Source organism: Acidobacteriota bacterium (assembly GCA_012729555.1).
Taxonomy (GTDB): Bacteria; Acidobacteriota; UBA6911; order UBA6911; family UBA6911; genus UBA6911.
The window spans coordinates 1-54,039 of record JAAYCX010000063.1 but is presented as its reverse complement, the minus strand read 5'-3'; the positions used below and the strand labels follow the sequence as shown (position 1 = coordinate 54,039).

Below are 54,039 nucleotides of genomic sequence, written 5' to 3'. Positions count from 1 at the left end.
TGCCTGCGGCTTCCTTCAGATCCCACCTCGCGGTGGGCACCCTTGCCGTTCGGCTAACAGTTCCCCTGACCGGGTCTGTAGAGGACTTTCACCTCCTAGGAGTGCGCCCTGCCGGGCGCACAAAAAAAAGGCCGCACACCCTTTCGGGCTTGCGGCCTTCAGATTCCCTGGTGCCGAAGGGGGGACTCGAACCCCCACGGGTTTCCCCACCACCCCCTCAAGATGGCGTGTCTGCCAGTTCCACCACTTCGGCACTCTGGATGGGGCCCGGAGGCCCCCCTGTCTTCCTTACTCGGCTGGCTGTCCTGCCGGCGCGGGCGTGGTTTCCGCGCCACCCTGTTTCTGTCTGGACTGGATCTCTTCCTGCATCTTCCGGATCTGGTCCGGAGTGGGAACCGGCTCCTGGCTCTTCGGCGCGGCCTCGGGCTTGCGATCCGCCGGCTCGGCGGCCTCGGTCCCGGTCGTTTCCAGGATCGACTTGCCCCCCGCGCTCGTTTCGGACGACGACATCATCGAGAGCGAAACGCTGGTGATCATGAACACCACCGCCGCTACCGTGGTCATTTTCGACAGAAAGGACGCGGGGCCGCGGCTGCCGAATGCGGTCTGCGTGGCGCCACCGCCGAACGCTCCCGCCAAGTCCGCCCCCTTGCCCGACTGAAGAAGCACAACCAGGACCAGGATGATGCAGACCAGGATGTGCAGCGCTATGATCGTATAGTAGAGCATCTTCGATTCCTGCCTTCCGCCGGTCCCGGGATCATGGGCGGAGGATGCCGAGGAAGCTTTCGGCCTCCAGGCACGCCCCGCCGACCAGTGCGCCGTCGATATCCGGCTGCCCCATCAGCGCCGCTATGTTGTCCGGCTTGACGCTGCCGCCGTATAAAATGCGAACCTTCTCGGCATTGAGTCCATACTTCCCGGCAAGCCGGCCGCGGATGAAACCGTGCATTTCCTGAGCGGTCCCGGGTGATGCCGTACGACCGGTCCCAATCGCCCACACCGGTTCGTAGGCGAGAATAATACGCAAGAGGTCCTCCGCTGTCAAGCCGTCGAGTCCGCCCGCAAGTTGTTGCGCCACTACGTCCTCGTGCTGCCCCGCCTCCCGGTCGGCCAGGCTCTCCCCGATGCACACGATCGGATCGATCGTGGAACGGAGCGCCGCACGCACCCGCAGGTTCACCGTCCGGTCGGTCTCCCGGAAAAACTGCCTCCGTTCGGAATGCCCGATGAGGACGAAGCGGCACCCGACATCCTCCAGCATCCGGACGCTGACCTCCCCCGTGAATGCGCCGTCCTCTTCCCAGTGCACGTTCTGCGCCGCCAGCCGGACGGGCGAGCCCTCGATCTCGGCGGCCACCGCCCCCAGGGCCGTAAACGGCGGCGCGAGGATCACCTCGCAGGAGGGCCGCGGGCCGAGCCCCTCCCGGATGGCCCGGGCCAGGGCACGGCCTTCGGCCACCGTCTTGTGCATTTTCCAGTTCCCGGCGATTACGGGTGTTCTCATGGCCGCTCCGTCCGCTGTCGATCGTTGAGGGCGGCGACCCCGGGGAGCACCCGCCCGGCCAGGAATTCCAGGGACGCCCCCCCCCCGGTCGAGATGTGCGTGATCCGATCGGCCACTCCCGCCCGGACCACCGCGGCGGCCGAATCGCCCCCGCCCACGATCGACACCGCGGCGGAATCGGCCACCGCCCGGGCCAGGCCCATCGTTCCGGAAGCGAAAGCCTCCCGCTCGAAGACCCCCATGGGACCGTTCCAGACGATGGTGCGCGCCGAACGGACCGCCTCCGCGTACATGGCCAGGGTCCGCGGGCCGATGTCCAGCCCCATCTCCCCGTCCGGGATCTCCCCGGCCGGGACCGTGTGCGCCCCCGCCCCGTCCTCGATCCCGCCGCTCGCAACCGCGTCGACGGGCAGCATCAGGCGCCCTTCCCCCGCGCGCCCGACGAGCGAGCGCGCCAGGTCGAGCTTGTCCTCCTCGCAAAGCGACCGGCCGATCTTCTTCCCCTGGCTCCTGAGGAAGGTGAACATCATGGCCCCCCCGACCAGGAGGCGGTCCACCTTTCCCAGCAGGTTCTCGATCACGTCGATCTTGTCCGAGATCTTGGCCCCGCCCAGGATGGCGACGAAGGGACGGTCGGGCGCCTCGAGCGCCCCGCCCAGGTACCGGAGTTCCTTCTCCATCAGGAAACCCGCGGCGGCCCGATCGACGAACCGGGCGATGGCCGTGACCGAGGCGTGGGCCCGGTGGGCGCACCCGAAGGCGTCGTTGACGTACAGGGGGGTGCGGGCCGCGAGCTCCCGGGCGAAGCCGGGGTCGCCCGCCTCCTCGCCCGGGTGGAACCTGAGGTTCTCCAGCAGGACCACGTCCCCGGGACGGGACGCCGCTACCGCCTGCTCCGCCTCCGGTCCCACGCAATCCCCGGCGAACCGCACGCTACGGCCCAGGAGCTCCTCGAGCCTCCGGGCCACCGGGGCCAGGGAAAATTCGGGACGGACCTTTCCCTTCGGCCGCCCCAGGTGCGAGGCCAGGACGACGAGGGCCCCTTGTTCGATGCAATACCGGATCGTCGGGAGCGCCTCCCGGATCCGCAGGTCGTCGGTGATCTTCGATTCCTTGATCGGGACGTTGAAGTCGACCCGTACGAAGACGCGCTTCCCCCCCAGTTCCAGTTCCTCGAGCGTCAGCTTTGCCACAACCGCACCCCCTCCCGGACGGAAGGGCCGGTCCCTCCCCGGCCCCGGCGGATCGCGCCTATTGGACGATGAGTTTCACGAGGTCCCGCAGCCGGCAGGAATAGCCCCACTCGTTGTCGTACCAGGCCAGCGTCTTGACCATCCGGCCCATGACCTTGGTTTCCAGCGAGTCCACCGTGCCCGAACAGGAGTTCTGCATGTAATCGGTGGAGACCAGGGGCTCTTCGGAATAGCCCAGGATCCCTTTCAGGGCGCCGTCGGCCGCCTCCCGCAGCGCCCGGTTCACCTCCTCCCGCGTCGTCTGGGCGCGGACGGTGACCACGAGGTCCACGAGGGAGACGTTGGGCGTCGGCACCCGGATGGACAGCCCGTCCAGCTTCCCCTCGAGTGCGGGCAGGACCAGGCCGATCGCCTTGGCCGCGCCGGTGGTGCTGGGGACCAGGTTCACGGCCGCGGCGCGGGCGCGCCGGAGATCCTTGTGCTGCAGGTCCAGCAGGTTCTGATCGTTCGTGTAGCTGTGGATCGTGGTCATGAGCCCCGCTTCGATCCCGAACGTCTCGTCGAGCACCTTGGCCAGGGGGGCCAGGCAGTTGGTGGTGCAGGAAGCGTTCGACACGATGTGGTGACGCGCCGGATCGTAGGAGCCGGTGTTGACGCCGACGCAGAAGGTCCCGTCGACGTTTTTCCCCGGCGCCGAGATGACCACCTTCTTGACCGTCCCCCGCAGGTGGGCCTTCGCCTTTTCCGCATCGCGGAACAACCCGGTGGACTCGACGACGACCTGGGCGCCGACCGCGCTCCAGTCGATGGCCCCCGGGTCCCTTTCGCTGAACATCCGGATCGGCCTGCCGCTTATGAGGAGGCGATTCCCGTCCAGTTCCACCTTCTCGCCGAAGCGGCCCAGGACCGAGTCGTATTTCAGGAGGTGGGTCATGACCTCGGCGTTGGTGATGTCGTTGATCCCCACGATTTCCACCCGGGGATCGTTGATGCAGCAGCGGACCAGGTTCCTGCCGATACGGCCGAATCCGTTGATGGCGACTTTGATTGACATGGCGGTTCCTCCGAGTTAAGTTTCGCCCGCCCACGGCGTGAACGCATCGGGCGGCCGGCTGGATGTTGCCGAACCAGGAGCTGTGGTTCGAAGGATTTTTCAGTATACGCCATATCGCGGAGCTAGGGAATAGCCGGGCCGGAAACGGTCCCTTTGATGATAGACTGGGCGCGCCATGACCGAACCTTCCCGCTGTCCGCCCGATCCCCGCGCCGGCACGTCCGAGGCCCGCGCCCCCGGACGGATCCACGCGATCGCCTCCCGCTTCGCCCTCCCCCGCCCCCTGGAGGTGTTCGAGTTCCCCAGGAAGGGGAACATCAACCAGCACTCCTACCGGGTCGTGTCCGGCCCCCCGGACAATCGCTCGCATCATCTGCTTCAGCTTCTGAACCCCGGGGTCTTCCGCCATCCGGCGGGGGTGATCGAAGCCATGCGCCTCTGTCTGGAGGCCCAGCGGCGGGCCCTCGCCCGCCTCGGGGACCCCGATCTGGGCGAGTGGGAGGTCTTGAATCTGGTCCCGACCGTGCAGGGGCGCCCCTTCCTGGAGATTCCGGGGGAGGAGGGCCCGCGCTGCTGGCGCATGATGGGCTACATCCGGAACGCGCTCTGCTACCGCAGCCTGGGTGAGATCCCCGACCGGGAATCGCGGCTGCGGGTGGCCGAGGAGGCAGGGCGGGGGCTCGCGCTGTTCGGCCGGCTGACGGCGGACATCGACCCGGACCTGCTACGGGCGCCGCTGCCCGGTTACCGGGACACGGCCCTGTACTACGCCCAACTGCACTCCGTCCTGGCCGGAAACCGGACCGCGGCCGAGGCCGCCCCCTTCCTTCCGGAAGACGCCGGCCTGGCCGCGGACACGCAGCACGATTTCATCGTCCACATCCCGCCCGGGGAATTCGAGCGCCGCCGCGCCGACGCCGGCGTCCGGCGGCTCTCGGCGCTGGCGGTCGAGCACCGGGAGTTCGCGCTCACCCTCGGCCGGGGCCTGGCCGCCGGACGCCTCAGGCGGACGGCCGTCCACGGGGACACCAAGCTCGAGAACTTTCTCTTCAGCGCCGCCACGGGGAGGGTCCGCGCCCTGGTCGACCTCGACACCATCATGCCCCACACCTGGCTCAGCGATTGGGGGGACATGGTGCGCTCCCTGGTCAACGTCGCGGGGGAAAGGGAGACCGATCCCGAAAAAATCCGCATCGACACCGGGGTGTACCGGGCGGCCGCGCGCGGCTTCATTCTCCAGGCGGCGCCCCGGGCCGCCGGGGAGACGGCGCTGATGGCGGCCGCCCCCGCGATCATGGCGCTGGAACTGGGGGTTCGCTTCCTCGCCGATTACGTGCGGGGGGACCGCTACTTCCGCCTCCGGCCCGGAGACCCCCCCGATCTCAACCGGTCGCGCGCCCTGGTGCAGTTCCGCGTCTTCGAGGAGCTCCGCGGCAACGCCGGGCTCCTCGAGGCGGACGCCGGGGCGTGAGCCTGTGCCTACGACCGCGTGTGGTAGTCCCCCTCGCCCACCCACTTGTAGGTCGTCAGCTCGCGCGGCCCCATCGGGCCGCGGGCGTGCAGGCGCTGGGTGGAGATCGCGACCTCGGCCCCGAGCCCGAACTGCCCCCCGTCGGTGAAGCGGGTGGAGGCGTTGACGTACACCGCGGCCGAGTCCACCTCCCGGATCCAGCGCTCGGCGCTGGCCGGGTCTCCCGTCAGGATCGAGTCGGAATGCCCCATGCTGTGGGCGTTGGTGTGCGCGATCGCCTCGTCGATGTCCCCGACCACCTTCAGTCCCAGCACCAGCGACATCCACTCGGTGTCGAAGTCCCCGGGGCCGGCGGCCCGGACAGCCCCGTGTCCGGCGAGGCATTCGAGCGCCTCGGGGTCTGCCCGGAAAGTGACCCCGGCCGGGGCCAGGGCCTCCACGATCCGGGGGAGCGCCCCGGCCGCCACGCCGCGGTGCACCAGCACCGTGTCCAGGGCGTTGCAGACCGAGGGGCGCTGGGTCTTCGCGTTGTGGATGACGCCCAGGGCCCTTTCGATGTCGGCCGACGCGTCGACGTAGATGTGACAGATGCCGATCCCCCCCGTGATGACGGGAATCCGGCTGTGCTCCCGGCAGAAGCGGTGGAGGCTCGCCCCCCCCCTGGGGATGATGACGTCGACCAGTTCGCCGAGCTCGAGCAGCTCGAGGACGCGCGCGCGGTCGGGGTCCCCGACAAACTGCACCGCGTCCCGGGGCAGGCCGCTGCCCCCGAGAGCCTCCCGCACCAGGGCCACGAGCGCCCGGTTCGAATGCAGCGTCTCCTTTCCGCCGCGCAGGATCACGCTGTTCCCCGTTTTGACCGACAGGGCGGAAACGTCGATCGTCACGTTGGGCCGCGATTCGTAGATGACGCCGATCACCCCCAGGGGGACGCGCTGCCGGCAGAGCCGGAGCCCGTTGGGGAGGACCGTCCGGTCGAACCTCTCCCCGACCGGGTCGGGCAGCCGCTCGAGTGCGAGCACGTCGCGGGCGAGCGCCCCGATGCGCGCCCCGTCGAGCGTCAGGCGGTCGATCAGGGCGTCGTCGAGGCCGGAGGCGCGGGCAAGCGCCACGTCCCGCCCGTTCGCTTCCTCGATCACCCCCCGGGACCGGTCGAGGAGCCGTGCCAGGGCGCCGAGCGCCCCGTTGCGGACCTCCGTTGGAAGCGTGGCCATGACCCTCGCCGCCGCGCGCGCCTTCCGCCCCATTTCCCTCACCATAGCGACTCCTTCCGGCTCGTTCAGATCAGCACCATGTCGTTGTGATGGATCACCTCGTCCCCGAACCGGTACCCGAGGATCGATTCGATCGCGTCGGAGGGGGAACGGAGGATGCGGGCGAGATCCCGGCTGTCGTAGTTGACGATTCCGCGCGCGATCTCGCGCCCTTCGGGCAGCGTCACGCGCACGGTGTCCCCGCGTTCGAAGGAACCCTCGACCGCGGCCAGACCGACGGGCAGCAGGCTCCCCCCGCGGGCGAGCGCCCGGGCCGCCCCCTCGTCCACCGTCAGTTTCCCCGGGGACTGGCTGCCGGACAGGATATAGCGCTTGCGGCTCTCGACCGCCGAGGCCGAAGGAAGGATCCGCGTCCCCAGCCTCTCACCCCGGGCGAGGCGCAGGAGGACATCGGGCTCGGCCCCTGCGGCGATGATGCAGCCCGTGCCCGAACGCCGGGCCAGGTCGGCCGCCCGGAGCTTGGTCGCCATGCCCCCGGTGCCCAGCCCGCACCCGCTCCCCCCGGCGGCCTTCCAGAGTTCCGGCCCGATTTCGGGGCCGGAGACCTCTTCCACCAGCCGCGCCCCCGGATCGGTCCGCGGGTCGGCCGTGAACAGCCCCGCCTGGTCCGTCAGCAGCACCAGCCGGTCGGCGTCCACCAGGTTGGCCACCAGGGCGGAGAGGTTGTCGTTGTCCCCCACCCGGATCTCCTCGGTCGCCACGGTGTCGTTCTCGTTGATGATCGGAAGGGCCCCGCGCCCGAGGAGGGCCAGCAGGGCGTTACGCGCGTTCAGGTAGCCCCGCCGGTTCGAGAGGTCGCGGCGCGTCAGGAGGACCTGCGCCACCGTCACCCCGTACAGGCCGAAGACCTGTTCGTAAAACGCCATGAGGCGCGGCTGCCCCACGGCGGCCAGCATCTGCTTGACCGGAATGTCCCTGGGCAGCTCCGGAAAGCCCAGCCGTTCCCTCCCCGCGGCGATGGCGCCCGAGGAGACCAGGAGGATCTCCTCCCCCTCCCCCCCGAGCCGGGCGATCTGCCGGGCCAGATCGATGACGAGGGGGGGGGAGAGGCAGGGGGTTCCCCGGGTGAGAGTGGAGGTGCCCAATTTGATGACGGTGCGCATGCGCCTTCCCCTGGATTATTGAGAAAGGTTTAGGATAGCATAAATCGGCGCCCGGCGGGCGGGCCGGCGCGATTCCCGGGAAGAGACGGAATGAGACGAGGGCTCGGAACACGATACGCCGGCGGAGGGGGTCGGGCCCTCCTGGCGGCGGTGCTCTGCGCAGCCCTCGCTGCGGCCGCGGCGGGACAGGTCGCGCCGGAGGATCCCGCGGGACGGGTGCGGACCGAAATCCGCTACCGCGACGGCACGGTGGTCCTCGTCTCCGACACCCAGGAAAAGTCGAAGTCGCTCCACCGGGCGGCCGGGGGCGTCCGCATCACCTTCCGCGATATCGTCGTGACCGGGGAGGAGGCGGTCTACGACGAAGCCACCCGCGAGGGTTTCATCTCCGGCGATACCCGTTTCAGCCAGGACGGGGACCGGCAGTGGCTCACCTGCTCGCGGGCCGAGTTCAATTTTGCGACCCAGACCGGGGCTTTTTACGACGCCACCGGGTTCACCGACCGGGAATTCATGATCTCGGGCCGCCGGATCCTCAAGACCGGGCCGGACACCTACCGTGTCGAGGAGGGGGGGGCGACCACCTGCCTGGAGGAGAACCCCAAGTGGCGCTTCACGGCGGCCCGGACCGACATCCGGGTGGACCAGACCGCCCGGATGCGGAGCGCCGTTTTCCGGGTCAAGGGGGTCCCGGTACTCTACCTGCCCTACGTCGTCCTCCCCGTCGGGCTGAAGGAACGCTCGAGCGGCTTCCTCCCCTTTCACACGGGCAACTCGACGTCCAAGGGACGCGTCTTCAGCGAAGGGTATTACCAGACCCTGGGAAGAAGCGCCGACCTGCTGGTCTACGGTGATTATTTCAGCCTGCGGGGACTCGCGCTGGGGGCCGAGTTCCGGGCGCGGCCGAACCCGAAAACCAGGCTGGAGCTCCGGGGCTACGGCATCCGCGACAAACTGGACCAGGGGGGGGCCCAGCTGGACATCGACGGGGAATCGTGGCTCGGGGAGGACTGGAGGGCCGTCGTCAGGGCCAACATCAGCTCCAGTTTCACCTTCCGCCAGGCTTTTTCGGAAAACCTCCGCACGGCCACCATACCGATGGAAAAGGCGCAGGGATTCGTGACCCGCAACCACCAGAGCCTCTCCACCAACATCGTCTTCGGCAGGGAGTCGGTGACCTTCCCGGGCGAGTCGGTGGTGGTGCGCCGCATCCCCTCGCTGGAGTTTGTGTCGATCGGGACGCCCCTGGGCCGCTCCCCCTTCATCCTGAGCTTCCGCACCTCGCTCGAGGGGCTGTCCCGGGTGGACCGCCTGATCGAAACCGGCGGCCTCGTCCAGCGCATGGACCTCTTCCCCCGCATCACGGCCAGGATCCCCTCCTGGAAGGGCTTCAGCCTGGCCCCCTCGGTGGGGGTCCGCGAGACCTGGTACGGGGCCCGGATTTCCGAAGACGCCCCCGGGGGGGTGGAAAACCGGGGGCTGCACCGGCGCTATGTCGACCTGCGGATAGACGTGCGGGCCCCGGTGCTCGAGAAGAGCTTCGGTTCGAAGCCGACGGGCGGGATCCGTCACGCGATCGAGCCCTTTTTCACCTGGCGCAGGATCCACGGGGTGAAAGGGCTCGACGAAACCCTCCGGTTCGACGCCGAGGATGCCGTCGCCGATACCAACGAAATCGAATACGGGATGACGCACCGGTTCTACCGGGGCGCGCCGGCCGCGCAAGGAGGGAGCACCGAGATCCTCTCCCTGGCCCTCGTGCAGAAATATTATTTCGACCCGACTTTCGGCGGGGTCTTCCAGGAGGGGGAAGCGAACGCCTTCACCCCGCTCGACACCGCCACCGGGTTTTACCGGTCGACGTCGACGGCCAACTTCGCCCCCCTCAGCGCCATCCTGCAGTTCACCCCCCGGCAGGGGATCCACAACGACATCCGCGCCGATTTCGACACCGGGCGCGGGCGCTGGAGCAACGTGAGCCTGGCCTCCGAATGGCGGCAGGGACCGGTGTCCCTGTCCGGAACCTATTTTTACATCAACCCGCGCGGGGGGGCGTTCCTCTCCGGGAACCACGTGCAGGCACAGGTCGAGTTCGGCTCCCAGGAGCGCGGCTTCAACTCCCGGTTGACGGCCAGCCGCAACCTGCAGTCCGGGCAGTGGCTCAACAGCAACGTCCGGGTGGGCTACTCCTGGAACTGCTGCGGCCTGGGCCTGGGCTTCAACCAGTACGCTCTCGGCATCCGGACCGAATCCCGGCTTTCCTTCTCCTTCACCCTGAAGGGGATCGGGCACTTCGGCAACATGCGGGAGCCGGAAGGCATCTTCTGAAACGGGCAAGGGAGGGGGCGTGAACACGGCATGGATCTCGGCCGGCTCCAACGTCGGAGACCGGCGGGCCCAACTCGACCGCGCAATCGCGGCGCTCGAGGCCTGCGGCCGCGTCATCGCGGTCTCCTCCTGCTACGAGACCGAACCGGTCGGCTATGACGACCAGCCGTGGTTCCTGAACCTGGCCGCCGGGCTCGAAACCCGGCTCACGCCGCACCAACTCCTCTCGTTCTGCCAGAGCATCGAACTGGCCCAGGGGAGGGTGCGCCCTTTCCCCAACGCACCCCGGACGCTCGACCTCGACATCCTGTTTTACGACGACCTCGTCCTCGACCGTCCGGACCTCGTTCTCCCCCACCCCCGGCTGGGGGACCGCCGCTTCGTCCTGGAGCCGCTGGCGGAAATCGCCCCCCTGCTCAGGCACCCCGTGCTGAACCGCTCGGTGCGTCGGCTCCTCGAACTCTGCCCGGACCGGTCCATGGTGAGGAAAGTGGAGCCGGGCGGATAAAATTTCCCGGATTGAATTGAACAGAAATTTTTCCCCGTGCTATGATGCGCCCCGGCATAAAGCGGACGCCCCGCGCCGCCGATAAGCAACCGGAGGCCGTCCGTCCCCGGAAACCCGGAAGAAAGGGTCGATCGCTTGTTTCGCCGTTTTCTCAGACTGTGTATCCCTCTCGCGCTGGCCGCCGTGCTCCTTCCCCTCGGCGCCTCCGAAGCCAGGGCGGACGGGCCGGAAGCCCTCCAGACGACGATCGCCCGGTATCTGAAACGGCCCGGCGCCCGCTCAGCGCAATGGGGCATCAGCATCCTGGACCCCTCCGACAACAAGGTCCTGGTCGAGGTCAACCCGGACAAGCCCTTCCTCCCCGCCTCGGTGCTCAAGGTGGTCACCACCGCCGCGGCCGTGGAAAAGCTGGGGCCGGGGTTCCGCTACCGCACGGGGGTATACGCCAACGGCCCGGTGGGCGAGGACGGGTCCCTGGCGGGCGACCTCATCCTGGTGGGGAGGGGGGACCCCAACCTGATGGCCCCCCGGGACGAAGCCGGGCAGATGCCCGCTTTCCGGGAGCTTGCCGACCGGCTGCAGGAGCTGGGCATCCGGGAGGTCTGCGGGGACGTGATCGGCGACGACAGCTACTTCTCCCCGCGCGGCGGAGAAAAGGGGTGGACGGCCAGGGAACTCCGGACCCGCTACGGGGCGCCGGTCAATGCCCTGAGCATCAACAACAACGTCGTCTGGGTCACGGCCCGGCCGTCGAAATACAAGAAGGCCGTCATCGTCGGGATCGAGCCCGCGACCTCCCATTTCCGCATCCGCAACCGGGCCGTCACCGGGAGCCGGAAAGCGAAACGGACGATCAGTGCGCGCCTCGAGGCGGGTTCCGACACGATCGTGATCTCGGGCACCCTCCCCTCCACGCGCACCTTCCGGCAGCACCTCGTCCTCGAAAATCCCGCGGAAACCGCCGCCGCCGTTTTCGGGGAAGAACTCGAGCGCCGAGGGATTTCCGTGCGCGGAGAGGTCACGAGCCTTCACCAAGGCGGCGGGGAGGCCGGGCCCCGCGGCACCTGGACCCTGCTGGCCGAACACCGGTCCGCCCCGCTGGTGCGCGCCCTCGAAATCATCAACAAGCAGAGCCAGAACCTCCACGCCGAGATGCTGCTCCGAACCCTGGGAGCGGAGCTGCGGGGGCGCGGGACGAACGAGGCCGGGCTCGAGGTGGTCCAGGAGTTCCTGGTCGAGGCCGCGATCGACAGTGACCGGATACGCCTCGACGACGGGTGCGGGCTGTCGCGGGAGAACCTGCTGACCCCGCGCTTCCAGACGTCCCTGCTCGGATTTCTGCTCGGCCGCCCCTACTTCGGCCTCTTTTACGACACCCTGGCCGTCAGCGGCACCGACGGGACCCTGAAAAACCGCCTGTCCGCCCTGGAGGTCAAGGGCTCGATCCACGCCAAGACCGGGACCCTGCGGGACGTCACCACCCTGAGCGGCTACATCACCACCCGGTCGGGCCGCAACCTGGTCTTCAGCATTTTCGCCAACCGGGTGACCTCCACCGAGCGGGTCAAAAGAACGATTGACGAAATCTGCTCCCTTCTGGTTAAACTGTACTGATGAGCATAAGGGTCTTGTTTTTCGCCTCACTGGCGGACGCGGCGGGGACCAGGGAAAGAAAGGTGGAAGCGGCCGGGCTCACCGACGTGATCTCGGTCTTCGACCGGTGCGCCGCGGACACCCCCGCCCTGGAATCGTACCGGGCCTCGGTCCTCCTGGCGCTGAATTCCGAATTCGCCCGGCCCTCCTCCCCGGTCCGGGACGGGGACGAGATCGCCTTCTTTCCGCCCGTCAGTGGAGGGTAGCATGTTCAGTCTCACGCGGGAGCAGATCGACACCACCCGGATTACCCGGAGCCTTCAGCAGCCCGAGGACGGCGCCCTCGTCGTCTTCGAGGGGGTCGTGCGCAACCACGCGCGGGACAAGGCGGTCCGATTCCTGGAATACGAGGCCTACGAATCGATGGCGCTGAAAAAACTCGAGGAGGTCGGGGCCATGGCCAGGAGCCGGTTCGACATCCGCGACATCGCCATCGTTCACCGGCTGGGGCACATGGAGATCGGAGAGGCGAGCACCGTCATCGTGGTGGCCTCGGCCCACCGCGGGGCCGCCTTCGAGGCCTGTCGTTTCGCCATCGACACGATCAAGGAGATCGTCCCCATCTGGAAGAAGGAGTTCTACGCCGACGGCGAGGTGTGGATCGAGGGGGCGCGTTGAACCGTCACCTCACAGCTCGTGCCGGTGCTCGAGCGCTTTCGACATGGTGACCTCGTCGGCAAACTCGAGGTCGCTCCCCACCGGCAGTCCCAGGGCGATGCGGCTGACCCTGACCCCGATCGGCTTGAGCAGCCGGGCGAGATAGATGGCCGTCGCCTCCCCTTCCACGTTGGGATTGGTCGCCAGGATGACCTCCTTCACCTCCCCCTCCCGCAGCCGCTCCAGCAGGTTCCGGATCTGCAGGTCCTCGGGCCCGACCCCGTTGATGGGGGAAAGCGCGCCGTGCAGCACGTGGTACCGCCCCCGGTACTCCCGGGTCCTTTCCACCGCGACGATGTCGCCCGGCTGCTCCACGACGCAGACGGTCTCCCCGGAGCGGGAACCGCTGCGGCAGTAGTTGCAGGGGTCCAGGTCGGAAAAGTTGTTGCAGCGGGAACAGCAGAGGATCCTGTCCTTCACTTCCAGGATGGCGCGGCTCAACCGTTCCGCATCCTCCCGGGGCCGCCGCAGCACGCTGTAGGCCAGCCGCTCGGCGCTCTTCGGGCCGATCCCCGGGAGCCTGCGGAATTCATCAATCAGTCTTTCGATAGGCTCCGCGTAGTCGCTCATTCGTCGATCTTCTCGGCCTTCACCGGCCCGGGGAACGTGTCCAGGAAGGAGCGCACCGCCGGTTCGCGCCCGGCCCGATCGAGAAGGTCCCCGGGGGAGGACGCCGCCCCCGCCTGCGGAGCCGGGGTCGCGGGCGCACCCTCATCCCCCGCCGACGTGGCTCGCGTGTCCGCCCCCCCCTCGACCGTGACCCTGACCTTGCGCTCCAGGACGACGGCCGCCGCCCCGGCTATGGCGTCCAGGTTCCGTGCGACCTGGTGCCGGATGAACTCGCCCGCCCCCCCCGGATCGAGGACCAGCCGGTCCCCCTCGGCGCGCGCGCCGGAAAAGGAGCGCAGCAGGGATTCGAGCGATTCCCGGCCGAGGGCCGAGGCGATCCGGCCGAGGAGGTCCCGATCCTCGCCCTCCTCGCGGGCGGAGGCGCGAGCTTCATCCTTCCTTCGAGGAGCCGGAGCCGAAGAGGGAGCCCGTTCCACGGGAGCCCGTTCCACGGGAGCCCGGCCTGCGGGAGCCCGTTCTGCGGGAGCCCGGCCTGCGGGAGCCCGGCCTGCGGAGGCGTGGTCTGCGGGTACCTTCCCGGGCGACACCCGCGGAGGAGGCGCCCCGCTTCCGCCGCCCGGGCCCCGGGGCGGCGCGTCATCCGCATAGGTGGAAAACTCGGCCACGAGTTCCTCCAGGGGGCGCAGCCTGGCGATGTGGGCCATTTCGAGGAGCCCCATCTCCAGCTGGAAGCGCACCTGGGTGGCGTACTTCATCCCGGTCTCGATCTTCTGGAAGGCGTCGAAGAGGCGCAGCAGGTCCTCTCGGGAAAAAAGGTCCGCCTGCACCCGCAGATCGGGCAGGACGCTTTCGGGAATCCCCAGCAGGGCGGGATCGGAGATCCCGGCCTTCACCACCATGAGATTGCGGAAGTGGCCCGAAAGGCGGCGGCAGAAATTGTTGAGGTCCTGCCCGGCCTCCACCAGGCCGGCCACCGTCCGGAGCAGGACCTCGAGGTCGTTCCCCGCGATCGCCCGGGCCGTCTCCGCGAGGACCCTGGGCTCCACCAGGCCGAGCAGGGTCGAAACGTCCTCGTCCCGGACCTCGCTCCCGCTGAAGGCGATCACCTGGTCGAGCGCCGACATGGCGTCCCGCATGCTTCCGCCGCTCGAAAAGACCACCTGCTCGAGGGCGCTGTCGCTGATCCGGATCCCCTCCGCCTCGGAAATCGTGCGCAGCCGTTCCAGGATGAGGGGGTACTGGATGAGCTTGAAGCTGTACTGCTGGCAGCGGGAGAGGATGGTCGCGGGGATCTTGTGATACTCCGTGGTGGCCAGGATGAACACCACGTGCGGCGGCGGCTCTTCCAGCGTCTTCAGGAGCGCGTTGAAGGCCTCCGCCGTGAGCATATGGACTTCGTCGATGATGAAGATCTTGTACCGGTCGCGCGCCGGGTTGTAGCGCGCCTTCTCCCGCAGTTCCCGGATCTCGTCGATACCCCGGTTGGAGGCTGCGTCGATCTCGAGAACATCCATGCAGCCGCCGGCGGCGATCTCCGTGCAGGCCACGCACCTTCCGCACGGCTCCCCCGGCTTCCCGTCGTGGCAATTGAGCGCCTTGGCCAGAAGCCGTGCGGTCGAGGTCTTGCCGCTGCCGCGCGGGCCGGAGAAGAGGAAGGCGTGGGCGATCCGTCCGCTCTCGAGCGCGTTGGTCAGCGTGCGGGAAACGTACTCCTGCCCGACCAATTCATGAAAACTCTGGGGACGCCATTTGAGAGCCAGAACCTGATATTGCATAAAAAGAGGGGTCGGACCCCGGGGATCCCGTTGCACATGCAGGAGTCCTCTTAATGCTGCTTCCTTCCGGACCTGACATGGTTCGAGGGTTGCATTGCACAGGGCCCGGGGCCCGTCATGGCCTTTCGGCCCAAAGCTGCATCTTACGGCATCGCCTGCCGGGAAACAAGCCGGAAAAACCTCCGCCGGAGGCGCAAAAACCCTAAACAACCGGCCGATCCGTGCGTAGTATTATGGGATGGCGCGGCGGAGGGTTTCGCCGCGGCCTGCACTCTCATGGAAAAGACGAGGATCATGAAAAAGACATCCCTTCCCAAGGCGATCCAGCACCCGACCTGGTTTTCGATCGGAATCCTTCTGCTCGCGGCGGCCCTGACCGCGGCCTGCGGCGGCTCGGGCGCCCCGGGCGCCTCCGCTCCAGGGCCGGAGGCGGGCCCGGGCAAAAAAAACCCGGGCGCCCCCCCCGCCATGGCCGAGGTCTCGGTGCAGACCGTCCGGGTCCGGAAGATCTCCCTGCGGAGGGATGTGGAGGTGTCGGGGTCGCTGGTCGCCTCCGACCAGGCCAGGGTCAGCAGCGAGGTCGCCGGAGTGGTGCGCCAGGTGCTGGTCGACCTGGGGCAGGAGGTCGCCGCCGGCCAGGTCGTGGTCCGGCTCGACACCCGGGAACTCGAGCTGGCGCTCGAGCGGGCCCGCAGCCAGCTGAGGCAGACCGAAGCCCAGTTCGGTATCGACGGGGTGAAGGTCACGGAGCCCCCCGACAACGAACAGATCTCGTCCGTCCGCCTGGCCATGGCCAACCGCGACGACGCGCTGGCGCAGCTGCGCCGGGCCCGGCGGCTCCGGGAGCAGAACCTCCTGCCGCAGGCCGATCTCGACGCGGCGGAAACCCGGGTCAAGGTGACGGAGGCGGGTTACCGGACGGCGCTCGAAAGCGTCCAGAGCCTCCGGGCCACCCTCCAGGAGCGACGGCACGCGGTCGAGCTGGCCCAGAAGAAACTCAACGACAGCCAGATCCGGACCTCCATTTCGGGGCAGATTTCCGAACGCCTGGTCAACCAGGGGGAGTTCATCCGCGAAAACACCCCGGTGGTCTCCATCGTGAAAATGAACCCCCTCAAACTCGAGACGGCCGTCCAGGAGCGCTACGCCGGAATCATCCGCACGGGGCTGCCGGTGGAATTCTCGGTCGAATCGTCGCCCGGCAAGACCTATTCGGCCCGCGTGGCCCATATCAGCCCGTCGGTGGACCCGGCCACCCGCACCTTCGCCATCGAGGTCCTCGTCGACAACGGCCACCGGCAGCTCAAGCCCGGCTTCTTCGCCAAGGGATTGATCTACACCCACCAGGACGAGAACGTGCCGGCCATCCCCGAGTACGCCATCTCGACCCTGGCGGGGATCTCCAACGTCTATGTCATCGAAGAGGGAACGGTGCGGCAGCAGCCGGTCACCCTGGGCTCCAGGTCGGGAGAGCTGGTGGAGGTCGTGGAAGGACTCGCGGGAGATGAAGTGCTGGCGGCCAGCAACCTCACCATGCTGGCCACCGGGGTCCCGGTGAAAATTGTCGGGACCGCCCCGGCCGCCTCCCCCCTCACCGAGAACAGGCAGGAGGAAGGGCGATGAAACTGGCCGATGTCAGTATCCGGCGCCCGGTATTCGCCTTCATGATGTCGGCCGCCATCGTGGTCCTCGGAATCGCGTCCTACAGCATGCTCGGGCTCGATCTCATGCCCAAGACCGACGCCCCGGTGGTCTTCGTGCAGACCAGCCTGCCGGGGGCGAGCGCCGAGGAGGTGGAAACCCAGATCACCAAGCCGATCGAGGAAGTGGTCAACACCATCGCGGGGATCGACGAACTGCGCTCCAGTTCCCAGCAGGGGGGCTCGCGCGTCATCATCATGTTCGTCCTGGAGCGCGACATCGAGGCCGCCGTCCAGGACGTGCGGGACAAGGTCGCCTCGATTACCAACCAGTTCCCCCGGGAGACCCTGGCGCCCAGGATCCTCAAAATCGACCCCGACTCGAACCCGATCCTCACCATCGCCGTCAGCGGAAACCGGTCACAGAAGGAAATCAGCGAAATCGTCGACAAGCGGATCAAGCAGGTACTCGAGACGGTCAACAACGTCGGCGAGGTCACCTTCTCCGGGGATCGGCACCGGGAGATCCAGCTCCTGCTCGACAAGGACCGGCTGAACGCCTACAACCTCACCGTCGACCAGGTCCGCACCGCCGTGGCGCGGCAGAACGTGGAGATCCCGGGGGGGAGCTTCATCTCCGGCTCGTCCGAAATCGCCCTGCGCACCATGGGGAGGATCCACAACGTCGAGGATTTCAACAGGATCATCATCACCTACAGCGGCGGGAGGGCCGTCACCTTCCAGGACATCGGCCGAGTGATCGACACCGTGGAGGAGGTCCGCAGCGTTTCGCGCCTCAACGGACGGCAGGCCGTCTCTCTCGACATCCGCAAGCAGTCGGGAACCAACACGGTCGAAGTGGTCGACGACGTGATGGCCGAGCTCGAACGCATCAAGCCGGACCTGCCCCCCGATATCACCATTCAGACCACCCGCGACCAGTCCACCTTCATCCGCCGCTCCTTCAGCGAAATCCAGCACCACCTGGTCCTGGGGGGACTGCTCGCCAGCATCGTGGTCCTCCTCTTCATGCGCAATTTCCGCTCCACCGTCATCGCCGCGGTCGCGATCCCCACCTCCATCATCGGCACCTTCACCCTGATGCGGGCGCTCGGCTTCACCATGAACAACATGACGATGCTGGCCCTATCCCTGGCGACCGGCATCGTGATCGACGACGCCATCGTGGTGCTGGAAAACATATTCCGCTACATCGAGGAGAAAAAGGTCAAGCCGCGGGAGGCGGCGTCCCGGGCGACGGGCGAAATCGGGCTGGCCGTCATGGCGACGACGTTGTCGCTCGTGGTCATCTTCCTCCCGGTCGCGTTCATGACGGGGCAGGTGGGGCGCTACTTCTACAGCTTCGGCATCGTCTCGGCCGGCGCTTTTCTCCTCTCCATGTTCGTCTCCTTCACCCTCACGCCCGCGCTGTCCGCGACCTGGCTCAAACCCTCGGACATCGGGCACAAGGCCTCGAAATCGAGCGGTTTTTACAGTTTCATCGACCGCCACTACGGGCACATGCTCCGCTGGGCCATGGGCCACCGCGGCGTCATCGTCACCATCGCCCTGGCGGTGGTGGCCTCGGCCGCGTTCCTTTTCCCCCGGGTGGGGAAGGAACTGGTGCCGGACGACGACCAGAGCGAGTTCAGCGTCAACGTCAACCTGCCGCAGGGCAACAGCTTCGCCAGCACGGACGCCTACGTCAGGCCCATCGAGGAGGAACTGAGGCGCATGCCCTACGTGGAGACGGTGTTCGCCACCGTCAACCCCGCCCGGGCCAATTTCTACGTCCAGCTCGCGCCCCTCGACCGGCGCGACGTCTCCCAGCAGGAACTGATCCGCGACACGCGCGCCCGGCTGCGGCGGTTCCAGGGGGCGCGGATCAGCGTTTCGGGCGGAACCGACATATCGGGATCCTCCACGGCGGGGACCGGACGCGGGGGGGGCGCCAACCGCCTGCAGATGCTGATCCAGGGACCCGACATCGAGCAGCTGCAGACATACATCGTCGAGCTTATGGACAAGATCCGGACCATCCCGGGAGTCGTCGACGTCGACACCAACTTCGAGCCCACGGCCCAGGAGCTGCGGGTCCGGGTCGACCGCGCCCGCGCCGCCGACCTGGGGGTCTCCATCGATTCGCTCGCGTCCAGCCTGAGGCTCCTGGTCGGGGGGGACGAGGTCACCAAGTACAAGGAGGGGGACGACCAGTTCAGCGTCCGGCTCCGGCTCGACGAGCAGTTCCGGGACGATCCCTCCAAGATGGGGGAACTGCTGATAGCGGGCGCCGGCGGCCGGCTGCTGCGGGTGAGCGACGTGGCGAGCCTGTCGCTCGAACCCGGGCCGGCCAGCATCGACCGCTACGACCGGCAGCGGCAGATTTCGCTCAGCGGCAATCTCGACGGGATCCCCATGCAGACGGCGATCGACGCCGCCCGGCAGAAGCTGGCCGAGATGCAGTTCAAGCCGGGCTACTCGGTCCAGTTCGGCTTCGGCGCCCGGATGCTGAGCCAGGCCACGGACGATTTCTGGATGGCGCTGGTGCTGGCCCTCATCTTCATCTACATGGTGCTGGCCTCGCAGTTCAACAGCTTCGTCCACCCGCTCACCATCATGACCGCCATCCCCTTGAGCCTTCCCTGCGGACTGTTCGCCCTGATGGCGTTCGGCATGACGCTCAACGTCTACAGCGCCATCGGCCTGATGATGCTGTTCGGGATCGTGAAGAAGAACTCCATTCTGCAGGTCGATTACACCAATACCCTGGTCGGGCAGGGGATGCAGCGGGACGCGGCCATCATCACCGCCAACCACGTGCGGCTGCGCCCCATCCTGATGACGACAATCGCCATCGTCGCCGGGATGCTCCCGATCGCCCTGGGCCGCGGGGCCGGTTCCGGGTCGCGCGCCTCCATGGCCGTCACCATCATCGGGGGGCAGTTGATCTGCCTGCTGCTGACGCTGCTGGTCACCCCGGTCATCTATTCCCTCTTCGACGACGCCAAGCTCTTCCTCGAGCGGCTGCGGACCCGCCCGGAGCCCGAGGCCGTCATAGCGGAAGCGGAGGATTGAGCTCCCGCCGCGCAAAGGGATATTGCCATCGGGCGGCGGCTGAGGTAGAGTGCATCGGCGCCTCGACCGCGCCCGGATCCCGAGCCTATGAACAGAATCCTCCGCCTCTGCCCGCTGCTGCTGATCCTCCTCTCCGGATGCCTTTCGGAATCCTCCGGGCGGAAGACGGCGGAGCCTGAAGCGTCGGGGTCCGCGACGACGGCTCCGCGGGCCGCGGAGCCGGAACCGGTCGATCACCAGGCGGTTTCCATCCTGTCCGAGAGCACCCTTTTCACCGTGTACGGAAGGGCCTTCGGCCGTGCGCCCATCCTCGGGAGGCTGGGCACCTACCGCGGCTTCGAGGACATGGAGCGCGACATCCGGCCCTGGCTGGAGGGGATCTCGAGCCGGCACGCCAAGAAACGCGTAATCCCGGCGGTCCACCTGATCTACGCCATGGCCACCCCCTGCAAGCCCGACGACGACTGCCTCCTCTACCTCGAGGGGATCGAGAAGGATATCGTGGGCACCTACATCGAGCCGGCCGCCCGGCGGGGGTGGATGGTCATCCTCGACACCCAGATCGGCAAATCGACCCCGGTCGAACAGGTCCGGCGCATCATCGACAAGGGGTACCTGGAGTACGACAACGTGGCCGTGGCCATCGACCCCGAATTCAGCGCGGCCCCCGGCCAGGAGACCCCCCCGGGGCGCCCCATCGGAACGGTGAAGGCCTCGCAGATCAACAAGGTCCAGCGGATGCTCGACGACTACACGCGCGAGCGCCGGCTTCCGACCAGGAAGATCCTCATCGTGCACCAGTTCGGGGATGCGAACGTCGGCGACGGCGTCCCTCCCATGATCCGGGACAAGAAGAGCCTCGAGACGTTCGACAACGTGGAGCTGGTCTTCGACGCGGACGGCCTGGGGGGGCAGGCGGTGAAGATGGTCAAATACAACAAGATGACCGACGCCGCCGTGTACCCCTTCACCCGGTTCCGCGGGATCAAGATCTTCTTCCCGAACCCGTGGGAGAAGCACGGGCACTACGACAAGCCCCCGATGAACCTGGACCAGATCTTCGGGGTGCAGCCGGCCGAAGGGGGGAAGGTGCGGATCGCCAACAGGCCCGACGTGGTGATCATCGCCTAGAACCCCTCACTCCTCCAGCCTCGAGGCCAGGATCGCCTCCAGCCGCTTCGGGTCCCGCTTCAGGTGCACCGTCCGGCCGCCCCGGACATGGACCAGCCCGGGTTTGGCCCCCCTGGGCTTTTTCACGTTTTTGACCGGCGCCATGTGGACATCCGCCCGGGTGGCGTTCTTCATCTTCGAGAAATGAACCGCGAGTTCGCACGCCGCCAGGACCGACTCCGGCGCCGCCTCGGCCCGCCCCCCGGTGCGCAGCACCACGTGGCTCCCCGGGTAGAGCTCCAGGTGAAAGAAGAGGTCGTTCCCGCGGGCCAGGCGCGTGGTCAGGAGGTCGTTCCCCTCGTCGCTGCGCCCCACCCAGATTTCCATCCCGTCCCCCGTACGGTACTTCTTGGGTCGCAGCCGGGACGGGAGATCGGGCTTCGGGTCCTTCTTCACCGGGGCGGCCGCCGGCACCGGCTTCTTTCCGGGAGGGAGGCGGCCCAGCAGCCGCCGGATCCGGGGGGACGAGGCCAGGCGCTCGAGCGCTCCGGGATCGGGGGGATCCAGCCGGGCGATCCGGTCGAGATCGCGCAGGAAATCGTCCAGCCGCCTCTGCTCCGCGCGGAGCTGCTCGAGCTGGAGCCGGATCATCCCGGCGCCACGGGTCGACTTCTGGTAGCGTGCGAAGTAGCTTTCCAGGTTCCGGGCCGGAGTAAGCTTCGGGTCGAGGGGGATCTCGACGGTCTCCCCCGTCTCATGGTCGGTCGCCGCGACCGCGGGCTGCCCGGGCTCGACCGCATACAGCACCCCTTTGAGCAGCTCCCCGAGGCGGCGGTGACTCTCCGCCTGCAGGGCGCGGCCCAGGTCCTCCTCGAGGTGCGCGTGCTTCCGATCGAGGAACGCCTGCTCCTTCCTGACCGCCTGTTCGATCCGGCGCACCGCGGCTTCCGCCCCGTGCTCCCGCTCCCGCCGCCCGTACTCCTCGGCGACGGCGTCGAGGAACCGGTCGTCGGGCACCGTCGCCCACCGGTCCTCCCCCGCCGATGCCAGCGACCCCCGCGGCTCCACCCAGGGGGCCCCCGCTTTCAGTTCGGGCCGGGTGTCCTCGGTCGGACGCAGGGAGTGGAGGAGGACGCCCGCTTCGTCGAGCAGGTACAGGTTGCTCCGGGGGCCCAGGATGGAAAGCAGGAGCCGGAGTGCACCGGCGCGGGAGTGAAAGCGGAGGCAGACCTGGCGGTCCGAGCCCGCGGCCTCCACCCCTTCGAGGGTGCTCCCGGCCAGGTGCGCCCGCGCGTATTCCCCGAAGGAGCCGACGGCGGACTCCGGCCCGGCCGCGTCGGCGCCCGAGATCCGGGCGTACCGCGGGCTGCAGCAGAGGAGCAGACGGGAGCGCTCGCGGGCCTTTTCGAGGACCAGGACGAGGGAAAAGGGGCCGGCCTGGACGACGCGCCGCAGCCGGGCCCCCGACCACGCCCCATGGGCGATGCGCGCCGCGCGGCGCAGTTCCTCGAGACTCAGCATCGGGCCTCCCCTCCGCCCGCGGGCAAAAAAATCCCCCCGGAGCGCCGGGCCCCGGGGGGATGGTGAAAACGGTCTAGCGCGCGGGACTAGAACAGCCCCGTAACCTTCCGGGTCTTCACGTCCACGTCGATCCTGCGGTAGGCGGGATCGGACGCCGTTCCAGGCATCAGGCTGATGGTACCGGCGACGGGGACCACGAACCCGGCCCCCTTGTAGGTCAGGATGTCGCGGACCGGCAGCGTCCAGCCCTTCGGGGCGCCCTTGATGGTCGGGTCGTGCGAAAGGCTGAGGTGGGTCTTCACCATGCAGGTGCCCAGCTTGGCGGTTTCCGGATCCTTCTCCATCTTCTTGAGCTTGGTCTGGGCTTCCGGGGTGTAGCTGACCCCGTCGGCGCCGTAGATTTCCCTGGCGATGGTCTCGATCCGCTTGCCGAGAGGCATGTCCAGCTCATAGAGGAACTTGAAATCGTTCGGCTCGTTGCAGGCGTCGATGACGGCGTCGGTGAACTCCAGCGCGCCGTCCCCCCCCTTGAGCCAGTGCTCGGAAACGGCCACCCTGGCCCCGGCCGCCTCGGCGTTCCTCTTGATGACGGCGATTTCGGCCTTGGTGTCCGTGTAGAAGGAGTTGATGCAGACGACGGGGCTGATCCCCGCCTTCTTGACGTTCTCGATGTGCTTCAGGAGGTTGGCGCACCCCTTGTCCACCAACTCCACGTTCTCTTCCTTGTAGACGGGGTCGAGCGGCTTGCCCGGGGGCACCGGGGGGCCGCCGCCGTGGCTCTTGAGCGCGCGCACGGTCGCCACAATCACGGCGCAGTGCGGCTTCAGGCCGCTGAAGCGGCATTTCAGGTTCCAGAACTTCTCGAACCCGATGTCGGCGCCGAATCCGCTCTCCGTGACGTGGTAATCGGCCAGCTTGAGCGCCAGCTTGTCGAGCACGATGGAGGACTGCCCGATGGCGATGTTGGCGAACGGCCCGGCGTGCACGAACACGGGCTGCCCTTCCAGCGACTGCATCAGGTTGGGGTTGATCGTGTTGAGCATCCACGCCGTCATGGCGCCGTCCACCTCCAGGTCCGCCGTGGTGACCGGCTCGCCCTTCTTGTTGTAGGCGACGACGATCTTGCCGATCCGCTCGCGCATGTCGGCCAGGCCGGTGGCCACGGCCAGGATGGCCATCAGCTCGCTGCTGACGGCGATGGCGAAGCCCGACTGCGTCATGAAGCCGTCCATCTTGCCGCCCATGCCGATGGTGATGTTCCGGAGGGCCTGGGCGCAGAAGTCGATGACCCACTTCATCTCGACCGAACGGTGGTCGATGTCGAGCCTTTTCAGCTTCTTGGTCGCCAGCATGGCGTCGTCGTAGTTGTACTCGTGCTGCATCCGGCTGGTCAGCGCCACCATCGCGAGGTTGTGCGCGTTGATGATGTCGTTGATGTCGCCCGTCAGGCCGAGCGAGAAGGGGGTCAGGGGGATGCACTGGGCCAGGCCGCCGCCGGCCGCGCTCCCCTTGATGTTCATCGTCGGGCCGCCCGAGGGCTGCCGGATGCCTCCGGCCACCTTCTTCCCCCGCTTGCCCAGCCCCTGCACCAGCCCCATGGTGGAGGTGCTCTTCCCCTCTCCGAGCGGGGTCGGGGTAATGGCCGTCACGTCGATGTACTTGCCGTTGGGCCGGTCCTTCAATCTCTCCAGAACGGCTTCAAAATCCACCTTGCCGTAGTAATGCCCGTGAGGAATCAGTTCCTCGTCCCTGATTCCCAGCTCGTCGGCCAGTTGCTTGACGGTCTTCATGTCCTTCTCGCACGCCTCAGCAATCTGCCAATCCGCCATCTTTGTTGGATCAAGCTTAGCCATCTACAATCCTCCTTAATTTTGATGATCAACCCTTTATGATGCCGGCAAACGGCCCGCCGATAGACCGGGCCCCTTATCCTAACTTCAAAGTCAACCACCCTTCAATTTGAATCGCTCAATAAGATACAAATATTTCAGGGGATTAAAAAGGCCGATTCATCGAAACCCGCATAAAAATGCCCCCCCCGGACCGGCTGATAATGGTCATGAAACCGGGTTGACGCGACGATATGCAATACGGTATCCTCGCGCCCACGGGTCGCGGCCGGAGGCTCTGGTCCCGGCAAACCTCTGATTTCGGAAGGAAAATGACAGACGAACTCGTTTTCACCGACTACTACGACATCCTGCAGCTGAGCCCAGGCGCCGACGGCGACACCATCGGGAGGATCTTCCGCCACCTGGCCAAGAAATACCACCCGGACGCCACGGGCGGGGGGGACCCCGAACGGTTCCGGGAACTGGTCAAGGGGCACGAGATCCTCAGCGACCCGGTCAAGCGCGCGGCCTACGACATTCGCCACCAGCAGTACTGGGAACGGAAGATGCACCTCCTGCGGGAAGCCGGAGACGGCCCCGTGACCGAAGGCAGCCGGGAGGTCCGGGAGCGCTTGCTGACGCTGCTGTACGTTCAGCGGCGCACCAGCGTCCGCCGGCCGGGACTGGGCGAAATCGCGCTGGCCCGCATGCTCCGCATCCCGATCGAGTTCCTGGAGTTCGACCTCTGGTACCTGCACCGGAAGGGGCTGGTGGAGCGCCTCGAATCGGGCCTGCTGGCGATCTCGGTCGACGGGGTCGACCACGTGGAGCAGAACGAACTCCACCTCGGCGCGGACCGCCTGCTCCAGGCCGTTCCCGAACCCGCCCCGAAGTCCACCCCGGAATCCGCCTGACGCCCTCCGGCCATTCCCCCCAGGGACCGCTTCTGGTACCATATCGGGCGGCGTCGGGAGGGTGGGGCCATGGGCTGGATGGGGAAGAAGACAGTGTGGATCGCGGCCGGGATCCTGATCGCCGGGATCCTCGCGTGGCACCCGGCCCGGCACCTCCTGTTTTCCGTGCGCCTCGCCCTGGACCTGAAGGCCCTCGCAGCCGGGAGCGACGAACCGGACCCGGTCGTGGCCGAGGACCGGGTGAGCGGGCGCGACGGGGACCGCCACTACGAGGCCCTCTGCTATCGTCCGGCCGGGGGGCCGGCCTCCACCGCCGTCGTGCTTTCGGCCGGCATCAGCGAACTGGGCTGTTATCACCCCAGACTCGTGGCGCTGGCGCGCCTGATGGCGAAGAGGGGGCTGATGGTAATCACCCCCGATATCCGGGAGTTCCGGCAGTTTCAGATCACCGCCGCGCCCATAGAGCAGATGCTCTTCTGGCATTCCCGCGCCCGCTCCCTCGAGGGGGGAGGGCAGGTCGGCAGGATCGGCTTCGCCGGGGTCTCCTACTCGGGAACACTCGCCCTGATGGCGGCCGCCCGCCCGGAGGTTCGCAACGGCACCGCCTTCGCAGCGGCCATCGGGCCCTATTACGACCTCAAAAGGTGCAGCCGGGGGTGGTTCGCCGCCGGGTCGGAGGAGGAGTGGAAGGGCTACTATCCCACCCGCTATTACGCGCGCTGGGTGATGATGCTCTCCGCCCTGGACATGGTCGCGGACGCCTCCGACCGCCGGCGGCTGCGCCCCCGGCTGGAAAGCCTGCTGCGGCAGAAGGACCCTCCCCCATCCCTCCCCCTGACCCCGGAGGGGGAGCGATGGTACGCCCTGGCGACGATGCGGCCGGGCCGGACCGACGCCCCGCTCGCCGCCGAAATCGAGGAATTTCTCTCCCGGCGGGTCTACGCGGACCTCGACCCCCGGGAGTCGCTCGGCGCGCTCCGCTGCCCCGTCTTTTTGATCCACGGCGCCTACGACGACCTGATCCCGCCGGCGGAGAGCGCCGACCTGCACCGAACCATCGCCGGCTCCCGCCTTCTGGTCAGCCCGTTTCTGACCCACACACACCCGGTCGGCACAGAACTCTCCCGCCCGCGGCAGTTCCGGGCGGCGGCCGAAGCCATCCTTTTCTCCTGCCGCTTTTCCCGCGCCCTGGACTGAACGGGGCCCGGCGGGGGTTTTTCCCATAGGAAAAACCGCGTGCCTCCATTAAAATGCCTTCCCTTGGAGAGACATTATCCCATGCCCAGGCTCTGGTCCGTCATCATGGCGGGAGGCCGCGGGGAGAGGTTCTGGCCCCTCAGCACCCGCACGCTTCCCAAGCCCTTCATCCCGCTGCTGGGCCCCGTGACCCTGATCCAGGACACCGCGGCCCGGATCGAACCGCTGACCCCGCCGGAGCGGACCCTCATCTCCATCGGCGCCGGTCACTACGAAATCGCCCGGCGGCAGCTGCCCCGCATCCCGGAAGGGAATTTCATCGTGGAGCCGGTGGGCCGCGACACCTCGGCCTGCCTCGGGCTGTGCGCCCTGCACCTGGAGAAGAGGGACCCGGACGCCGTCATGCTGGCGCTCCCGGCGGACCATTACGTCGGGGACAACGCCTCCTTTATCCGGGCGATCGAGACCGGGCTCGCGGGCCTCGACGCCGCGACCGGGATCGTTTTCGGCATCCGCCCCACCCGGCCCGAAACGGGCTACGGCTATATCCTGGCCCCCCCGCCGGAAGCCGGGGGCGCGATCTGGCCGGTGGAGGATTTCGTCGAGAAACCGGATGCCGGGACCGCCGCCCGGTACCTGGCGGACGGCGGATATTTCTGGAACAGCGGCATGTTCCTATGGCCCAACCGCACGCTGCTCGGGCTTTTCCGGGAGCACCTGCCCGAGACCTCGGAAGGACTCGACCGGCTGCGCCCCCTGATCGGCCGCGACGGCGTCGCCGGCGAGGTGCGCGCACGGTTCGAGGAACTCCCCCGCATATCGATCGATTTCGGCATCGTGGAAAAGACCCCGGGGCTCGGACTGGTCCCGGTCTCCTTCCCCTGGGACGACATCGGGAACTGGGCGTCGCTCGACCGCGCCCTCTCCCCCGACGCCGCGGGCAACGTCGTGCGGGGGCGGCATACGGCCGTCGACAGCACCGGCTGCGTCGTGTACGCGCAGTCGGCGACGGTGGCCACCCTGGGAGTTTCGGATTTGGTTGTGGTCGAGGCGTACGGTAAAGTTCTGGTGTGTTCAAAAGCAAAGGCTGCGGAGCTGAAGAGGCTGGTGGCAGCGCTCGCCCCCGAAGAGGGCTGACTGGAGATGCGGCAATGAGTGCAAAAGCGAACAAGGTGGTACTGGCGTACAGCGGCGGACTGGATACATCCATCATCATCCCCTGGCTGAAGGAGAACTACGGCGCGGAGGTCATCGCCTTCGCCGCCGACGTCGGCCAGGGGGCGGAACTGGACGGCCTGGAGGAAAAGGCGATCCGGACCGGCGCCTCGAAGTGCATCATCGAGGACCTGCGGGAGGAGTTCGCCTGCGAATTCGTCCTCCCCTGCCTGCGCGCCGGGGCCGTTTACGAAAGAAAGTACCTGCTCGGGACCTCCTTCGCCCGCCCGCTGATCGCGCGCCGGCAGGTGGAGATCGCCGAGGCGGAGGGGGCCGACGCGGTCAGCCACGGCTGCACCGGCAAGGGGAACGACCAGGTGCGGTTCGAACTCGCCTTCAAGGCGCTGAACCCGAAACTGAAGATCATCGCCCCCTGGCGCGAATGGGACCTGAAGTCGCGCGAAGACGAAATCGAGTACGCGCTCGAGCGCAGGATCCCGATCACGGCGACGAAGGAGAAGATCTACAGCGAGGACCGCAATCTCTGGCACATCAGCCACGAAGGGGGGATTCTCGAGGACCCCTGGGCGGAGCCCGAGGAAAGCATGTTCGTCCTCTCCGTCTCCCCGGAAAAGGCCCCGGACCGCCCCCAGTACGTGGAGATCGAGTTCGAAGCCGGCAACCCGGTGGCCGTCGACGGCCAGCGCCTCGGCCCGGTGGAGGTGATCTCCCTGCTGAACCGGATCGGGGGCGCCCACGGGGTCGGCCGCACCGACCTGGTGGAGAACCGGCTGGTGGGGATGAAATCGCGCGGCGTGTACGAGACCCCGGGCGGGACGCTCCTGCTCGCCGCCCACCGCGAACTGGAAAGCCTCGCCCTGGACAAGGCGACGCTCCATTACAAGGACCTGCTGGCGGCCAGGTACGCCGAACTGGTCTACAACGGGGAGTGGTTCGCCCCCCTCCGCTACGCCATGGACGCCTTCATCGACTCCATCCAGACGCGGGTGACGGGAAGCGTGCGCCTGAAGCTCTACAAGGGGAACATCATCATCGCCGGGAGAAAGTCCCCCTGTTCGCTCTACCGGGAGGACCTCGCCACCTTCGCCGAGGACGCGGTCTACAACCAGAAGGACGCCGAGGGCTTCATCAACCTCTTCGGCCTCCCCTATCGGGTGGAGGCCCTGCTCGACAACAAGGCCGTCTACCGCGAGCGGCGCGGCCGCCGGTAGGAGCGGTCCGGCAGGGGGCGCGTCGCGCCCCCTGCTCACCCGGCGCCATGGTCAGATCCCAGGATATCCCCTTTCACCGCATCCCCGGCCATTCCCCCCTCTTTTTGGATTACATCGGTCTTTCCCCCGCCGCAGAGCGCTTCTACGCGACCCCTCCGGTTAAACCAAAACTAGAGATTTTTGCACGCAACCAGTCTTCAAAGAAATATTTTCCAAGGAAGGAAATGGCCCTCATCCTGGAGCGCCAGAACGCCCTCTATGGCGCCGGCGCCGCCCTGGAGGAGCAGGTCGCGGACCTGGCCCGGCCCGACAGCGTCGCCGTCGTCACGGGCCAACAGGTGGGGGTTTTCGGCGGCCCCCTCTACACCATATACAAGGCCCTGACGGCCGTGGCGCTCGCGGAGGAGTTGCAGAAGAGCGGAATCCGGGCGGTCCCGGTTTTCTGGATGGAAACGGAGGATCACGACCTGGCAGAGGCCACCCGGGTGTTCCACCCCGGACCCTCCCCCGGGACGGTGGAGGTGGCACGGGCGCTCTTTGGCGATCGCGCCCCCTCTCCTCGGCCGGTGGGATCCCTCACCCTTCCATTGAAGATTCGTGACGTAAATACCGATTACCTTGGCTCTATTCCCGAATCACGCTTCCGCGCGAACGTGCGCGCGCTCCTCGAAGAAGCCTACGCGCCCGGAGTCACGATGACCCTGGCCTTCGCCCGCCTCCTCCGCTCGATCCTCCCGGGGCTGCTCCTGTTCGATCCCGCGGATCCCGAGGCCAAACGCCTGGCGGCCCCCGTCTTCCTGAAGGCGCTCGAAAACTCGGACACGATCGTCGCGGCCCTCCGGGAAAGGGCCGGGGGTCTCGCCCGGGCCGGCTATCCGGTCCAGGTGCACCTCAGGGAGGATGCCACGCTGCTGTTTGTGACCGAAGGGGAAAGGCTCGCGCTGGAGCGGGAGTCGGACCGGTTCCGGCTGAGGGGCTCGGCGACCTCCTTCACCGCAGAGGATCTGCGGCACCTGATGGAGGGCGCGCCGGAACGGTTCAGCCCCAACGTGCTGCTGCGCCCGGTGGTCCAGGATGCGCTCTTCCCCACCGCCGCCTACGTCGCCGGCCCCTCCGAAATCGCCTATTTCGCCCAGGTCGGCCCCCTCTACGCCTTGATCGACCGGCCCATGCCCGTCATCTGGCCCCGCAACAGCTTCACCCTGCTCGATCCCGAAACGGCCGCGGAACTGGAGCGCCTGGGGATCGATCCTGGGGACTGCCTGGCTGGAGGGGAGCGCATGCGGGAAAAAACACCGCCATCATCCCAGGAACTGGAGAGGCTGGACGAACTCGAGCGGAGACTCGATCGCGACCTCCGGAAGGTCCGTGCCGAGATCGGCGCCGTCGAGGCGGGACTCGAGCGCGCGGCGGAGAACGCCCGCCGCAGGATCCTTCACAACATGGGCCGGGTGCGAGCGCGCACCCTGAGGCTCTCGCCCGTGGCCCAGGCCGTCGACCGGCTGCTCCCGCGCTGCCTCCCGGAAGGGAAACTGCAGGAACGGGGGCCGGGGATCCTCCTCCCCCTGGCCCGCTACGGGAGTCCGTTCCTCGAACGGCTCCGGCGGGAGACGAGGCCGGAAAATTTCGCCCACCGGGTACTCTACCTGCAGGAGGAGGCCCGGGACTAGTCCCGGGTCTGCCGGCCCGAAATCAGGATTTCGATCTTGGCGCCTTCGCGCAGCTGCTGGATCAGCTTCTCCAGTTCGGCCTGCTCCTTCTGGCTGCGCAGCATCTCCGTCAACTGCGGGGTGGCCTCCTCGAGCGTCGCCACCCCCTCGGCCTTCTTGTCGGTGACCTTGATGACGTGATAGCCGGAAGGGGTCTCGGCCAGACCGTATTCCCCCACGCCGAGCGCGAAGGCGACGTCGGCGTACTTGGAGTTCAGCACGCTCTTGGTGGCGTACCCCAGGTCCCCCCCCGTCGCCGCCGATTCGTCGGCCGAGTGCTCCCGCGCGAGTTTGGCGAAATCCTCCCCCTTCTTCGCCCGCGCCAGGAGGCCTTCGGCCCGCTGGCGGGCCAGGGTGTCCTGTTCAGGACTCCCCCCCGCCCGGATCAGGATATGGCTGGTCCTGACGATGTCGGGGTGGGCGAACTCGCTCGGGTGCGCCGTGTAGTACTTGGCCAGTTCCTCCTGGGTGACCGTCACCGACCCCGAGACCGCCGCCTCCATGTATTTGGCGATCGTAATCGTCTGCCGGAGGTTCTCCCTCAGCAGGTCGCGATCGAGCATCTGGCGGGCCAGGTCGTTGTTCATTTCCGCATCGCTCGCATAGTTCCTGGCGATCCGGTCCATCTCGGCCTGGACCTCGTCGTCGGTGGCTCCGATCCCTTCCGCCACGGCCTTCTGATAGAGCAGGCGCGAATTGAGGACCGAGGTGATGGCGGCGACCGTCAACTGGTCCCGGTAGTCCTCGCGCAGGTCCTTCCACTCCGGGCTTCCGATCCGGGCCAGTTCCCTGCGGATCAGCACCTCGAGCTCCCTTCCCGGGACCGGCTGGCCGTCGATGGTGGCCACCACGGCGGGGAAGATGGCGCCTGGAGCCACGGCCTGCGCGGCGGGAGCCTGGGCGGCGGAAAAAGATGGAAGACCGAGCCCCGCAAGCGCCAAGCCCGAAGCGAACACCACTTTTTTGATCAGAACGTTCACGATAAGACACCTCTCCTTGTACCGAAATGCGCCTTCCAGATTACACCATATCCCGCCGCCGTCCGAACAAAATCCATCCTCCCGCCCCCCGGCATCCCCGCCGGAGCGGAAAACTGCGGAGTTTACGGTTGCACTCCCCGGGCGGCGAAATTACACTAACCCGCATTCCGGGGGAACACCATGGGATTCAACTGGGTGGACGGGTTCATCGTCCTGGCGTACCTGCTGGGGATCACGCTGTTCGGCATCCATTTCCGCAAAAAGCAGCAGTCGATGCACACCTATTTTCTCGGCGGGAAGACGGCCCCCGCCTGGGTGCTGGCCCTCTCGATCGTGGGGACCGAGACCAGCACCCTGACCATCATCAGCACCCCCGGGATCGCCTTCGCCGGAAACCTGAGCTTTTTGCAGCTGATCCTGGGATACCTGGTGGGAAGGGTGTTCATCTCCCTCATCCTCATCCCCGCCTACTTCAAGGGGGAGATGTATACCGCCTACGAGCTGATGCAGCGCCGGTTCGGCCCCCGCGTCAAGCACGCCACCGCGAGCATGTTCCTCGTCACCCGCGCCCTGGCCGAAGGGGTGCGGGTCTTCGCCATCGCGATCGTCGTCGGGATCGTGCTCGGCTCCGGGGACATCTGGTCCATCCTGATCATTTCGGCCCTGACCCTGATCTACACCTTCCAGGGGGGGTTCACCGCCGTCATCTGGACCGACGTGGTGCAGCTCGGCATCTACCTCGGGTGCACCGCCATCACCTTCTTCGTCATCCTGGGGATGATACCCAACGGCTGGGAGGGGGTGCTGGCCGCCGCGGGGCCGAAGTTCGCCGTCTGGAATTTCTCCCCCGACATCCACATCCCCTATACCTTCTGGGCCGGCATCATCGGGGGCGCCTTCCTCACCACGGCCAGCCACGGGGTGGACCAGTTGATCGTGCAGCGCCTGCTGGCGGCCAGAAACGAGCGGGAGAGCAAGATCGCCCTGCTGTCGAGCGGCGTCATCGTCCTGTTTCAATTCACGCTCTTCCTCGTCATCGGCGTCATGCTCTACAGCTTCTACCACTACCACCCGGAACTGGCGGCCCCCGCCGCCCCCGACCGGATCTTCCCCACCTTCATCGTGAGCTATCTCCCGCACGGGGTCCGCGGCATCATGGTCGCGGCCATCCTGGCCGCCGCGATGTCGAACCTCAGCAGCGCCCTGAACGCGATGGCCTCAACCACCGTCGTCGATTTCGTGCGCCCCTTCTTCCGTAACGACCTGTCATCGGCGAGCCAGCTGCGGATATCGCGCTGGTTCACGGTTTTCTGGGGCGTCGCCCTGGCGGCGCTGGCCGTGCTCTCGCGCGGGGTCGGGTCGGTCCTCGAGGCGGGGCTGACGATCGCCTCGATCACCTACGGGAGCATGCTGGGGGTGTTCCTCCTGGGGGTGCTGACCCGGCGGGCCAACGAACGCGGCGCCATTGCGGGCATGGCGGTCGGGCTGCTGTCGATGCTCGGGGTCTGGGCCGCGAGCGACATCGCCTTCACCTGGTACGTGCTCGTCGGGACCGTGATCACCTTCGCCGTCGGGTACGCGGTGAGCCTCCTGTCCGCCCGCGCCCCGGAAGTGAAGGCCTAGCCGATCTCCACGGGGGTACCGGCCGGCACCCGATCGAACAGCTCCAGGATGTCGGCGTTACGCATCCGGATGCAGCCGTGGGAGCGGGGCTCCCCCATCGGTTCCGTGTCGGGCGTCCCGTGGATGTAGATATAGCGCTGCATGGTGTCCCGCTCCCCCAGCCGGTTGACCCCCGTTTCGCACCCCGAAAGCCAGAGGATCCGGCTCAACACCCAGTCGCGGCCGGGAAACCGTCCGGCCAGTTCCGGGGACCAGACCTCCCCCGTGGGGCGGCGGCTGACCAGCACGGCGCCGCGCGGGAGCCCGGCGCCGATTTTGGCCCGCACCACGTGGCGCCCGCGCGGCGTCCCCCCGCTCCCCTTGATTTCGCCCGCCCCCCGGGCGGCGGTCGACACCGGGTAGCTCCCAAGGGTCTCCCCGCCGTCCCCCAGCACTGTCAGGGTCTGCCGGGCTATGGAAATCTCGATCTTCATCCTTGCCCGTTATGGTTCCACGCAGCTGAAATTGGCGGCATCGTTGATGTCCCCGTTCCCCTTGTACCGGGCCACCCTGGGATAGGCGCACACGGGCCGGGTCCGGAAGACCTCTCCCCCGCCGCCCATGGCGCCCCCCCCGGACGCCTTGCGGTGGGAGTAGATGATGACCTCGGGCGCCTTCCCCCGTTCGACCCAGCTCTCGATCGCCGAAAAGGCGTCGAAATCCCCTTCGTTCATCACAAACCCGGGGCAACCGCCGGAACCGGGGACGGAGAAGAGGCGCACGGAATCCTGCGTCTGCCCGCGCCCGCCCATCGTCCGCTCCACGCTCTTATAATACTCGACGAACTGCCGCGGGGGGAGCGCCAGGCTGTTCCAGGAAGAGACCATGATCATCTTCCCCCCCGACTGCCTGAACGCCCTGAGGTCGGGACTGTCGTTGTCGACGTATTTCGAGGTCCTCTCGATCCCCAGGCGGGTGTCGCGGTCGACGTCGAAGGTGCGCCAGTCCCAATCGGGGTCCTGAAACACCATCCCCTTGAAGTAATTGAGATTGACCGAGAAAGGCTCCTTCTCGATCATGAACGCCCAGCCCAGTTCGCTCCCCGGCTCGAAGCCGCTGTAGATCGGGCTGCCGTCCTTGAATTTCGCCCCGGCGTAGATCTTCCGGGCCGTATCCACCTGGCCCGCGGTCAGGCAGGTGGCGGCGTCCGCCCCCCGGCACTGGAGGACGGCGGGGTCGAACCTGCATTTCGTCGGGTCGCCGATGAGGCCGTCGACCAGGCCGTCGTCGGCGTCGCAGGCTTCCAGGGCCGCCCGGTTGAGCACCTCGAGCTTCGCGACGGGGATGTAGCCCGGCCCGTCTACGCCGTCCTTGAGCGCCACCCAGCTGATGTAGAGCGATCCCGGCTGCAGGCGGGAGATGTGGAAGGCCGGGTCGCCGACGACGATGCCGTCGAAATCGTCCGGGTAGCGCTGCGCCTCCGCAAGCCCCTGGTTCCCCCCGTTGTGGCAGCTGTTCCAGAAGGAATACCGGACCGGCCGGCCGTAATAGCGCCGGGCCATCTCCTTGGTCACCACCGCCATCTCGTGCACCGCGCGGTAGCCCCAGTCGGCCCACTTTTCGGGATGCCCGATGGCCCACTGGAAGTCGGGGTCCACGTGCCCGGTGTCGGTCCCCCCGGCGACGTACCCCCGCTCCATGATCGCGGCCAGGCCCGAAGGGGAAAGAGAGCCGATGAAGCCGGGGTTGCCGGCTGCCAGGAATTTTCCGTTCCAGTTCTCCGCCGCGGGGAGCCAGACCTCGATTCCGATATGGGAATCGGCCGTCGGCGCCGAGTAGGCCTCGATGCGGCAGAAGGGGGCGTTGACCTTCCGGGGCGGGGCGTTCAGGAAGCCGGACTGCGCCGGCAGCTCGAACCCGGGGCTCCCGGCCCGCGCGGAGGTGATCGTGACGTTGGGGATCCTGACCGACGCGAGGCTTTCGCACGACTGCTGTGCGTCGGCCGGGCGGGCCGGAAAAATCAGGCCGGCCAGCATGACGGCCGACAGGAAACGGTGGAAATTCATGCGCGCTCCTCCTTATGCCAGGTCCAGCGGGGACGACTTGACGAAATGAATCAGGGTGGCGCCATTATACACCGCCGGCAGGGGATCCCCCACAAAGATATTGCTATTTGGCACGGGTTATTGTCTCATCCATAATTCGACCCCGCGGCACCCGCCGCCGCTTCGCTGCAAAGGAGAGATCGATGGCAGAGGAAAGGGCACAGTATACGAAGAAACAGGTTCTCTGGGGGCTGGTGGCCATCTTCGCCGTCTACGGCACGGTGGCCTATTCGGTGCAGACGCTGACCATCGCCCGGCCGAAGATCGCGGCCGACCTGGACGGGCTGTCGCTGTACGCCTGGTCCGTTTCGATCCCCGCGCTGGTCATGGCGCTGGTAACCGTCATCTTCGGCAAGCTTTCGGACATGTTCGGACGGCGCCTCATCCTCATGATCGCCCTGTCCGCCTCGCTCGCCGGGACCGTCCTCTCCGCCCTCAGCCCCACCTTCGTGTTCCTGATCGTGGCGAGCGCGATCGCGGCCGTGGGCGCCGGGGCGATGATGCCCCTGGTCTTCGCCGTGGTCGGCGATCTCTTCCCGCCCACGGAGCGGGCCAAGTGGGTCGGCCTCCTCAACATCCCGCTTGGGGTGTTCACCCTGACCGGCCCCGCCCTCGGCGGCTTCATCGTGGATACCCTGAACTGGCGCTACCTGTTCTGGCTGGCGGTCCCCCTGCTCGTCCTCTGCCTCGTCACCGTGCCCCTGGGGGTCCCTTCCATGGCCAACCGGGATAAGAGCCGCAAAATCGATTTCAAGGGCTGCTTCTGGATGGCCCTGGCGGCCTCGAGTTCCATCCTCGCCTTTTCCTACGCCGGCACCACCTTCCCCTGGCTCTCCACCCCGATCCTGGGCCTCCTCCTCCTCTCGGCCCTCTGCTGGGTCGTCTTCGTCAGGGTCGAAACCCGCGCCGGGGAGCCCATCCTCGATCCGATCGTGCTTCGGAACCGCTCCTTCAGCACCGTGGCGCTGGCCACCTTTTTCTCCTCCTTCGGAACGATGGGAATGATGATGTACTTCCCGATGTTCCTGCAGGGGGTCCAGGGGATCAGCACCTTCCACAGCGGTTTCATCACCACCCCCTACGGGGTCCTGACGGCCTTCATGGGGGTTCCCGCCGGCTACGCCATCGCCCGCACGGGGCGCTTCAAATGGATGTTCGTGGCCGGGTACGGCCTGCTGGTGGCCGCCATGTTCGCCCTGATCCTCTTCGGCGCCGGCACCCCCGTCGCATGGAGCGTGGCGGTGGCCGTGGTGGCGGGACTGGGTTACGGCGTCATCCCGACGATCAACACGGTGGTGGTGCAGAACGCGGTCCCGATGCGCCTGCTGGGGGTGGCGATGGGGGCCCTCTTCTTCTTCTTGAATATCGGGTCGGCCATCTCCCCCGCGATCCTGGGCTCTACGATGAACGTCGCCTACGCGCGGGCGCTCGAGCGCTCGCTGCCGGAGGAACTCTCACCGGCGGCGGACGCGCGGATCCTCGAGGCCGTCGACGACCCCCAGGCGCTGCTGTCGGGCCCCGCCCTCGCCAATCTCCGCACCGCGCTCGAGGCGAAGACCGGCGGGGACGGGCGGCTGTTCGACAGGACCCTCGCCGCGGTGCGCGGGTCGCTCGAGGCGGGGCTGCGGGCCGTCTTCTGGATCGGTGCGGCGATGATGCTCCTCGCCCTCCTCATCATCGCCACCATCCCCAGGAAAACCACGGGCGGGGAGGCGTAGCCCCCCCGCCCCTCATCGCTACCGGATGCTCTGCAGCTCCTCGCTCATCCCCTGCTCGTAGGTGCTCCACCCGGAGTTCATCCCGTAGGGGCAGCGGTGGAAAATGGCCTCGATGCGCCGGATCTGCCCCTTTTCCACCTTGAAGATCTCCGCCAGCTGCCAGGTCCAGTTGATGGGGAGGTGGTCGAAGAAACCGAAGGCGTAGACGTTGCCCCGCTCGCGGTCGACGGCGACGAAGCGCCGGTCGCGGATCCGGGTCACGATCCCCTTGAGCTGTCCCGACTCGAACTGCTTCTTGCACTCCCGGGTCGAGAGCATGCCGTTCTCGTAGCGCACGCAGTCGTCGGTGAAGGGGTAGTAGCCCTTGCCGTCGTTGCGTTGCAGGCCGGCGAAGTAATAGTTCCCGACCTCGACCAGCTCCTCGCGCGACATCCGCTCCGCCTCGGGAATGGTCTGGGTGAAGATCTCGTGCGGCGCCCCCATCTTTTCCACCGCTTCCGCCGTGGGGGGGAACTTGGAGGCCGGGGTGTCCCCGGTCAGGCTCTGTTCCGGCCGGATGACCAGCTGCTCGGCCTCGGTAATCAGCCCGTCGAGGATCTTCAGCCGGATGGCGACGGCGACCGTGGTGGGGGAGGCCGGCTTGGCCCCCGGTGCGGCCTTCGCCCCCGGGGCGGCGCCCCCTTCCCGGGCGGTCCCGATGAAGGCCACCTGCTGCGTCTCGACGTCGGGGATATAGAACTTGTAGGTCCCCTTCCCCGACATGCCGTACCAGAGCCCCTCGCCGCCGAGCGGCAGTTCCACGCCGTTCTCGGTGAAGCGGCAGTTCTTGTGGAAGAGGTCCGGGCTCGCCTTGTGGGCGATCATGGCGTCCAGGTACCGGTCGATGTAGTTTTCCAGGCAGGCGCGGTCGCACTCCGGCTTGACCGCCGGCTGGGCGAGCGCCACCGGGACGAAAACAAAGAAAAGGGCCGCAACACACCAACGCATTCGCATAAGATTCCTCCTTGTCAGGCAGTAAGTTTAAAACGGTTTCAGGGCTGTTTCGCGACCATCATACTCGAGATCGGGCCGAAAGCAACGAAAGACAGGGACGGCCCCAGCCTCCCCCGGAATCCATAACCGGAGCCGCAGGCGCGAAGTTACGGGAAGGGCCCGCTCAGGCTGCCCGCAGGACGAACTCCACCTTGATCGCCTCATAGGGGAATTCAATGCGTCCGCTGTCCGTGCGCCGAATCAGACCCGCCCCGATCAACGCGACGACGTCCCCGTGAACACCCTTGACATCCCGTTCGACCCGCCGCGCCGCTTCCCGTATGGACAGGGGACCTGCCCCGCAAAGCGCCTTGAGCAACTCCCAGCGCTTGGCCGTGAGCACTTTCCACAACAGTTCCGGCGAGGCAAAACTGATTCGGTCCGCCTTCTGTTGCCTGTTGCCCTTCCAGGCTGCGGAGAATTCAGCCATGGCGTCGCCCGGGAGCTTGACATCAAGAATAACCGTTTTCATGATTCCACCTCTCTATGTCGGCCCTGAAGTCCGCCAGAAGTTTTTCGGGATTCACGAATTTGTAATCCAATTCCCGCCCGCCCCAGTGCCGGTGGTCGCCCTTCCCACTCTCGTTGTCGTAGCGAAGCACGCAAATCTCGTCAACCACATAGGCCAGGCGATATCTGAAAACATGCCCGGAACCGGGCAAAGGCCTGACCAGATGCCAAAGGACCATCTCGGCAAACCTGTTTTCGGCGAGCACAATCCTGTTCCGGACCAACTCGACGGCCTTCATGTTGGAAATTATACCAACACGCCTTGTTTGTCGTCAATATTTCCAACACCGTTCTATCTGGCAAACTCCCTTATAATTGTCGATGCAACCCGGTGCGGGAGAGGATCCCTTTGAAAGGCGTACTTATGAAGTACCCGGTCAGGAACCTGGTCATGGCTTCCGGCCTTGCCGTCGTCGGCCTGGCCATCGCCGCCGCCGGAATCTATGTCGGGGAGACCGACGACGCGCCGGGCGCGGCGCTCATGGGCCTCCTGCTGATGATCGTCGCGCTGGTGTTCGGCGTGAAGATCGCGCGGCGCCGGAAATAACCCCGTCGGTCGAAGCACCGCAGGAGATCCTTGAATATCCCGGCCCGGTTCGATTAGAGTGGCGCGAAGTGTTCAGCCCCTTAGAGCACCGGGATACTTATGAAAAAACTGCTCCCTTTCCTTTTCATCGCCTCCCTTTCCTTCTCGACCGTTTCGGGGGAGGTGTCCGCGAACCTCCAAAAGATCAACGACGGCTGGCTCTTCTTCAAGGGAGACCCGGCCGGGGCGGAGGCCCCCGCGTTCGACGACTCCGGCTGGCGCCGGGTGGACCTCCCGCATGACTGGAGCGTCGAGGGGCCCTATTCCCCTGCGCTCGCGAGCGCCACGGGCTACCTCCCCGGCGGGGTCGGCTGGTACCGCAGAACCATCGACATTCCGGCCGAGCGGAAGGGACAGATGGTGTTTCTCCATTTCGAGGGGATCTACCGCAACGGGGAGATCTTCGTCAACGGCTCCTCCCTGGGGATGCGGCCGAGCGGCTACGTGCCCGTATACCACGATATCACCCCCTTCGTCACTCCCGGGGGCACCAACACGGTCGCCGTGCGCGTCGACCACTCCGAATCGGCCGACTCCCGCTGGTACACCGGCTCCGGCATCTACCGCGACGTCTGGCTCCGCTTCGCCGACCCGGTCCACATCGCCCCCTGGGGCGTCTACTGCACCACCCGCACTCTCGGCGGCGCTCAATCGGCCGTCACCGTGGAAACCACGCTCGAAAACTCCACCGGCCGCGCGCGCACCGTCACGGTCGTCCAGGAACTCGCCCGCCACGACCGGACCGTGGCCGCCCGGCACGGCTCCAAAGTCACCCTGCCCGCCGGGGGGAGCGAACGCCTCGTCCAGGAACTTGAAATCGCGCGCCCCCGCCCCTGGTCGGTGGAGGATCCCTACCTCTACCGCCTGCAGACCACGGTGAAGGAGGGGGAGCGCGTCGCCGACCGGGGCGTCACCCGCGTGGGCCTCCGCACCTTTGCCTTCGACCCCGACAAAGGTTTCTTCCTGAACGGGAAAAACATGAAGATCAAGGGGGTGTGCCTCCACCACGACGCCGGGACCCTGGGATCGGCCGTCCCCCGCGAAGTGTGGGCCCACCGCCTCGAAACCCTGAAAGCGCTCGGGTGCAACGCCATCCGGACCAGCCACAACCCCCACGCCCCCCTCCTGTACGACCTGTGCGACGAGATGGGCCTCCTCGTCATGGACGAAGCTTTCGACGAGTGGGAGTTCCCCAAGAAAAAATGGCTCGAAGGGTGGAACGTGGGCACCCCCGGGTTCGAGGGCCCCGCCTCATTTTTCGACGAGTGGGGGGAGCGGGACCTCGGCGACCTGGTCCTGCGCGACCGCAACCACCCCTCGGTCTTCATGTGGAGCATCGGAAACGAGGTCGACTACCCCAACGACCCCTACTCCCACCCCATCCTCGACCGGGAGGGGATCGGGCAGCAGCACGCCCCGGGCTATAAGCCCGCACAGCCCCACGCCGACCGGCTGGGGGCCATCGCCCGGCGCCTGGCGGCCGTGGTGCGGAAATGGGACCCTTCCCGGCCCGTCACCGCCGGGCTGGCGGGACCGGTGATGTCGAACGAGACGGAATACCCCGCGGCCCTCGACGTGGCCGGCTACAACTACAGCGAAAACCGTTACGCCGCGGACCACGCCCGCTATCCCGAGCGGGTGCTCTACGGGAGCGAGACCGGCCACTCGCTGGACGCCTGGAAGGCGGTGCGCGACCAGGCCTTCATCTTCGGCCAGTTCCTATGGACCGGGATCGATTACCTCGGGGAGGCGCACCGCTGGCCCTCGCGCGGCTTCACCTCCGGGCTGCTCGACCTGGCGGGCGACAAGAAGCCCCGCGCCTTCTTCCGGGAGAGCCTCTGGTCGGACCAGCCGATGATCTACTGCGGCACCTTCCCGAGGGGCGCCCGCTTTTCGGCCACCGACGCCCCCCCGGTCTGGAACTACCGGGAGGGGGACGAGGTCACCGTGATCTGCTATACCAATTGCGATTCGGCCCGCCTCCTCCTCGACGGGCGCGGACTCGGCCCGGAAAAGGCGCGCGACGACGACAACGGCTACCTCTCCTGGGACGTCGTGTGGCGCCCCGGGAAACTGGAGTCGGTGGGTTCCGTCGCCGGGCGCGAAAGGGCGCGCCACGCGCTCGAGACCACCGGCCCGCCCCGCGCCGTCCGGGCCGTTCCCCTCAACGGCCCCGTAGCGGCCGCGCGCGGCACCGCCCTGGTAGCCCTCCGGATCGTCGACGACCAGGGAAGAACCGTCCTGGAAGCCGGCAACGAGATCACCTGCGCCCCCTCCGGCCCGGTCCGGCTGCTCGGGCTGGAAGCGTCCGACCCGACCGACATGGGCGACTACACCGACAACCGGCAGAAGGCGTTCCAGGGGAAGATGACGGCCTATCTCCAGGCCACGGGGACCAATGGGACCGCCCGGGTCCGCTTCACCTCCCCCGGGCTCGAGCCGGCGGAGATCACCCTCGAGCTGCGATGATCACGGAGCGGCAAAGTCCGCGGCTTCGAACCCTCTTCACGATGCCGCCCGGTCTTGACTACGACCGCCTTTTGCCCAAAGATTGGGGCGGGAGGGGCAATGGAAGTTACAGGCATGGTCATGATCGAGTCGATTCAGGAGCAAAAACGGGAGCTGCGCAGGAAGATGCGCGCGCTGCGTGCGGCCGTCCCGCCCGGCGAGCGGATGGAGGCCGGCCGCGGGATCATCGATACCCTCCTGTCGGGCCGCCCCCCCATCGCTGCGCCCGGCCCCGGGTCGGTCGTGGCGCTGTACGTGTCCGACGGCGGGGAGCCCGACTTCATCCCGTGCCTCCCCGAGTTCGCCCGGGCCGGAATCGTGTGCTGCTTTCCCGCCTTCCGCGAGGACCGGATGGGATTCTACACCGCGGCGGAGGTCTCCGATTTTGCGCTCGGCGCCTATGGCCTGTACGAGCCGACGCTCCTGTCCCCCCCGATCGCCGGCACGGACATCGACGTCATGCTCCTGCCGGGACTGGCGTTCGACCGCGCCGGGTCGCGCCTGGGGCGGGGCAAGGGGCATTACGACCACTTCCTTGCCGCGATCGATCCTCCGCGCCGTCCCCTGGCCATCGGCACCTGCCACGATTTCCAGGTCGTCGATCATGTGCCGGTCAACGAGGCGGACGTGAGGATGGACTTCGTGCTGACCCCGAGCGGCGTTCTGACGTCCGTCCCGCTTCCCTGAGCACGTAAAGCGCGTCCACGGTGACGAACGGGTTTCCCTTCCTCTTGTGGACGCCGCCCCAGTCGGCGTAGGTGCCGCGGCTCTCGATCCGCTCCGCCCTTTTGACATTGGTCCATTCGACCGGAAAGGTGCCGTCCTCGAGCCGCTTGCTCTCGAGCAGGTCGAGGGGGTCGCGGCAGCGCGGGTCGCGGATCCTCCCCAGTTCCGCCATCACGACGAGGGCTCCGAGCAGGTCGTAGAAGCGGATGGGGTAGTGGATCCTGTCGACGGGGCCGCCCCAGTCGGGCACGATCGGGGCGCCGTCCCGCCGGCGCCAGAGCAGCCGTTTCCCGAGAAGGAATTCCGCCGCGCGCCCGGCGGCCTCCGCCGCCCGCGCATCCCCCCGGGTGCGGGCCCAGAGCGCCAGTCCCCGGAGCGGGATCAGCGTCTCCTGCACCGAGGAGGTATGCGCCGCCGTGCGCTTGTCGCAATTCCATCCCCCGTCGGGCCACTGAAACCGGACCAGGCGGTCGACCAGCAGCGGCACCCGCTCCTCGTCCACGATGCCCAGGAGGAGCTGCGCCCAGATGGCGTTCCCCTCCATCGAGGCGCAGCGCCGCGGCCGCTCCGGCTGTTCGGGGAGGATCAGGCTGCAGGGCGGCTTCAGGAAAGCCGGCGCGAACATCCACTCCATCACCCGCCGCCTGAGCGGGAGCAGCCGTAGGTCCCCGGCCGGGTACCCGATTTCGGCCAGCGAGTAGAGGGTCCAGTGCGGCCCCTGCCACTTCCGGTAAGGGTTGAACCGCTCCATCTCGAGCGCCCGCAGAAGGCTGTGCGCCATATCGGACGATCCGATCGCCCGGCGCAGCCGCCGCATCCCCGGAGAACCTTCCGGGTCGCCGGCCAGCAGCCGCCGCGCCCGGTAGGCGACCACCGGGTTTTTGTCGCCGCAGAGCGAATCCTCCAGAGTCATGAAACCTCCCCCTCGCGACCGCCCCATTTCCATTCAATCAGCGCATCTTCCCGGCCGATTTCCCTGAAGCCGAGCTTCCTCAATAACCCGATCGATTTCCCGTTGTCCTCGCCGCAGCGGGCCGTGATCCACCGGACACCCGGCCGGCCTTCGGCCCACCCCATGAGGGCGCGTGCCGCTTCCTCGCAGTACCCCTGACCCCTTTTGCCCGGGACAATGCCGAACCCGATTTCGATCGAACCCTTCTCGTCCGGCTCGCCGATAAACCCCAGGCTCCCGACGATTTCCCGAGTCCGTCGGTCGAGGATCAACCAGCCGTTGAATCCCGTGACCCCGTGATCCCTGATCAGTCGCCGGAAATGCGGCAAGGCTTCGACCAGATCCGGTTCCGGCCATTCCTCGTCGGCACCGATGCCCAACGCGGTCAGCCGTTCCCGGTCCCGCTCCATCGCGGCCTGAATGATTTCCTCGCTAAAAGGAATAATCCTCAGACGTCCGGTATCCATTTCCACAATATCCCCTCTTCCGCGCCCGGCTATCGTCCGGAGCCCGAGACCCCGACAATTTCCTCCACCCGGAACGCCACCATCTTCCGGATCAGGCTCAGGGGCATCGGTTGGTCGATGGCAAAGCGCACCGAGCCCTTGGCTCGAGGATACGGGGACAACTCCCGCTCGAATTCCCGGATCGCCGAGGGCGTGGGATAGAACCCGATATGCTCCTTGAACGCGGCAAAGTGCACGAGGTTCCCCTTCAGGACGAAGGTCGGGATCCCGTATCGGATCGCTTCCTCGGCATCCGGGGCGGCCTCCCGAATCGTGGCGCGTATCTGCCGCAGCGCCTCCCGCACCTCGGGCGGAAAGCCGGCAATGTACTCGTCGATGCTCCCGGCGGCACCCCGGCTGCGTTTCATGGATGGTCTTCTCCCGATACGGAGGCGCCATCCATACCCCGGTCCCGGACCTCCCCCGCCGGTGCGCCCCCCGTTCGACCTTGGCGGCGAAGTGTCTTCCGCGCCGTGACGGGCACAGCCGATCGACCTTCAGTAGATGCAGGCATCGAGTAGCGCCAGGACTTCACCCAGAAGCTCGTCCGATGCCTTTCCGATGAGCTTCACCTGACGCGCACGATAATCGATGGACTTGACCTGCTCCACCATCACGAATCCTTTGACATCGGGGTTACGGATGATCGCCACATGAAAAGGGTAACCACGGTCGGTCGTGGTGAGCGGACATACGATGGCCAGACCCGTCCGTTCGTTGAACAGGGTATTGCTCACCACCAGGGCGGGACGACGTCCCTTCTGTTCATGCCCCGCCTGGGGATCGAACGTGACGGCGATGAAATCGCCCTTCTGGGGGATATGGGCCTTCACTTACCAGACCTCTCCGCCTGCAGGGCTGCCCCAATCCAGTTCTTCGGCCCTGTAGTCCTCGGGTATGCGTGACACGAGCTCTTCCAGATTGAGTCTTCCCCGAACCCGTCTTGCCGGAGCGATGACAATCAGGCCGTCCCGGACGGTGACTTCGACGCTTTCGCCCGGGGAAAGCCGGGCGTCTTCAAGCACCTGCCTGGACAGACGCAATCCATGACTATTTCCCCACTTCTGGATTTTAGTGACCATGACCCGCCCCCATGTATATCCATAGTATATCCCTCAGGCGCAGGGTGCGTCAAGGCGCCAGCGCGACGATCAGCGATATGCGAACGACAGGTCTCCTCATGGACGTCTCCCTAACTTGCCCTACCGCAATCCTTTACGCGCGGGCTGGGTCTGCCATAGCTTACGATGGCCACGTCCAGGCCGGCATCCTCGTAGAGATTCAGGGCACGATCGATGGCGCCGAGGATCCAATCGGTTTCGTTCCCGAACGCCCCCCCGCCCAGATGGGTCAGAAAGACCCTGCTGTCGCCATTTCTCTCCGCATTGCAGACCGCGGCACAGAGGGTCGCCTCATAGGCCGCCTCCAGTACGAGCCGCGCAAAGTCCTCCCAGAGTTCCGGCGCATGCCGCGCATAGGCCACCGGCAAGGCGGAACAGTAGGCTTGCGTGACCAGGTGCCGGCAGTCGTTCTGGGTTACCTGGGTGTTCCACTGAATGCCGATCCGGAGCCTTTGGCGTATCCTGTCCCTCTCCCCCTCGCCGGACGCCCGCAGCTTTCCCGCAATCTCGACCAATCCGTCGTGCGACGCCATGGCGTAGCCGTTGACCATCTCGAGTAGTCGATTCCCGGAATTCCCGAGCGCCGCCGCGACACCCGCAAGGCAATCGATCTGGTTGTCCGCGGACTGGCCCACCTGTCCGTCGACCGGGACAAAATAGTTTCGATAGATGGTACCGGCGCCCGCCGCGATGGCGCATGCCGGCCCCTGGGTGCGGTCCTGCTCGTAGATCCCGACCCCCTGCTCCGGCGTCACTCCCGGAGCCACCATCTCCAGGAGGTTGAACTGGGAGGCGACCTGAAACAGCGCTCCCGCATTGGCTTCGTCCACATGCAGATGCCGGACATCGGCAACGACCTCCCGCACCGACGATCGCCCCGATCCGCGGCCACCCGACCGGGCCCGTTCCCGCAACTCCGCCAGGGAAGGGGTTTCGAGTTCACCGCAAACCCATGCCCTCCCGTTCACGTGCGATTTCAGGGTATTACCGTCAACGGACAGATTGGTCCGGACCTGCCGCGGGGATTGCTCGGAAAAGCCGGTGAGTGTTTCAAACCAGGTCATGCATACCCCCGTCACGCCACAACATTCCCGCGAGCGGTACCAGATAAAAAAGCAATCAAACGCGCGGACAACCCTTCAACTGCCAACGATTCCCCCCCCCGGGGGAGCCCCCTTCGGGGAAGCGGCAGCGGCTCTCCTGACGGCCTGGATCAGGTCCCCGGCCGGTCCGCTTTTCGTCAGGTAACTCGCCGCACCGGCGTCGCGCATGGCCTGAGCCTTTTCACTCTCCTCGAACATGGACAGTCCGATAATGTGGATCTCCGAATACTTGTTGTGAATGATGCGCGTCGCCTCCACGCCGTTCAGTTTCGGCATGTTCATATCCATGAGAATCACATCCGGCAGCAATTTGGAAGCAAGGCTGACGGCCTCGTGCCCATCCGCCGCCTGGCCCACGACTTCGATATCCGGCTCGTCGTTCAGCAGGTTTTGAATTCCCTGTCGCACGACGGCGTGGTCATCGACCAGCAATACGCGGATCCTTTTGCCGGGAACGTGTGGGTGCAGGAAATTGTGAGCACCCTCCTTCGGCAATTCCGCGAATGGGTCCGATTGCGGCCCGACGCTGGTGATCGGCATGGAAATGACCAATCGGCTGCCCCGGCCGGGGGCGCTGTCGATTTCCAGCTTCCCCCCGAAAAGTTCCAGTCGCTCACGGATGCTGAACAGCCCGAATCCCCTCCCCCCTTCGCCTGCCGGGGGCAGTGCATTCGGATCGAAGCCAACGCCCTGATCGGACACGATCACCTGCAGGGATTCCTCGATCCGACTTAGCCTGACGCAGGCCGAATGGGTGCCGGCGTGTTTTGCTATATTGAACAACAATTCCCGAACCGCTTCAAAAAGCAGGATGGTAAGGTCGTCCGGCAGAGACCCGACCGGTTCGGTCTTCAGATCCACGAAGAGCCCTTGCGTATCGGCCATGCGCCTGCCCAGCCATTCAAGGCCGGCATTCAGCCCCGCATCGTGGAGGATCGGGGGGCTCAGTTCCGCCGTCAGGGACCGGGAGGATTTGATGGATTCATCGATCAGAGCTTCGATTTCCCCGGCAGCCGGTTTCGCCGCATTCTCCACGCTCCTGCCAAGCACCGACAGGCGAAACTTGGCCCCGACAAGCAATTGCTGGAGGTGGTCATGCAGGAAACTTGCCAGGCGCCTCCGCTCCCGCTGCTCCGAAATCGTCAGTTCACCCGCCAGGGCACGGAGTTGATCCGCCCGCTGGACAAGTTCCACGGTGCGCTCCTTCACCTTGCGCTCCAGGGTGGCGTTTGCCTCCAGTAACGCCTCCTCGGCCCGCTTGCGGTCGGAAATATTTGTAAACGTGATGATGATTTCGGCCACACTGCCGTCATCCGCCATGCGGGGCAAGCCGTTGGCCAGAGCCCAGACCAGGTCCTCCGGATTGCCGCGCTGTATGCCGAGAACCAGGCCTTCGAGGGGCGCCTGCCCCGCCAATACCCGTGCGGCGGGATACTCTTCGACCGGCATGACCGATCCATCCTCGCGCAAAAATCTCCACGCCGGATCCTCCAGCTCCTTTCCGATCGCTTCCGTCTCCGAAACCCCGAGCAATCTCCGGGCCTCGGGATTGCTGCGCGCCAGGCGGCCGTCCGGCCCATGAATCACGATTCCGACAGGCGCATTCTGCACCAGCGCCGTCAACCGCTGTTCGCTCTCCCGAAGCGTCGTCTCGATCTGTTTGCGTACGGTGATATCCTGCGCGAAAACCGCGATATCGTCTCCCATCGCAACCACGGCCGTTCGGAACCACGTCAGGGCGGGGATGCTGTCGCCCTGGTAAGGTGCTTCCAGAATGCCGGCTTCACCCGTTTCCGCCACCCGTTGAAAGATTTCGTGGAAGGGCGAATGGCGGTGCCCGGGTAGAATTTCAGACAGCCTCCGCCCCACTACCTCATTGGGGTCGGTGCCGTTCAGGCGCGCGATTGCCGCATTCTCATAGATCCACTGGAAATCGATGATGTGCCCCTGCTCGTCGCGTACCGGCCGGAGAATCGTAAATCCGTCCGGTGAAAGCTCCTGCGCAATCCGAAAGCGCTCCTCGCTCTGCCGCAGCGCCTCCTCGGCCAGTTTGCGCCTGCTGATGTCCTGGAAATAGACGGCCAGGCCTTCTTCGCCGGGATAGCAGTGGCATTCCAGCCACTGGTTCAGAGGTTCGGGGTAGAACTCCTCGAAGTGGACGGGCTGACCGGTCGTGACGGCCTGGTGGTATCCCTCGTAGAACTTCGTACCTTTGGCATGGGGAAAGAGATCCCATACGCAGCCGCCGATCAGGTCCTCGCGGCGCATGCCTATCATCCTGGCGCCGGTCTCGCTCACGTACGTGTAGCGCCAATCGCCGTCCAGTACCAACAATCCATCGGTGATGCTTTCGAGGACTGTCTCAAGCCTCCGGCGCTCCTTGTGAACGGCATCCTCGGCCCGCTTCCGGTCGGCGATCTCAGCCAGGCGTAGTCGGGCTTCCAGTTCGGCAATTTTCCGCTGCAGATCACCGTATGTCGGTTTCCCGGGCATGCGCTTCCCCTGGAACGAGTCAGATTCGGTTACGGCCAGATGAGCATTCCTGAAAAGAGACGGTAACGACCTTGTCTGCACTCCATTATCCCGGATTATTCGCCGCCTGCAAGGAGATTGACGGCACCCGGTGTCTGACTCGGCGATACAGGAAACCGATAAAGCGTGGCGGGATCCCAGGCTTCCTTCGTTGGGAGCCGGGGGATGTCAGAGGCCGTAGGGAAGCTTGGAGGCCATCATCCGCTTCCGGTCAATCCGGCGCCCGTCGACAATGAACGTGCCGTCACCGACGGCATGAATGCCGCGCTTTTCCCTGCGCTCGCTATCGATGCAGGCGGCAACCCCCTTCAACACGACTATGTTATGCCCCGTAACGAAGTCGACGACCTTGCACTCGATATTGGCCATGCATTCCCTTATCAGGGGGGCCGCCACCAATTTCGCATGCACGGGAGTGAGTTTGAACCTGGCGAATTTGTCGGTGTCCGCCCCGGAACAGGTCCCGATACCCACAACCTTGTCGAGCATGTCGACCGCGGGAATCGCGATGACGCACTCCTTGTTCTTTCGCAGGGCCGCGAACGAGTAATTCCATTCGCCCGTCGTGATGGCAAACATGGGAGTGAAATCCATCACCATGGTCCAAGAGATGGTCATGATGTTGTTCCTCTTCCCGTCATGAGTCGTCACGAGCACTACGGGTCCCGACTCCATCAAGGTAAAGGCCCTGCCCAATTCCAGCTGACGCATGATCGTATCTCCCTGTTCTCCCCAACCCGACGGTCCCGACAGGCTCACCCGGTACCGTCAAGGCGTGCGACGCCGCCCATCACCGCGCCATCAGCGCGAACACCCCCCAGCCCAGGTATTCGCGCGTATAGGTGGCGAACCGCTCCGGTTCCGAGGCCAGTTGGGCCCGAACCTCCCCGGCGAACTCGTCGTCGGGATTGGCTTCGAGCCATCGGCGCATGGTGAGCCACTTGGCCGCCTCGTACCTGTCCCACTCCTCCCGGTCGGCCAGGACCATTTCCACGACGTCATAGCCCAAGCGCCCGAAAGAAGCGAGCAGTTCAGCAAGCCGGAGATACTCGGAAATCGAGCCGGCAAGACACCCCTTTGCGACCTCTTCCGTCGGCGGCAGCCGCCTCCAGTAGGGTTCGCCGACGAGGAGGATGCCGCCGGGGCGGAGGCTCCGCGCCAAAAGATCGATGGTGCCGGCCACTCCCCCGCCGATCCACGTGGCGCCGAGGCAGGCGGCCACATCGGTCTTCTCGCCGGAGACGTAGCCGGCGGCATCGCCATGGACGAACCTGACCCGGTCGGCGACACCGAGCTCCTCGGCGCGCTCCCGCGCCTGCTCCGTGAAAAGCCGGCTCATGTCGATGCCGGTGCCGACGACGCGGTAATCGCGCGCCCAGGTGCACAGCATCTCCCCCGAGCCGCTGCCGAGGTCCAGCACGCTGGTTCCCGCTTCCAGCCGCAGCGCCGCGCCCAGAGTCGCGAGCTTTTCGGCCGTAAACGGGTTATGGATCCGGTGGGCGCTTTCGGTGATGGTGAAGATCCGCGGTATATCCACTGTATGAAATCTCCTCAAGGGTGAAAAAAAATTCGTCCGCCGGTGGCGGCCCTCCGGCCGTATGCCGAACGATCGCCTCGGTGCGTTTCTCCCGGTCCCCGCGCGGGAACTCGTGCCCGGTTCCCTCGAGCGTCACGCCTGAAATGCGCCGGCTCGCAACATGGGTCGGGAAACCTGCGCCACGTCATTCCGTCCCTTTCTGCTGGGCCGCCTTGAGAGTCTCGACCTCCGTTTTGAGGGCCGCAATCTGCGCTTGCGCCGCGCTGGCGACGCTGAGCGCGATGATTCCAAAGATAAATCCGAGGACGTCCATTTTCGAGCTCCTATCTTGTCAGCCGACACTCGAGGTTCTTGGATGCTTTTTGTGACAATTTTGCCATGCCTTTCGATCACCTATGGGCATCCCGTGCACGACAGCTTCAAACCCTTGATCAATTCCCTTGCCGTTTCCACCTGATCGGTCCGCACCATAAGCTTTGGTGTGGCAAACGATATCTGGGCATTTTCGCCCTCGATGAAGAAGTTGATTTCCTTACTATCCAAAATCAATTTTAGGATCGCTACATCTCCAGGGCTTGGATTTACAAGAACTTCTGCGTAATCAGAGAGCTCGGGCCTCGGTGGCTTCGGATCGGGCGGCAACTCTTCAATCAGCCCCACCCTGCATTCTGGACATTCATTGATGCCATCCACAAACTCTGATTTGCATTTCGGGCAGAACATAGATTTTTGCTCCTTTTCCTGATACCCATGGTTACAGCTGATCCATTGAAGCGCTCTTTGCCCATTCGGCCCCAGCCGATAGTCGGTCGGGGGAAGCAGCATCGGTACGCTCCCGAGATCCAGTTATTCCAGCTATTTTACGAGAATATCAACACGATTTGAAATAGCTCTTGTTAGTGGTTTGTCAGACTCATTTTTGTAGGCAATCGAAGGCAGCAAGCCGTCTAGGACCGTGTCGTCGAGTCGAACGGGAAGGACATATTCCTGTCTTTCTATCATGGCCCGGGCAAGGACAGCCTTTAGCTCGTGACGAGTCCACACCCTGTCTTAGTAAGCGGCGGAGACGAACACGACTGCATATCTCGCCCACCGCATGTAGACATTCACGAGGTGCTCTTGAAGATCCTTCCCCCATAGAGCCGCTCGTTCAAACTCATCGTAGAACACCCTGACCCCGCGTCCTTGCAGCGAACGGGCGATGGCATCGACGCTTTCGCGGTCCGGCCCCCCAAGTGAAAGCGCGACGTCGTAATGGAAGGAATTGCTGTTATCCATGATGTTGCTCTCGTCGGCATAACGCCTCGATTAGCTGCGGCGCGTTTTTTGCGCCGCCTGCTTGAGCGAGTAGCGCGCCGGGTTGCCCATCAGCAGCTAGGATTCGCGGCAAAACCGCGGTGAAAACACACTCGCCCATCTGTAGACTCGATTCCTACCCGGACAACGCTGTCCGCGCACAAGGAGCAGGCCGGAGGTTCGGCGAACTCCCACGCTTCCACCCTCCCCGTACTCATCGAGTCAGGCCACCATGAGAAGTCGCGGAACAGTTCGCTAGGACGATTGCCAATCGGTCCGGGAACGATGCGCGCCTTCTGGGAAATCAATAATGCGCGAACTGCGTCGGGATTCCCGGTACTATAGCATCCCCAAGTCCGGATACTGTCGATCTTGTGTACCTCACGAATCTTCGTGGCATCAGTCGGCAGAATGTCCGGTATCCATCCGCTGGGGTCAGCGGCCCTCGCGACATTGGCATCAGGGAATTGACTCTCATACAACTCGGAAAATGGACCTACACAAGCGCTACTTAGAACGATGGTGGCAAGCGCCACGACCCTCTTCATCCTAGATGAATTCATCGCTTCACTCATTTCCGCCGAACGGAGCGGCGGATCAGCGGCAAATCCGGAGGCAAGCTTGCTTGCCGGAGGATTGGTCCGCTGAATCCGCATGATGGCCGGCGCCCAGCGCCGGGCAGCATGCGGATGATATCCGCCGCTCCGATGGCGCGGCGCGTAGCGTCCGCGCCATTGTTCCGCTGAGCTGCGGCGCGCTTTTTGCGCCGGCAGCTGAATGCCATAGTTAGGCATTCATTCCCAATAACTGTGTTTTCGAGGCATGAAATAGTTTTCGTAGATGCCTTTGGGACCTCGCAGCTTCAATCCCTCTTTTGTTACGGTTCCAATGTACTTCCCGGGCTCAAAACCCGAAGCAGAATCCTCAGGTATCAAAAATACGATATTTGTACCTTTAACCAAGATGTTAACTACCTCCGGAAATCCCGGCGCTCCTTCGGAAGCTTGCACAATGGCCGAATATCCTCTGGGATTGGGGACAACGTGAATCTCCGCGCCGGACATGTCACCTGACTTATCGCTGAGACGGAAAGTGCTGAATATTCCCGTCATATTACTCTCTTGTGCCAAAGACACTTTTTCCCCAAGAACTCTTATGGCTGTCTCGTTGTCCGGTGCTACGTCCAGCACTGCTAACAAATACTCTGCGGCCGCTTCGTCATCCCCCCTGGAGGCATAGGCTCCTGCGATTCCCGCAACGACGTTATGCAAGAGCGGATATCGATCAGCGTGGCGCAGCGTGAGCGTCGCCGCCTCGTCCAAGCGGTTATTTGATAGCAGGTAGCCCAAGAGAGACTCGAATGCGAGGTACGGTGTGGCACGCTCCATTCCGAATTGTTCGCCACTGCTCCTATACAGTTCGTCGATTTCCGTCAAGACTTCCTCGGCGGGCAAATCGCTAAAGGTAGTCTCTGGAGCTACTCTCCAGTTCGAAAAGATCCATTGAAGGCCTTTGTATATGCCGGGAAGGGCGACGGTGCCATGCTCTTCTCGCACGAGCGGATTGTAGCCCCACCGAAGTCCATCTGGTGCCCCCATCTCCAATATCCCAACGGTTTCGCGCAATCCGTCGAGCGCGGGGTCCTCGTCGCTCGACGTTACAAAATAGAGCGAGGCGTTCATGTCCTGATCGCGATCTAGGAACGCCTCGACTTCCGACACCAACTCTTGATCATTCCAATTAAGGCTCGGATCGATCAAGAGATAGCTATCGAAGGATCCGGGACGATTAACGAACGTGTACATCGCAAACAGGCCGCCCAACGAATGCCCTATCAGCACACTGTATCCGGTCGTACGATAATCCTTGTCTATCCGAGGCTTTAGCTCTTCAACGATGAATTGCAGGAACTGGCCTGCGCCTCCTTGCGACAAAAAGGAACCAGCCAGCGTCTCCGAGGGCGGCGTCAGGTCGCGCATGCGATTCGTAGTGCCAATCGCCACCACCAGCAGTGGCGGTATCGCATCGTTAGGGAATCCTCCCAGAAAACGGGTCGTGCCGATTGTGTGATGAAGATGGCTTTCACCGTCTAGCACGTAAAGAACCCCCGTAGCTTTCTGTTCCTTCGCCATAGGACTGTGGCATGCCCACATAGATTTGCCGGGCCTCGTTCAGGATTCGTGACTCAAGGGCAAAACTCTCGCCTGTCACGATGGGCGGCAGTGCCTCCTGTCCGGCAACTGGTACGGCAATGAGCATGCATGTAAGCAGGAGTTTGCTGGAGAGCTGCATATCTATCCTCACACCAGTGGGCCGCCCGAGACCGCCGTCTTTCGGGCACGCAAGCGGCCACCGCGACAGTCCGTCCGCGCCGTATAACGGAGCGGCGGATCAGCGGCAAATCCGGAGGCAAGCTTGCTTGCCGGAGGATTTGTCCGCTGAATCCGCATGATGGCCGGCGCCCAGCGCCGGGCAGCATGCGGATGATATCCGCCGCTCCGATGGCGCGGCGCGTAGCGTCCGCGCCATCGTATCGCTAAGCTGCGGCGCGTGCTTTTCGCGCCGTCAGCTTAAGCGGGTAGTTAGCCCGCATTATTCATGAAGCTCCTGCTGCGTCGGTGCAATCGGGCATGTCTACTGCGTTACGCTTGGTCGGATTCCTCGACGTACCGTCCAGTACGCCTGCGGAATCCTCCCGGCTCGCGCCTTGTATCCACGCCCACCTGCGCCGCCTCGCGACGTACCCT

General features: G+C 65.8%; 47 protein-coding genes, 1 tRNA gene and 1 other RNA gene. 19 read left to right on the top strand and 30 right to left on the bottom strand.

The features are described from left to right. Window positions 1-168: 168 nt before the first annotated feature. The 5 genes from GXY47_12285 to gap form a co-directional block, all read right to left on the bottom strand. Window positions 169-253: transfer RNA gene (locus GXY47_12285), tRNA-Leu, on the bottom strand. A 35-nt stretch (window positions 254-288) separates the two neighbouring features. Further along, complete coding sequence (gene secG, locus GXY47_12280) at window positions 289-729, bottom strand: preprotein translocase subunit SecG (protein NLV31918.1); 441 nt, start codon at window positions 727-729, stop codon at window positions 289-291. Window positions 730-760: 31 nt separating this feature from the next. Next, window positions 761-1,507, bottom strand: coding sequence for a triose-phosphate isomerase (locus tag GXY47_12275; GenBank protein ID NLV31917.1), 747 nt, complete (start codon window positions 1,505-1,507; stop codon window positions 761-763). Beyond that, window positions 1,504-2,700: a phosphoglycerate kinase gene (locus GXY47_12270; GenBank protein NLV31916.1), complete on the bottom strand. Its 1,197-nt coding sequence runs from the start codon at window positions 2,698-2,700 to the stop codon at window positions 1,504-1,506. Before GXY47_12270 ends, GXY47_12275 begins: the two co-directional genes overlap by 4 nt. Window positions 2,701-2,758: 58 nt before the next feature. Then, entirely contained in the window at window positions 2,759-3,754 is a 996-nt protein-coding gene (gene gap, locus GXY47_12265) for a type I glyceraldehyde-3-phosphate dehydrogenase (protein NLV31915.1), read from the bottom strand. A gap of 175 nt (window positions 3,755-3,929) precedes the next feature. Here gap and GXY47_12260 point away from each other — a divergent pair, with 175 nt between their 5' ends. Further along, window positions 3,930-5,225 carry a phosphotransferase gene (locus GXY47_12260; protein NLV31914.1) on the top strand — a complete coding sequence of 432 codons (1,296 nt, stop codon included), beginning with the start codon at window positions 3,930-3,932 and terminating at the stop codon, window positions 5,223-5,225. Between the two features lie 8 nt (window positions 5,226-5,233). Here the strand turns inward: GXY47_12260 and GXY47_12255 are convergent, their stop codons facing one another. Beyond that, window positions 5,234-6,484, bottom strand: a complete 1,251-nt coding sequence (locus GXY47_12255) for a glutamate-5-semialdehyde dehydrogenase (protein ID NLV31913.1) — start codon at window positions 6,482-6,484, stop codon at window positions 5,234-5,236. A 20-nt stretch (window positions 6,485-6,504) separates the two neighbouring features. Continuing rightward, a complete protein-coding gene (gene proB / locus GXY47_12250; GenBank protein NLV31912.1) occupies window positions 6,505-7,602 on the bottom strand; it encodes a glutamate 5-kinase in 1,098 nt (365 codons plus the stop codon). A gap of 90 nt (window positions 7,603-7,692) precedes the next feature. On the opposite strand from proB, the gene GXY47_12245 reads away from it, so the two are divergent. The 5 genes from GXY47_12245 to GXY47_12225 all read left to right on the top strand — a co-directional run bounded on the left by GXY47_12245 (window position 7,693) and on the right by GXY47_12225 (window position 12,709). Then, the gene (locus tag GXY47_12245; GenBank protein ID NLV31911.1) at window positions 7,693-9,930 is read left to right on the top strand and encodes an LPS-assembly protein LptD; all 2,238 of its coding nucleotides are present in this window, start codon (window positions 7,693-7,695) and stop codon (window positions 9,928-9,930) included. Between the two features lie 19 nt (window positions 9,931-9,949). Then, the gene (gene folK / locus GXY47_12240) at window positions 9,950-10,438 is read left to right on the top strand and encodes a 2-amino-4-hydroxy-6-hydroxymethyldihydropteridine diphosphokinase (GenBank protein NLV31910.1); all 489 of its coding nucleotides are present in this window, start codon (window positions 9,950-9,952) and stop codon (window positions 10,436-10,438) included. Window positions 10,439-10,573: 135 nt separating this feature from the next. Next, entirely contained in the window at window positions 10,574-12,052 is a 1,479-nt protein-coding gene (gene dacB / locus GXY47_12235) for a D-alanyl-D-alanine carboxypeptidase/D-alanyl-D-alanine-endopeptidase (protein NLV31909.1), read from the top strand. Then, window positions 12,052-12,297 carry a molybdopterin converting factor subunit 1 gene (gene moaD, locus GXY47_12230; protein NLV31908.1) on the top strand — a complete coding sequence of 82 codons (246 nt, stop codon included), beginning with the start codon at window positions 12,052-12,054 and terminating at the stop codon, window positions 12,295-12,297. Before dacB ends, moaD begins: the two co-directional genes overlap by 1 nt. Before the next feature lies 1 nt (window position 12,298). After that, on the top strand, window positions 12,299-12,709 hold the full coding sequence (locus GXY47_12225; GenBank protein ID NLV31907.1) for a molybdenum cofactor biosynthesis protein MoaE: 411 nt from the start codon (window positions 12,299-12,301) through the stop codon (window positions 12,707-12,709). A 9-nt stretch (window positions 12,710-12,718) separates the two neighbouring features. Here GXY47_12225 and recR read toward each other — a convergent pair whose 3' ends face one another. The 3 genes from recR to ffs form a co-directional block, all read right to left on the bottom strand. Further along, a complete protein-coding gene (gene recR / locus GXY47_12220) occupies window positions 12,719-13,318 on the bottom strand; it encodes a recombination protein RecR (GenBank protein NLV31906.1) in 600 nt (199 codons plus the stop codon). After that, window positions 13,315-15,093: a DNA polymerase III subunit gamma/tau gene (dnaX, locus tag GXY47_12215; GenBank protein ID NLV31905.1), complete on the bottom strand. Its 1,779-nt coding sequence runs from the start codon at window positions 15,091-15,093 to the stop codon at window positions 13,315-13,317. Before dnaX ends, recR begins: the two co-directional genes overlap by 4 nt. Before the next feature lie 13 nt (window positions 15,094-15,106). After that, window positions 15,107-15,204, bottom strand: an RNA gene (gene ffs / locus GXY47_12210) — signal recognition particle sRNA small type. A gap of 183 nt (window positions 15,205-15,387) precedes the next feature. Between ffs and GXY47_12205 the strand changes: the two genes are divergently transcribed. The 3 genes from GXY47_12205 (at window position 15,388) to GXY47_12195 (ending at window position 20,939) form a co-directional block, all read left to right on the top strand. Further along, window positions 15,388-16,716: an efflux RND transporter periplasmic adaptor subunit gene (locus GXY47_12205; GenBank protein NLV31904.1), complete on the top strand. Its 1,329-nt coding sequence runs from the start codon at window positions 15,388-15,390 to the stop codon at window positions 16,714-16,716. Beyond that, entirely contained in the window at window positions 16,713-19,808 is a 3,096-nt protein-coding gene (locus GXY47_12200) for an efflux RND transporter permease subunit (protein ID NLV31903.1), read from the top strand. The genes GXY47_12205 and GXY47_12200 overlap by 4 nt, the downstream gene beginning before the upstream one ends. Window positions 19,809-19,895: 87 nt before the next feature. Beyond that, on the top strand, window positions 19,896-20,939 hold the full coding sequence (locus GXY47_12195; protein NLV31902.1) for a hypothetical protein: 1,044 nt from the start codon (window positions 19,896-19,898) through the stop codon (window positions 20,937-20,939). A gap of 6 nt (window positions 20,940-20,945) precedes the next feature. On the opposite strand, the gene GXY47_12190 is transcribed toward GXY47_12195, so the two are convergent. After that, the gene (locus tag GXY47_12190; protein ID NLV31901.1) at window positions 20,946-22,439 is read right to left on the bottom strand and encodes a DUF814 domain-containing protein; all 1,494 of its coding nucleotides are present in this window, start codon (window positions 22,437-22,439) and stop codon (window positions 20,946-20,948) included. Window positions 22,440-22,525: 86 nt separating this feature from the next. After that, on the bottom strand, window positions 22,526-24,292 hold the full coding sequence (locus GXY47_12185) for a formate--tetrahydrofolate ligase (GenBank protein ID NLV31900.1): 1,767 nt from the start codon (window positions 24,290-24,292) through the stop codon (window positions 22,526-22,528). A gap of 308 nt (window positions 24,293-24,600) precedes the next feature. On the opposite strand from GXY47_12185, the gene GXY47_12180 reads away from it, so the two are divergent. The 5 genes from GXY47_12180 (at window position 24,601) to bshC (ending at window position 30,439) form a co-directional block, all read left to right on the top strand. Next, window positions 24,601-25,185 carry a J domain-containing protein gene (locus GXY47_12180; protein NLV31899.1) on the top strand — a complete coding sequence of 195 codons (585 nt, stop codon included), beginning with the start codon at window positions 24,601-24,603 and terminating at the stop codon, window positions 25,183-25,185. Between the two features lie 69 nt (window positions 25,186-25,254). Beyond that, window positions 25,255-26,382: a hypothetical protein gene (locus GXY47_12175; GenBank protein NLV31898.1), complete on the top strand. Its 1,128-nt coding sequence runs from the start codon at window positions 25,255-25,257 to the stop codon at window positions 26,380-26,382. 81 nt (window positions 26,383-26,463) lie between these two features. Beyond that, a complete protein-coding gene (locus tag GXY47_12170) occupies window positions 26,464-27,519 on the top strand; it encodes a mannose-1-phosphate guanylyltransferase (protein NLV31897.1) in 1,056 nt (351 codons plus the stop codon). 14 nt (window positions 27,520-27,533) lie between these two features. Continuing rightward, window positions 27,534-28,769 carry an argininosuccinate synthase gene (locus GXY47_12165; GenBank protein ID NLV31896.1) on the top strand — a complete coding sequence of 412 codons (1,236 nt, stop codon included), beginning with the start codon at window positions 27,534-27,536 and terminating at the stop codon, window positions 28,767-28,769. Window positions 28,770-28,816: 47 nt separating this feature from the next. Then, window positions 28,817-30,439 (top strand): bacillithiol biosynthesis cysteine-adding enzyme BshC, encoded by a 1,623-nt coding sequence (gene bshC, locus GXY47_12160; protein NLV31895.1) that lies wholly within the window; start codon window positions 28,817-28,819, stop codon window positions 30,437-30,439. Here bshC and GXY47_12155 read toward each other — a convergent pair. Continuing rightward, window positions 30,436-31,458 (bottom strand): hypothetical protein, encoded by a 1,023-nt coding sequence (locus GXY47_12155; GenBank protein ID NLV31894.1) that lies wholly within the window; start codon window positions 31,456-31,458, stop codon window positions 30,436-30,438. The genes bshC and GXY47_12155 overlap by 4 nt on opposite strands. A 180-nt stretch (window positions 31,459-31,638) precedes the next feature. Here GXY47_12155 and GXY47_12150 point away from each other — a divergent pair, with 180 nt between their 5' ends. Further along, window positions 31,639-33,081: a sodium/solute symporter gene (locus GXY47_12150; protein ID NLV31893.1), complete on the top strand. Its 1,443-nt coding sequence runs from the start codon at window positions 31,639-31,641 to the stop codon at window positions 33,079-33,081. On the opposite strand, the gene GXY47_12145 is transcribed toward GXY47_12150, so the two are convergent. Next, a complete protein-coding gene (locus GXY47_12145) occupies window positions 33,078-33,554 on the bottom strand; it encodes a L,D-transpeptidase (GenBank protein NLV31892.1) in 477 nt (158 codons plus the stop codon). The two genes, GXY47_12150 and GXY47_12145, sit on opposite strands and share 4 nt — an antisense overlap. 9 nt (window positions 33,555-33,563) lie before the next feature. Further along, on the bottom strand, window positions 33,564-35,126 hold the full coding sequence (locus tag GXY47_12140) for a tannase/feruloyl esterase family alpha/beta hydrolase (GenBank protein ID NLV31891.1): 1,563 nt from the start codon (window positions 35,124-35,126) through the stop codon (window positions 33,564-33,566). A gap of 182 nt (window positions 35,127-35,308) precedes the next feature. On the opposite strand from GXY47_12140, the gene GXY47_12135 reads away from it, so the two are divergent. Then, complete coding sequence (locus GXY47_12135; protein ID NLV31890.1) at window positions 35,309-36,883, top strand: MFS transporter; 1,575 nt, start codon at window positions 35,309-35,311, stop codon at window positions 36,881-36,883. Window positions 36,884-36,901: 18 nt separating this feature from the next. On the opposite strand, the gene GXY47_12130 is transcribed toward GXY47_12135, so the two are convergent. The 3 genes from GXY47_12130 to GXY47_12120 all read right to left on the bottom strand — a co-directional run bounded on the left by GXY47_12130 (window position 36,902) and on the right by GXY47_12120 (window position 38,664). Continuing rightward, entirely contained in the window at window positions 36,902-37,876 is a 975-nt protein-coding gene (locus GXY47_12130; protein NLV31889.1) for a hypothetical protein, read from the bottom strand. Between the two features lie 163 nt (window positions 37,877-38,039). Then, window positions 38,040-38,387: a DNA-binding protein gene (locus GXY47_12125; GenBank protein NLV31888.1), complete on the bottom strand. Its 348-nt coding sequence runs from the start codon at window positions 38,385-38,387 to the stop codon at window positions 38,040-38,042. Next, window positions 38,368-38,664 (bottom strand): hypothetical protein, encoded by a 297-nt coding sequence (locus GXY47_12120; GenBank protein NLV31887.1) that lies wholly within the window; start codon window positions 38,662-38,664, stop codon window positions 38,368-38,370. Before GXY47_12120 ends, GXY47_12125 begins: the two co-directional genes overlap by 20 nt. 110 nt (window positions 38,665-38,774) lie before the next feature. On the opposite strand from GXY47_12120, the gene GXY47_12115 reads away from it, so the two are divergent. From GXY47_12115 to GXY47_12105, 3 genes are all read left to right on the top strand, one after another. Further along, window positions 38,775-38,972, top strand: a complete 198-nt coding sequence (locus GXY47_12115) for a hypothetical protein (protein ID NLV31886.1) — start codon at window positions 38,775-38,777, stop codon at window positions 38,970-38,972. Window positions 38,973-39,071: 99 nt separating this feature from the next. Further along, window positions 39,072-41,480 carry a DUF4982 domain-containing protein gene (locus GXY47_12110; protein NLV31885.1) on the top strand — a complete coding sequence of 803 codons (2,409 nt, stop codon included), beginning with the start codon at window positions 39,072-39,074 and terminating at the stop codon, window positions 41,478-41,480. 99 nt (window positions 41,481-41,579) lie between these two features. Continuing rightward, on the top strand, window positions 41,580-42,206 hold the full coding sequence (locus GXY47_12105; GenBank protein ID NLV31884.1) for a 5-formyltetrahydrofolate cyclo-ligase: 627 nt from the start codon (window positions 41,580-41,582) through the stop codon (window positions 42,204-42,206). On the opposite strand, the gene GXY47_12100 is transcribed toward GXY47_12105, so the two are convergent. The 12 genes from GXY47_12100 to GXY47_12045 form a co-directional block, all read right to left on the bottom strand. After that, window positions 42,133-43,158 (bottom strand): hypothetical protein, encoded by a 1,026-nt coding sequence (locus tag GXY47_12100; protein NLV31883.1) that lies wholly within the window; start codon window positions 43,156-43,158, stop codon window positions 42,133-42,135. The genes GXY47_12105 and GXY47_12100 overlap by 74 nt on opposite strands. Beyond that, window positions 43,155-43,664, bottom strand: coding sequence for a GNAT family N-acetyltransferase (locus GXY47_12095; GenBank protein NLV31882.1), 510 nt, complete (start codon window positions 43,662-43,664; stop codon window positions 43,155-43,157). Before GXY47_12095 ends, GXY47_12100 begins: the two co-directional genes overlap by 4 nt. A gap of 29 nt (window positions 43,665-43,693) precedes the next feature. Continuing rightward, the gene (locus tag GXY47_12090) at window positions 43,694-44,071 is read right to left on the bottom strand and encodes a hypothetical protein (protein NLV31881.1); all 378 of its coding nucleotides are present in this window, start codon (window positions 44,069-44,071) and stop codon (window positions 43,694-43,696) included. A gap of 129 nt (window positions 44,072-44,200) precedes the next feature. Beyond that, a complete protein-coding gene (locus tag GXY47_12085) occupies window positions 44,201-44,536 on the bottom strand; it encodes an mRNA-degrading endonuclease (protein NLV31880.1) in 336 nt (111 codons plus the stop codon). Further along, on the bottom strand, window positions 44,537-44,785 hold the full coding sequence (locus tag GXY47_12080; GenBank protein ID NLV31879.1) for a transcriptional regulator/antitoxin, MazE: 249 nt from the start codon (window positions 44,783-44,785) through the stop codon (window positions 44,537-44,539). A 110-nt stretch (window positions 44,786-44,895) separates the two neighbouring features. Then, window positions 44,896-45,888, bottom strand: coding sequence for a hypothetical protein (locus GXY47_12075; GenBank protein NLV31878.1), 993 nt, complete (start codon window positions 45,886-45,888; stop codon window positions 44,896-44,898). Window positions 45,889-45,963: 75 nt separating this feature from the next. Continuing rightward, window positions 45,964-48,420, bottom strand: a complete 2,457-nt coding sequence (locus GXY47_12070) for a PAS domain-containing protein (GenBank protein NLV31877.1) — start codon at window positions 48,418-48,420, stop codon at window positions 45,964-45,966. A 207-nt stretch (window positions 48,421-48,627) separates the two neighbouring features. Next, the gene (locus tag GXY47_12065) at window positions 48,628-49,170 is read right to left on the bottom strand and encodes a flavin reductase family protein (GenBank protein ID NLV31876.1); all 543 of its coding nucleotides are present in this window, start codon (window positions 49,168-49,170) and stop codon (window positions 48,628-48,630) included. Between the two features lie 79 nt (window positions 49,171-49,249). Beyond that, a complete protein-coding gene (locus GXY47_12060) occupies window positions 49,250-49,996 on the bottom strand; it encodes a methyltransferase domain-containing protein (GenBank protein ID NLV31875.1) in 747 nt (248 codons plus the stop codon). A 393-nt stretch (window positions 49,997-50,389) separates the two neighbouring features. Continuing rightward, window positions 50,390-50,821: a hypothetical protein gene (locus GXY47_12055; GenBank protein ID NLV31874.1), complete on the bottom strand. Its 432-nt coding sequence runs from the start codon at window positions 50,819-50,821 to the stop codon at window positions 50,390-50,392. 225 nt (window positions 50,822-51,046) lie between these two features. After that, entirely contained in the window at window positions 51,047-51,274 is a 228-nt protein-coding gene (locus GXY47_12050; protein NLV31873.1) for a hypothetical protein, read from the bottom strand. Between the two features lie 812 nt (window positions 51,275-52,086). Then, window positions 52,087-53,424 carry a hypothetical protein gene (locus GXY47_12045; protein ID NLV31872.1) on the bottom strand — a complete coding sequence of 446 codons (1,338 nt, stop codon included), beginning with the start codon at window positions 53,422-53,424 and terminating at the stop codon, window positions 52,087-52,089. Window positions 53,425-54,039: the final 615 nt, after the last annotated feature.

Bases quoted from the DNA above. Each gene is read 5' to 3' on its own strand.
- secG (NLV31918.1), bottom strand. From the start codon at position 729: ATGCTCTACTATACGATCATAGCGCTGCACATCCTGGTCTGCATCATC.
- GXY47_12275 (NLV31917.1), bottom strand. From the start codon at position 1,507: ATGAGAACACCCGTAATCGCCGGGAACTGGAAAATGCACAAGACGGTG.
- gap (NLV31915.1), bottom strand. From the start codon at position 3,754: ATGTCAATCAAAGTCGCCATCAACGGATTCGGCCGTATCGGCAGGAAC.
- GXY47_12260 (NLV31914.1), top strand. From the start codon at position 3,930: ATGACCGAACCTTCCCGCTGTCCGCCCGATCCCCGCGCCGGCACGTCC.
- GXY47_12255 (NLV31913.1), bottom strand. From the start codon at position 6,484: ATGGTGAGGGAAATGGGGCGGAAGGCGCGCGCGGCGGCGAGGGTCATG.
- proB (NLV31912.1), bottom strand. From the start codon at position 7,602: ATGCGCACCGTCATCAAATTGGGCACCTCCACTCTCACCCGGGGAACC.
- GXY47_12245 (NLV31911.1), top strand. From the start codon at position 7,693: ATGAGACGAGGGCTCGGAACACGATACGCCGGCGGAGGGGGTCGGGCC.
- moaD (NLV31908.1), top strand. From the start codon at position 12,052: ATGAGCATAAGGGTCTTGTTTTTCGCCTCACTGGCGGACGCGGCGGGG.
- GXY47_12225 (NLV31907.1), top strand. From the start codon at position 12,299: ATGTTCAGTCTCACGCGGGAGCAGATCGACACCACCCGGATTACCCGG.
- recR (NLV31906.1), bottom strand. From the start codon at position 13,318: ATGAGCGACTACGCGGAGCCTATCGAAAGACTGATTGATGAATTCCGC.
- dnaX (NLV31905.1), bottom strand. From the start codon at position 15,093: ATGCAATATCAGGTTCTGGCTCTCAAATGGCGTCCCCAGAGTTTTCAT.
- GXY47_12205 (NLV31904.1), top strand. From the start codon at position 15,388: ATGAAAAAGACATCCCTTCCCAAGGCGATCCAGCACCCGACCTGGTTT.
- GXY47_12200 (NLV31903.1), top strand. From the start codon at position 16,713: ATGAAACTGGCCGATGTCAGTATCCGGCGCCCGGTATTCGCCTTCATG.
- GXY47_12195 (NLV31902.1), top strand. From the start codon at position 19,896: ATGAACAGAATCCTCCGCCTCTGCCCGCTGCTGCTGATCCTCCTCTCC.
- GXY47_12190 (NLV31901.1), bottom strand. From the start codon at position 22,439: ATGCTGAGTCTCGAGGAACTGCGCCGCGCGGCGCGCATCGCCCATGGG.
- GXY47_12185 (NLV31900.1), bottom strand. From the start codon at position 24,292: ATGGCTAAGCTTGATCCAACAAAGATGGCGGATTGGCAGATTGCTGAG.
- GXY47_12180 (NLV31899.1), top strand. From the start codon at position 24,601: ATGACAGACGAACTCGTTTTCACCGACTACTACGACATCCTGCAGCTG.
- GXY47_12175 (NLV31898.1), top strand. From the start codon at position 25,255: ATGGGCTGGATGGGGAAGAAGACAGTGTGGATCGCGGCCGGGATCCTG.
- GXY47_12170 (NLV31897.1), top strand. From the start codon at position 26,464: ATGCCCAGGCTCTGGTCCGTCATCATGGCGGGAGGCCGCGGGGAGAGG.
- GXY47_12165 (NLV31896.1), top strand. From the start codon at position 27,534: ATGAGTGCAAAAGCGAACAAGGTGGTACTGGCGTACAGCGGCGGACTG.
- bshC (NLV31895.1), top strand. From the start codon at position 28,817: ATGGTCAGATCCCAGGATATCCCCTTTCACCGCATCCCCGGCCATTCC.
- GXY47_12150 (NLV31893.1), top strand. From the start codon at position 31,639: ATGGGATTCAACTGGGTGGACGGGTTCATCGTCCTGGCGTACCTGCTG.
- GXY47_12145 (NLV31892.1), bottom strand. From the start codon at position 33,554: ATGAAGATCGAGATTTCCATAGCCCGGCAGACCCTGACAGTGCTGGGG.
- GXY47_12140 (NLV31891.1), bottom strand. From the start codon at position 35,126: ATGAATTTCCACCGTTTCCTGTCGGCCGTCATGCTGGCCGGCCTGATT.
- GXY47_12135 (NLV31890.1), top strand. From the start codon at position 35,309: ATGGCAGAGGAAAGGGCACAGTATACGAAGAAACAGGTTCTCTGGGGG.
- GXY47_12130 (NLV31889.1), bottom strand. From the start codon at position 37,876: ATGCGAATGCGTTGGTGTGTTGCGGCCCTTTTCTTTGTTTTCGTCCCG.
- GXY47_12125 (NLV31888.1), bottom strand. From the start codon at position 38,387: ATGAAAACGGTTATTCTTGATGTCAAGCTCCCGGGCGACGCCATGGCT.
- GXY47_12120 (NLV31887.1), bottom strand. From the start codon at position 38,664: ATGAAGGCCGTCGAGTTGGTCCGGAACAGGATTGTGCTCGCCGAAAAC.
- GXY47_12110 (NLV31885.1), top strand. From the start codon at position 39,072: ATGAAAAAACTGCTCCCTTTCCTTTTCATCGCCTCCCTTTCCTTCTCG.
- GXY47_12105 (NLV31884.1), top strand. From the start codon at position 41,580: ATGGAAGTTACAGGCATGGTCATGATCGAGTCGATTCAGGAGCAAAAA.
- GXY47_12100 (NLV31883.1), bottom strand. From the start codon at position 43,158: ATGACTCTGGAGGATTCGCTCTGCGGCGACAAAAACCCGGTGGTCGCC.
- GXY47_12095 (NLV31882.1), bottom strand. From the start codon at position 43,664: ATGGATACCGGACGTCTGAGGATTATTCCTTTTAGCGAGGAAATCATT.
- GXY47_12090 (NLV31881.1), bottom strand. From the start codon at position 44,071: ATGAAACGCAGCCGGGGTGCCGCCGGGAGCATCGACGAGTACATTGCC.
- GXY47_12080 (NLV31879.1), bottom strand. From the start codon at position 44,785: ATGGTCACTAAAATCCAGAAGTGGGGAAATAGTCATGGATTGCGTCTG.
- GXY47_12075 (NLV31878.1), bottom strand. From the start codon at position 45,888: ATGACCTGGTTTGAAACACTCACCGGCTTTTCCGAGCAATCCCCGCGG.
- GXY47_12070 (NLV31877.1), bottom strand. From the start codon at position 48,420: ATGCCCGGGAAACCGACATACGGTGATCTGCAGCGGAAAATTGCCGAA.
- GXY47_12065 (NLV31876.1), bottom strand. From the start codon at position 49,170: ATGCGTCAGCTGGAATTGGGCAGGGCCTTTACCTTGATGGAGTCGGGA.
- GXY47_12055 (NLV31874.1), bottom strand. From the start codon at position 50,821: ATGCTGCTTCCCCCGACCGACTATCGGCTGGGGCCGAATGGGCAAAGA.
- GXY47_12050 (NLV31873.1), bottom strand. From the start codon at position 51,274: ATGGATAACAGCAATTCCTTCCATTACGACGTCGCGCTTTCACTTGGG.
- GXY47_12045 (NLV31872.1), bottom strand. From the start codon at position 53,424: ATGGCGAAGGAACAGAAAGCTACGGGGGTTCTTTACGTGCTAGACGGT.